The following is a 57457-nucleotide window of genomic DNA, read 5'->3' as shown; positions in this document are numbered from 1 at the left end:
CGCCATTTGACGCAATGCCAGCCCCCGCAAAGCTCAAGGAGCGGCCCCGCATAAGGGGTTGAGGCTCAACAGGGATCACATAGGTCTGCGTGGCCCCGTCGGGCATGTATTCCATCAGGCATTGCACACAATGGTTTTGATAGGCCGGATCCACGTCAGGGCGCGCTGCGGCAAGGCAGGCCTCTAAGCTGTCAGTGACATTGATCTTGCCTGTTGATTGGTCAAACAGCTGCCATTTGTCATCCTCATAAAAGGTCGACATGTTTTGCATGAACGCGCCGTCCGCTGAATACGCCTCCCCACCTTCCAGCCAGATGCCGCTTTTGCCAGGGCCGTCCGATATATTGGTTGGACACCACGGACCGGGGGTATAGCTGGACGGCTCTGCAATTACCGTAATCGAGAAACAGGTGGTCTCGCTTCCGCCCGAAAGAGTGCAGTCAACAATGTCTGGTCCGGACACAATCTGCGCGGGGGCGAAGAATGTCTGTAGTTCCTTAACGGTGATTTGCGCATGCGCTTGCACCCCGAGAACCATCGCGACAGATATGCCCGCCAGTCCGCAGCTGCTGAATTTGCAAAACTTCATATGACGTCCCTTTTTACCCTGCTTTCCTTTTACGGTATTTGCACGACGTTCCGTCCCACCAAATATTATTGTTTTCTATGACAGGCGAAGTTTCGCCAGATTGCCTTCTAATGAGAATAGCGTTCAGAGCAGCCGATACGTCTCAATCTTGGCGAATGGCGTTGTTCAGCGTTTCTAATTCCGCCAGTGATCATGCTCCACATCGCCCTGCAACAAGATTATGTTGGGGTTAACGAACGCCAGCGGCGGCTCTGAGTTGGATCGCGGTCATTTACAGAAAAGCTGTAGATGGCAGCTTTGTCCGCACAGACGACCTTGGGCTGTCAAATTTGCTGCGTCAGGTGCCGAACGGCAGCGTTTGGTTCTTCGATGGTGAAGGTTTTCTGATGCGGGTCGCGGCGGAACGTTGGGGACTGGCGCGACCACGACCCGCGTTGGAAAACCTCCCAAGGAGGAAGCCGCGGGGGTCTTGGATAGACCTATGGGGAAAGTATGCCGACGGTCGGGGCGACGGCTTTGTCAGGGGTTCGGCTGAAGGTGCGCGTAACGGCTGAGACGGTCGTAGACGCGGCCGAGCATGCTGAGACCGCTGTGTATATTGTGTTGCCTGCGGTCATCCCCCGCAATCGCGGCCAACAAAGAGGATTTCCCCGCACCATTGGGGCCAGAGATAAACACCCGCTCCCCCTCGGCCACGGTAAAGGCCAGATCGGCGATTGCGGTCAGCTTGCCGTAGCGCACAGCAAGGTCGAAAACTGCGATCTTTGCCATCACGCCGCCTCCACATTGACGCCAAGATAAGCTTCGCGCACCGCAGTGGAACCAAGGATGGCCTGCCTGTCGCCCTGCGCGATCACCTGCCCGCCATCCAGCACGATGACATCGGCACAGACCGACAGAACAAGCCCGACATTATGTTCGATCAGCAAACAGCCAACGCCCATTTCCGTCGCGATCTTGCGGATCAGATCGGCAAGATCGGCGGCTTCGACCTCTGACATCCCTGCCGCCGGTTCATCGAGCAACAGATATTTCGGCGCCCCCATCGCGGTGCCGGTAAAGGTGCCGTCGGGCACTTCGGAAATCAGCTTGCGCATATGCGTCTCGGCCATATCCAAAAGCTCGGCGATGCAATCTTGCACCATCTCCTTGCCGTATTTATCCATCAACCCCTTGAGGTTACGCGCCCCCACCTGACAGGCACCGATCAAAGCGTTGAAATCGCCCTCTTGGTCGCGGCGCGCCCGCATATTGGTCAAAAGCAGGTTCATCACATCATGGCGTGGTTTGCCCTTGTCCCACAGCTTGACGGGGGGAATGCGCAAACCCTCGGCGTAAATCTCGGTGGCATTGGGGTTATAGCCTGCCGGAACCGGGCCGCCGATATCGGTCAGATGGCCTTTGCAAACCGTCCAGAACACCAGCTCCCCTTCATAAAACACCGGCATATACATGCAGGTATCAATGATATGGCTGCCGCCGTAAGCAGGGTCATTGTGCAAAATCAGATCACCCTCGTTGATCTCGCCCTCAAAGAAATTCGCAACCGATTTCATCGCGGGGATCAAACTGCCAAGATGGATCGGGATGTCTTGACCCTGCAAGATCATCTCGGGGGTGTGATTAAAAAGCGCTGTTGAATAGTCATGCGCCAGATTGAACACCGAACTGCGCGCGGTTTGTTCAAGCGTTAGCGTCATTTCGCGCTGGGTCGTTTCCAGCACGCCCCGCACCACAGAAAGCGTGATCGGGTCGATATTTCGTTTTGTCATTGTCTGGCCTCTCCTGATGGGAAAACGAAGCCCGGCCGAGAAAAAGCTGTCAAACCCTTTCCCCTGCGAACCTCACCGAGCCGTTTTCCGGCTTCTCTTCATGCACTCAGAGTGACGCGAAATTCCGGGGGCGTCTTGATCAGGGGAGCGGAAGTTTTTGCATATCAGTGCACGGTTCGCCCTAAATTTTGCCATGCGCGCATAAACTTTTGTCGATCCGCGCAATGCAAAGCCTGCCACCTGATTTTTCTTGAGTCGTGACCCCTTCCTCGTTAACGATTCGTAATCGGCCCATTTGGAGGAGGCGGATGAAAGTCGCTGCACATAGTACAGATCAGATTGCGCCAGCCCTGCGGTCGGCCCATTGGGATCGCGTAATTGCGAGGCCTATTTCCCGCTACAGCTCACATTTCGCGACCCGTCCACATTTTCCGGGATGTTGGAACGTCGCCAAATGGGGCAGGTTTCATTGTCACGGCTGGCCACTGAACCCCTACAATACGAACGCAGGCCCAACCACATTTCCAATGCAGCCGAAGAAGAGTATCTGATCTCAGTTCCCCGCCTCAACCCGATCGACTTCAAGCAACTGGGCCGTGAGGTGCGATCCCGGCGGTTTCATTCTGGAGCGCGGAGATGAGCCTTACCGCTTTTCCTACGCCGCCGCGAATGAGCTGATGGTCCTGAAAATCCCAAAAAAGGCATTGGCAGAAAAGATCCGCGACCCCGACCGTTTTTTGCGCGCGGATCATCGATGCAAAGAGCGGGCTATCGGCCTTGTTCACCTCTATGATGCAACAGCTTCAGCAACTCTCCGATACCGAGGGCCATGCAGCATCGGTTCTGGGGCGGCAGGTTATCGAAGTGCTGGCCTTGGCGTTGGACGATACCGCAACCGAGGAAGCCTGCACCCGAACCGCCGTGCGCGCAGGCCATCTGCGACGGGCCGAGCATATCATCCGCCAGAACCTCGCCAATCAAAACCTGTCGCCTGATTTTGTGGCCGATGCCTGCGGCATCTCCAAGCGCTACCTCCATGAGCTGTTCAGCGACACGAATAAAACGGTGTCCCAATTCATCCGGGAGAAGCGTCTTCTTGCGGCACGCGATGCGATTACAACCAATCACTCGTTGGCCATGGCGGAAATTGCCTATTGTTTCGGCTTTTCCGATCAGGCGCAGTTTTCACGGCTGTTCAAGGCCCAATTCGCGGCCACGCCATCGGAATGGCGCCGCAACGCCCCCCACCCTGAAAGGTCTGGCCCCCATGACACCATACGGGGGCCAATGAAGATCAGAAGAACCCCAGTTTGCTCGGATTATAGCTGACCAGCATGTTTTTGGTCTGCTGGTAGTGGTCCAGCATCATCTTGTGGTTTTCCCGCCCGATACCCGATTGCTTGTAACCGCCAAAGGCCGCATGGGCCGGATAGGCGTGATAGTTGTTCACCCACACACGACCCGCCTGAATAGCGCGGCCCATGCGGTAACAGGTGTTCATATCGCGTGACCAAACCCCCGCGCCAAGTCCGTACATCGTATCATTGGCAATCGCCAAAGCCTCGGCTTCATCCTTGAAGGTGGTGACGGAAACGACGGGGCCAAAGATTTCCTCTTGGAACACACGCATCTTGTTGTGACCCTTGAGGATTGTCGGCTCGATGTAATTGCCCCCTGCCAGTTCACCCTTGAATTGCGCGGCCTTGCCACCGATCAAAACCTCGGCCCCCTCTTCGCGCCCGATGGTGAAATAGGACAGGATCTTTTCCTGCTGGGCCTTGCTGGCCTGCGCGCCGACCATGGTTTCAGGATCGCGTGGGTCGCCGTGTTTGATGGCTTTGACCCGCGCGATAACCCGCTCCATGAAGGCGTCATAGATATCTTCTTGCACCAGCGCGCGCGACGGGCAGGTGCAAACCTCACCTTGGTTAAAGGCGAAAAGCACAAAGCCCTCAACCGCCTTGTCCAGAAAGGCATCATCTTCGCGCATGATGTCCGAGAAGAATACATTGGGGCTTTTGCCGCCCAACTCCAAGGTAACCGGGATCAAGTTTTCTGTCGCCGCCTGCATGATCTTGCGACCGGTAACAGTAGAGCCGGTAAAGGCGATCTTGGCGATCCGTTTGGAGGAGGCCAAGGCCGCGCCAACCTCAGCGCCGTAACCATTGACGATATTCAAGACACCGGCAGGCAGCAGGTCGTTGATGATCTCCGCCACCACCATGATCGCCGCCGGGGTTTGCTCGGCCGGTTTAAGGACAACACAGTTGCCCGCCGCCAGCGCAGGCGCAAGTTTCCACGCCGCCATCAGGATCGAGAAATTCCACGGGATGATCTGGCCCACAACGCCAAGCGGTTCGTGATAATGATAGGCCACCGTATCGGCGTCAATCTCGCTCATGGAGCCTTCTTGACCACGCAAAACGCTTGCGAAATAGCGGAAGTGATCAGCAGCCAGCGGGATATCGGCGGCCATCGTCTCGCGGATCGGCTTGCCGTTGTCCCATGTCTCGGCGCGGGCGATCAGCTCTAGGTTTGCCTCGATCGCATCGGCAATCTTGAGCAGCACATTCGCACGTTCGGTGGCCGATTTACTGCCCCAAGCGGCTTTGGCAGCATGGGCGGCATCCAGCGCCAGCTCCACATCAGCCGCGTCCGAGCGTGCGACGTCATTGATCTTTTCGCCCGTAATCGGCGTTACATTCTCAAAATAACGGCCATTAACGGGGGCGACGAACTTGCCGCCGATAAAGTTGTCATACCGTGTTTTGAAGGGCGACGTATATGTGCCCGCCTCGGTGTGCGCGATATCTTTCATGATTGTTCCTCCAAACGTCCCAAGTCCTCCACCTGGGAATATGGAGATCATGACCCGTCCTGCGGCCCGCGTCACCACGGCAAAACCGAAACCCCGGCGGATGTGTATCAGCGGTGAGACAGTCCGTCAGCTTTCGTGCAAGCCAAGCCGCTTCATCCGGCGGTAAAGCGTGGCGCGCCCCACCCCAAGCTGGCGCGCCGCCTGTGAGACGTTGCCATCCGCCCGTGCCAAGGCCCGCACCACGGCGGCCTTTTCGGCGCGCTCAAACCCTGTCGGGCCATCCTCACGCCCAAGCATATCACGTGCCGGTCGCGGCGTAAGCGGGCCGGTCGCGGCCAAACCAAAGGCACGACGCGCCTCACGGGTGGCACCAATAATCAGGTCGTGGTCATCAATCGCCAAAAGCGTTGCCGAACCGGTATCATCGCAATCGGCCACCACGATCCGCGCAGTACCAAAGGCCGCCCGAAAATTGGCCTCCTCAATCGCGCGGGCGGTTTGGGCAACCTGCGCCGCGATCAGCCGGTTAAAGGCCTCGGTCTGGTCTACCCGCGCCGAGGACACATCAAGTGCGGCCATAATCTGCCCCTGCGCACCAAAGATCGGCGCGTCAATGCAGCTCATACCGGTATTGCGGGCATAGAAATGTTCGTCTTGATGGATGATAACCCGCCTGCTCTCGGTCAGGCAGGTGCCGATGCCGTTGGTGCCCTCGCGTTGCTCGCTCCAATCGGCGCCCCTGCGCAGGCCCCAGCGATCAAAGACGGGCTTATCGGCGGCGGATATCCGTTGGTCCAGCACGACACCATCCGCATCCGACAGCAAAACGGCGCAGCCCGACTGCCCGACCAGCGAATAAAGCGTATCCAGCCGCGGTGCGGCGATCATCATGAAGGTCTCATTCGCTTCAAGACGCTCGGATAGGGCAGCTTGCTCGATCACTTCTGGCGGGCGGTGGTCGTCAGGGTCCAAACCGTATTTCAGAACCGAGCGGTGCCAGCTTGCCGCGATTTGCGATCGTGCGGCCGCCGAGGCAGAAACCGTCACCTCAAAGACTTTGCCCGCATGGGAGGTCTTGCGCTGCATTGATACCCCGACCAAGACTCGTATTTCGTGATGTTACAAAACCCTTGAGTATTTCGCAACATTCCTCTGGCAGCCTTGGGGTTGGGCTTTCGAAACACTCCAAAAGCCCGGGCTTTATGGTTGCCGCAAGCCCTAGCCATGCACCTTTGTATAGGTGCCCCGACCCGCCAGAATTCCGCAAAAACCACCCGGTTCATCCAAAGAGAACACGATGATCGGCAGGTTGTTATCGCGCGCCAATGCGATGGCCGAGGCGTCCATAACCCCCAGATGCTTTTGCAAAACCTCATCGTAGGTCACGGTGTCATAGCGCTTGGCATCGGCGAATTTATTGGGGTCTTTATCATAAACCCCGTCAACCTTGGTGCCCTTGAAGATCGCCTCACAGGCCATCTCGTTGGCGCGCAGCGTGGCCGCCGTATCGGTGGTGAAATAAGGGTTGCCGGTGCCCGCTGCAAAGATACAAACGCGCTTTTTCTCAAGGTGGCGCACGGCGCGGCGGCGGATATAGGGTTCGCAAACCTGATCCATCGGAATGGCGGAAATCACGCGGGTGTGGATCTTCAGCGCCTCCAATGCGGCCTGCATAGCCAGCGCGTTCATCACCGTGGCCAGCATCCCCATGTAATCGGCTGTCGTACGCTCCATCCCCTGTGCAGAGCCTTGCAGCCCGCGAAAGATATTGCCGCCGCCAATGACCATGCAAATCTCGACGCCCAGATCATGCACCGTCTTTACCTCTTGAGCGATGCGCGCGACGGTTGGCGGGTGCAAGCCGTAACCCTGATCCCCCATCAGCGCCTCACCCGAGATTTTGAGCATGACACGGCCATGGGTGGTGACGGGCAGTTCGGAGAGATTTACGGGCATTGCAGTGTTCCTGACTGGCTGGCGCCGGTTCACCGCGAGGCGCAGCCAAGGCTGTGCAATGAGGGAATCCAGACGGGGTTTATCTGCCGCGTAAAATGTCGCAAAACGGCGGCAGGTTCAACAGTCCAAAACCCGCCCACGGCTGAAAGCCCGCGCGTGGGTGCTTTAACCCAGATGAAAGCGAGCCCGAGCGTGATCGAAACCCTATCAACTGAGCGTCCGGTCTTGATTGCCGGTCCGACGGCAAGCGGCAAATCGGCGCTGGCAGCCGCTATCGTTGAACGCTCGGGCGGGGTGGTGGTCAATGCCGATGCGTTGCAGGTCTACGGGTGCTGGCGGCTGCTGACCGCCCGCCCAAGCCTGGCCGAGGAAGCCGCCCTGCCGCACCGGCTTTATGGCCACATCGGGCGTGAGGCCCCCTATTCCGTTGGCCATTGGCTGCGCGAGGTGGGCCAAGTGATCGCCGAGGGTGCGCGCCCCGTGATCGTGGGCGGCACCGGGCTTTATTTCAGCGCCCTGACCGAAGGGCTGGCAGAAATTCCGCCCATCCCGCCCGCGACCCGCGACCTTGCCGATGCCCGTCGGATCCATGAGGGGATTGCCGGGATGCTGGAGGAGCTTGACGCCCCCACCCGCGCGCGCATCGACCAGCGTAACCCCGCAAGGGTGCAGCGCGCTTGGGAGGTGCTGCACGCCACAGGCCGTGGATTGGCCGACTGGCAGGCCGATACAGCGCCGCCGTTGATGCCCCTTGGGGATGTGGAACCGATTGTGCTGCGCCCCGATGTGAATTGGCTCAACGCCCGTATCGATCAACGGTTTGATGCGATGATGGCCGGTGGCGCATTGGATGAGGTGCGCGCCGAATTGCCAACATGGGATCCGCTGCGCCCTTCGGCCCGTGCCATCGGCGCGCCGGACCTAGTGGCCTATCTGCGCGCCGAAATGACGCTGGATGAGGCTGTTGCGGCGGCCAAGCTTGCCTCACGCCAATATGCCAAACGGCAACGGACATGGTTTCGCAACCGAATGAAAAGCTGGATACCGTTGGATCCTGCGGCATAAACCGTCGCTTGCGTGCCATACCTGTGGATAAATCTGTGGATGTGTTCGAATTTTGCTATTTTTAGCTTGGGACATGCCCCCACCGCTGCTTAACTTGCGCCATCAAGCAAGGGACAGCCCCGACATGAATGACCTTTCCGCCCTGTCACAATTGCGCTTTGTCGCAATCCCCCGCCTTGCCGCCCATGGGCGCTGGCGCGTGGAGGCAATGCGCTCCCTCTCCGAACCGATGCTGCTTTGGTTCACCAAGGGACAAGGCCGGATCACTATCGCCGGATCGACGCGGGGCTATACCGCCCATAATGCCGTCTTCATTCCGCCGGGCGTCATGCACGGGTTCGAAGTGGGCCCGCAGGTTTTTGGCACGGCGGTTTACTTTGGCCGCGATTGCACCCTGCCCCTGCCAAAGGTGCCGCAACATCTGCGCATCCGCGAAACCTTCGCCCAGCAAGAGCTGAACATGACACTTGATGCAATCCAACGCGAGTTGGGCAGCGACATCCCGGCACACGACCGCGCGGCGCATCACCATCTGGGATTGCTAAGCGTCTGGCTGGAACGTCAGGTCCATAAAGCAGGCGGAGAGGTGAAAGATTCCGATGCCGCAGGTCGGCTCGTCGCGCGCTATGCCAATCTGCTGGAGCGCAACTTCCGCTCTGGCATGGGGGTTGCCGAATTTGCCGAGGCTTTGGGCGTAACCTCGACGCATTTGACCCGCTGTTGCAAACAAACCTGCGGCAAGCCTGCGTCGAACCTGCTGCATGACCGTTTGATCTTTGAGGCCCGCACGCTTTTGTCCGACACCAAGACACCGGTTGGCAAGATCGCGTCCGAACTTGGCTTTGCCTCCCCCGCCTATTTCACCCGCGCCTTCCAGCATAAAACCGGGAAATCCCCTTCGGCCTTCCGAAAAGAGGCCTGACGGTTGCACCACGAGGGAACTGGGGCTAATATTGGTGTATGTCATTTTTTGACAATTTGTCAGCCCTACTGATGACTCCCAATATCGTTTTGCGATCGATAAGGGCACCGCAACAGATTGACTGCCGGGCAAATCCGCGCAGAGTATAGGTCTGCCATGGCCTTCAGTCATCATCGTCCACCCCGTAAAAAATGCGATCCGCCGCGGCCCAAAACCTAAGACCGGTGCCTAAAGTTCAGGGAGAATGCTGTGACAAAGACCACGCGAAACCTACATCCGGCAGCCGCAGCCTATGCCGCCGAAGTTGGTGCAGGCACGCTTGATCGCCGCGAATTCCTGACACGCGCCTGCGCTTTGGGTGTCACTGCCCCCGCCGCTTATGGCCTGTTGGGCCTTGCCGCCCCCAAAGCCAATGCAGCAACACCCGTTGCGGGCGGTACTTTGCGGATGGAGATGGAAACCAGAAGCCTCAAGGATCCGCGCACGGCCGACTGGTCACAGATTGGCAATTTCACGCGGGGCTGGCTGGAATATCTGGTGGAATATAACGCAGATGGCTCTTTGCGCGGGATGCTGCTGGAAAGCTGGGAAGCAAACGAAGACGCGACCGAATACAGGTTGAACCTCCGCAAAGGGGTGGCGTGGAGCAATGGCGACACTTTCACCGCCGAAGATGTTGCCCATAACATCACCCGTTGGTGCGACGGGACGGTCGAGGGCAACTCTATGGCCGCGCGTATGAATGCGCTAGTGGACCCGCAGACCAATACCGCCGCGACGGGCGCGATCACCGTCATCGACCGCCACACCGTCAAGCTAAAGCTAAGCGTGCCAGACATCGCGATGCTGGTCAATATGTCCGACTATCCGGCGGCTGTTGTGCATCCCTCTTATGATAATGGCGACCCTGCCGTGAACCCGATCGGCACCGGCCCCTATCTGCCCGAAACCAATGACGTTGGTGTACACCAGATCCTGGTGCGCAATGCCGGTCATGAATGGTGGGGGACAGAAGTTTACGGCGGGCCATATCTAGACAGGATCGAATATCTTGACCTTGGCACGGACCCGGGCGCCGCAATCGCCGCCGCCCGCGCTGGCCAGATTGATGCGACATATCAATCCATCGGCGATTTCATCGAGCTTCTGGACGAACTGGGCTGGCAGAAATCGGACGTCGACACGGCAGCCACGATCACCCTGCGCTTCAACCAGAATGCCGAGGAATACAAAGACCTGCGCGTCCGCCGCGCCCTTTCTATGGCCGTCGACAACGAAATCATTCTGGAGCTTGGCTATAACAGCCTTGGAACGGTTGCACAGAACCATCATGTTTGTGAAATCCACCCCGAGTATGCCGAGCTTCCGCCCCTGAAGGCAGATCCGCAAGCAGCCTTGGCGCTTTTGACCGAGGCTGGAATGGCCGAGTTTGAATTTGAGCTGCAATCGCTTGATGACGCATGGCAGGGCACGACAAGTGATGCGGTGGCCGCGCAGTTGCGCGACGCCGGTATCAAGGTAAAACGGACGATGCTTCCCGGTGCGATCTTTTGGACCGACTGGAAAGAGTTCCCGTTCTCAGCGACCGAATGGAATATGCGGCCCCTTGGCGTACAGATTTTGTCGCTTGCTTATCGTACAGGGGGCGCATGGAATGAGACGGCATTTTCCAACGCAGAGTTCGACACGCTCTTGGTGCAGGCCAATGCCATCGCCGACGCTCATGAGCGCCGCGTGGTGGTGAAACGTCTGGAGGAAATTCTGCAAGAGCAAGCCGTTATGATCCAGCCCTACTGGCGCAGGCTCTATCGTCACTTCGATCCAAAGGTGAAAGGTGCCGAAATGCACCCGACCTTTGAACACCACCATTACAAATGGTGGATTGAGGTCTGATTAAAACAAGACGCGATAGCAAACAGGGGGCCATCTAGCCCCCTGTTCTCGTTCAAAACCGTTTATCCGGGTCTTTGGATGCCTTGTGCTTGCGCAAACGGCTTGGCGTATGGTATTTTTTATCCTTGAAGGGGTTCCGATCCCCCTGCCCGCGCAGCGTGATACGAATCGGCGTTCCCGGCATATCAAAATGATCGCGCAGCCCGTTGACCAGATAGCGTTTGTAGCTTTCCTGCATCAAATCAGGATGCGAACACATCACAACGAATCCCGGCGGCCGGGTTTTCACCTGGGTCATATAGCGCAACTTGATGCGCCTGCCGCCCGGAGCCGGTGGCGGGTGGGCCTCGGTCATGGCTTGGAGCCAAGTATTCAAGCGGTTCGTCGGGATACGCCGGTTCCAGATGTCATGCGCGCGCAAGATAGCGCCGTGCAAACGGTCCAACCCGCGCCCCGTTTTGGCCGAAACCGTCACAAGCGGTGCACCGCGAAGCTGTGGCAAAAGCCGCTCAAAGCTTTCGCGCAATTCGGCGAGCTTATCTTGCTTGTCGTCCTCAAGATCCCACTTGTTGACCGCGACCACAACGGCGCGGCCCTCGGTTTCGGCATAATCGGCGATGCGCAGGTCTTGCTGTTCAAACGGAATCTCAACATCCAGCAGAACCACGATCACCTCGGCAAAGCGCACAGCGCGCAACCCGTCAGAGACCGACATCTTTTCCAGCTTGTCGTTGATCCGCGCCTTTTTACGCATCCCGGCCGTATCAAAGATCCGGGTCGGCGTGCCGAACCAGTCACTTCTGACCGAAATCGCATCGCGAGTGATCCCCGCCTCTGGCCCCGTCAGCAACCGCTCATGCCCGATGATCTTGTTGATCAGCGTGGATTTACCGGCATTCGGGCGACCGATAACCGCAATTTGCAGCGGTTTGTCCTCGGATGGCTTATGCCAATCGGGATCGGCCTCAAGATCGGCCTCTTCCTCGGGGATGTCCACATCGACAATGGGCGCATCCGCCTCGGCACGGGCCTCAAACTCTGAGTTGATGGGGCGCAGCACGTGGTAAAGGTCATCAATGCCTTCGCCATGTTCCGCTGAAATGCGCAACGGCTCTCCAAGGCCAAGCGACCAAGCGTCAATCGCGCCGACATCGCCGGCCTTGCCTTCGGCCTTGTTGACGCCAAGAATCACGCGCGCCCCCCGTTTGCGCAGAATATCCGCAAACACGAGATCGGTCGAGGTCACGCCTGCGCGCCCGTCGATCAGGAACAGGCAGACATCGGCCATATCAACGGCACGCTCTGTCAGGCGCCGCATACGGCCCTGAAGGCTGTCATCTGTCACATCCTCAAGGCCGGCCGTGTCAATCACGGTAAAGCGCATGTCAAAGATCTTGGCATCGCCTTCACGCAAATCACGCGTAACACCGGGTTGGTCATCGACCAACGCCAGCCTGCGGCCAACGAGGCGGTTGAACAGGGTAGATTTGCCCACATTGGGGCGGCCAACTATGGCAAGGGTAAAGCTCATCTTGGCCCCTCCGGGGGCTTGGGTCAGGTCATCAATGCTTGGCCATACACCGCTTGGGCCTTAACGGAAAGCGTGAAGTTGACCATTTTGCGAAACGATGTACATCACGCCGCCTGCAAATGCCGGTGCTGCGGCAGCCCCACCGGGCAATTCCACCGTACCAACAAGCGCGCCATCAACCGGATTGAACATACGCACCAGCCCGTCAGCCGAGGCAACGACCAGCCGTCCGCCCGCCAAAACCGGCCCGTAATGCGCTGTGATCGTCGACAGTTTCTTGGCCTTAGTGGCCTCAAAATAAGGCATTTCCACCGACCAGACCGGCGCGCCGGTCTCGGCGTCCAGCCTGACCAGCTTTGCCTCATCCGAGATCAGAAAGACAGAACCGCCAACAGGCAGAACTGGCCCGTAAGCCGCTTCACGTGCTGACCATTTCTCGGTTCCTGACGCGGTTTCCACCGCCATCAAGCGCCCGCTTTGGTTGCCCATATAGGTCGTTTTGCCGTCAACCACCGGATCACCGGTGATATCCGTCACGCCGGTATAGCCGCGACCAAGCCGCTGACCCACCACATTTGCCGTCCAAAGCCGGATACCGCCCGTTTTCAACGCGGCAGTCACCGTCCCGCTGCCCGAGGGAATCAGCACCGTACGCGCCGTCACCGCCGGCGCAGCCGAAGCGATCATCCCCGAGGGCGATGGAACGCCCGTCAATTGCCATTGCACCTTACCGGTTTTGGCGTTGATCGCCCAAGCCGTATTGTTCCGCCCGACCACATAGACCACACCATCCGCAACCGTCGGTGTGCCCGCCGCAGGGGAGCCAATGTCCTGTCGCCAAATCACGCCACCAGATGCCGGGTCAATCGCAACCACCTCGGCATAGGCTGTGGCCGCAAACAACCGCCCTGCATCATAGGCAAGCCCGCCACCGGAGATATCGCCGCGCGCACCCTCAGGTTTCACGCTCGCCGTCCACAGCACCGCGCCAGAGGTCGACACGGCCGAAACGCCCGTCTTTGCATCCATGGTGAATACCCGGCCACCCGCAACAACAGGGGCCGCAGAAATCCGGTATTTCCGACTGTTGCCGCTGCCGATATTCACCGACCAAATGCGCGCAGGCGCTGATGACAGCGCGACATGGGGCATCAAATGCGCAGCATTGCCAGCGCGATGCGTCCAATCGGCATTGGCACGCGCAGCCGGCAGGTTGATCGAAACAGAGCGGTTTTCGATCACGCCAAAGCTGTCGGTCGGCTGTGCCTCCCCCTCGACGCGGATCGAATCAGATAGCGGTGTGCGGGGATTAAACCGCTCCCCTTCAAGGATAAGTTCCTTTTCGCAGCCGGCGATCAACGCCAGCCCGGCCATCAGGCACAGGGTTCTGCCTGCCTTAATCCGCGTATCAAAGAAAGAAGTCATCTTCTATCTACCCTTTGTCTTGGCGCCTGTTTGCGCGATATGTTCCATCGCCTGCACGTCAAATGCAAGCGAATGCCCGCATTAACCTTCTGCCGTCTCGCCACCCAAGGCCGCGATCATCTGGGCTGCACGTTGACGCAGACCCGTCGGCGCCTCTTGATCTTGCGAAAGCGCCTGAAGCTGGGAAATCGCCCCCTCGACATCGCCGGTTTCCACCATCAGATAGGCCAGTTGCTCCAGCGCCAAGGTGCGGAACGGGCGGCCGGGAATCGCCAGCGGATCAAGGGCTGCACGACGGGCCGAAACCTCCATGTCCGTCCCTGCAAGGATAACACGGCGCAAGGTTGCCAGATCGCGGTAGGTCGGGGCAAGCCGCGTATCGGCGATCACAGCATCCAGCGCGGCCAATATGCTTGCCTTATCGCCAGTGGTGTCCGAGGCAACCAGCAGCTTTTGCAGGGCCAGCTTGTCAGGGGCATCCCCTGCGGCAAGATCGGCGGCGATAAGGGCACTGCGGCGTGCCTCTGGCGTGTCTTGGTCCAGCGCGGCCAGCAATGTATCCCCAAAAGCTTGGGATTCGGTCGCGCGGCTTGCCTTTTGCCATTCGGTATAGGCCGCCCCGCCCACGATCAGGATCACCAATACAGCCCCGATCCAGCCATATTTGCGAAACATCGCAAAAAGCCGGTCGCGGCGGACCTCTTCGGTGACCTCTTCAATGAAGCTTTCTGGGTTACTCACGCCTGTCTCCAATTCTTTGAAACCGTCTTACACGCAAGGCCAAGGGCTTGCCAAGCCCCGGCCCGCCGACTGCCCGTCCGGACCGCAGCCGTTAAGCTTGTTTTTTTCGGTAAATCTTGCGCCATCCAGCGTAAATCCCACCTTAAGACAGATCCTGCAACGCCCGCGAACGAAACTTGCGGGGCCAGAAAAAATGCTTACTCTGGGCTGAACCTTTCAGAGTATAGCCCCGCAAAGAGCCGTTCCCCGGTCAGGCTGTTGACGCCCCCTTCTATGGGCCCGAAGATAAGGTAGACTATGCGCATCTTTCCGTTCATCACCGCTATTCTGGTTTCTATTACCTTGTTTTTATTGGTGTTTCAACGCGAAAATCTGCCTGCCTTTGTTTCCGGAACGGATGCCCCCCAAACCGAAACCCGCCCCGATGCGCCGGTGGATGCCCCTCCCGAATCCCTTGGCGATGCGCACCAGTCCGTTTTGGTGCAGCGCCGCACCGCGCAACCGGTGGACAGCATGATTTTGGCCCGGGGCCAGACAGAGGCCGCGCGTCAGGTGATTGCGAAATCCGAAACCTCTGGCCTGATCGTATCCGAGCCCATGCGCCGCGGCGCCTATGTTCGCCAAGGTCAGGCGCTTTGTGTGCTTGATACCGGCCCCGGCGAGGCACAGCTGATGGAGGCAGAGGCGCGCAAGCTGGAAGCGGAAAGCCGCCTGCCCGAGGCGCAAGCCCGATTGATCGAGGCCCGCGCATTGCTGACCGAAGCCGAGATTAACGCTCGCGCTGCAAGTAAATTGAGCGAGGGCGGCTTTGCCTCCGAGGCCCGCGTGGCTGCAACAACGGCTGCGGTTGAAAGCGCACGGGCGGGCATCAACGCGGCCCAATCGGGGGTGACATCAGCCACTTCGGGCATCCGCGCCGCCGAGCCGCCGTCGACATCGCCCGCCGTGAGATTTCGCGGCTGACCCTCTCTGCCCCCTTCGACGGCCTTCTGGAAACCGATACCGCCGAGCTGGGCGCGCTGCTCCAGCCCGGGTCCTCTTGTGCAACTGTGATCCAGCTTGATCCGATCAAAATGGTCGGTTTTCTGGCCGAGACCGATGTCGATAAGGTCAGCGTGGGCGCGATGGCGCAGGCGCGGCTGGCCTCGGGGCGCGAGGCCGTTGGGCGGGTGACATTTCTAAGCCGCTCTGCCGATCCGCTGACGCGCACCTTTCGCGTGGAGGTGACAGTGACTCTGTTGCGCAAATCAGCTGACGGACGGTTCGCGCCTTTCCCCAGACGGATTTACCCCACGGCTTCCGTGACAGGGATGCCATGGGCGGTGTAGCCGTTCAGGATCGCAACGCGCACTTGAACCTCGGCGACCTGGCGGTCAAAGTCGCGCGCCATCGGCTCTGGCCCAGCAGTTTCATGCAATGCATCCGCTGCCCGGCAGGGTTATGCGAAGCATGAGCCCGAAAGGGTTTGTCTCGACGCGGCTCCGGCGGAGGTATCCGCTCCAGTTTCGCCAGAGTGCCCGACCCAGATATCTTGATGCGCAGAGTGCGTCGTTCCTGGCCATGGCCCCGGCAGTGGTTGGCTTCCATGGCCGGGCATTTTGCGTGGCGGTATCACCGCAGCCGCACCGCGCTCGGCGATGCCGTTATGACATCGGCGCGTGTCGTACCGGCCAACGGATCGTCAGTGATCCGCGGCGCTTTAACGCCGCGTTATAATCAGCCCAGTTCGTCGTCTTATAGGTAGGTGATGTCGGTTTGCTTATGCAGGGAAGCTACCACACTGGATTCACGACATGAACCCCTTCTGGATTTGTGCAACATAGCCGGTACTACCGGATAAAATTCGGCCAACCGGTTTAGGTTGCCAAGGCGCATGTCATCGCAAGGCTTCAAGCTAATGTTTCAGCCGCAATCAGCGGCTATGCCCCCGCAAGATGGGCTGGAACACCAAAGAAAAAGCCCGCAGCGTTAAACTGCGGGCTTTTATATTTACAGCAAAGGGTTGGCCCGAAGGTTACCGCCTTGCAAATCGTAAGGATCTATCGATCTCAAGACGCGCTTGAGATGAACTTTACCGCATCGCCAAAGGTTTGGATGGTTTCTGCAGCGTCATCCGGAATTTCGATTCCGAACTCTTCTTCAAACGCCATAACCAGCTCTACGGTATCAAGGCTGTCCGCGCCCAGATCGTCAATAAACGAGGCGTTTTCAACGACCTTGTCTTCTTCGACGCCCAGATGCTCGACGACGATCTTCTTAACGCGGTCAGCGATGTCGCTCATGTCAATTCCTCATGCAGTTACGGGCATCATCGCCCGATCTTAATCTCGTGCTCTATGCGAGCGGCTCATCCCGAAACCATCGGGAAGCCAAAACGCGTTACACGCTCTGGCCTTATTAACGCCGCCTATAACACGTTCCGGTGCCATGGCAAACGCTTTCGGTTGTCAGGGTGTAGGGCCATTTGCTGTCACAGATCAAGAGGCCGCGATGCTTTCACACGCATTTCCTCGTCAGAATCTGGCGACAATCGCTGCAAATGGCCCAAAACCCGGTCTTAAATCATCGCCATTCCGCCGTTTACATGCAGCGTAGTCCCTGTGACATAGCCCGCCTCGGGGCTGGCCAGATACAGACAGGCGGCTGCAATTTCATTCGCATCCCCCATACGACCGGCGGGAACCTGCGTCAGAATCTTGGTTTTCTGATCGTCTGTCAGCTTTTCGGTCATGGCTGTGGTGATAAATCCCGGCGCCACGCAGTTTACGGTGATTCCACGGCTCGCCACCTCATAGGCCAGACTTTTCGACATGCCGATCATCCCCGCCTTAGAGGCCGCATAATTCGCCTGCCCTGGATTGCCGGTTGTCCCCACAACGCTTGAGATATTCACAATCCGGCCCCAGCGCGCCTTCATCATCCCGCGTAACACGCCACGGCACAAACGGAAGGTAGAGGTCAGGTTGACCTCCAGCACGCTTGCCCATTCGTCGTCGGACATGCGCATGAACAGGTTGTCACGGGTAATGCCCGCGTTATTCACCAGCACATCCACAGACCCCATCGCCGCCGCTGCCGCTTTGGGCAGCGCCTCGACGCTTTGCGCATCAGAGAGGTTACAGGTCAACACATGTGCCCGGCTGCCCAACTCTGCTGCCAACGCCTCCAGCGGGGCCTCACGCGTACCCGAAAGCGCGACCGTTGCGCCTGCCGCATGCAGCTTGCGCGCGATCTCGCCGCCGATTCCGCCAGAGGCGCCGGTCACAAGCGCATTTTTGCCTGTTAGGTCAAACATACCAAATTCCTTTTTCCAAATAATTCTTGTTAGTGCGCTGCCCCTTCAGGCCTTCAGTGCGACAATATCCTCAGGCGTGCCGATGTTGCGCTGCACGGTGTCGCGATCGATCCGCTTGATCATGCCCGAAAGCGCCTTGCCTGCGCCGATTTCCCAAAATTCGGTCACACCGGCCCCCGTCAGCCATTGCACTGATTCACGCCAACGCACTTCGCCCGTAACCTGTGCGACCAAAAGCGCGCGCACGCGGTCGGCCTCTGTCACCGCCTCGGCGCGTACGTTCACGATCACCGGCACGCTTGGATCACGCACCACAACGGCGGCCAGCGCCTCTCCCATCACGGCCGCGGCAGGCTCCATCAAGGCGCAATGGAACGGGGCGCTGACAGGCAACATCAAGGCGCGCTTGGCACCTTTTTCCTTGGCGATCACACAGGCCCGCTCTACCGCGGCCTTATGGCCCGAAATTACCACCTGCGCGGGGTCGTTATCATTGGCAACCTGACAAACCTCATCATCCGCAGCCTCAGCCGCGACACTGGTCACCGTATCGTAATCGAGGCCCAAAATCGCCGCCATAGCCCCCACGCCAACATGCACCGCTTCTTGCATCGCGGCGCCGCGAATCCGCAGCAAACGCGCCACGTCGCCAAGATCCATCGACCCGGCCGCACAAAGTGCGGAATATTCGCCAAGGCTGTGGCCTGCGACAAAATCAACATGCTCCATGCCCAAGCCCTCGGCCTCCAGCGCGGCAAGGGCCGCCATCGAGGTTGCCATAATCGCAGGCTGGGCGTTTTGTGTCAGCGTCAGATCTTCTATCGCGCCGTCCCAGATCAGCGCCGACAGCTTTTCGTCCAAGGCGTCATCGACCGCCTCAAATACCGCGCGCGCGGCCGGATAGGCCTCTGCCAATGCACGTCCCATGCCGATCGCTTGCGACCCCTGCCCCGGAAAAACGAATGCTCTGCTCATACTGCTCTCCAATTTCTTGATGCTATTGCAATAGCGCAGCCCCCTGCCCATCGCAATCTTTCCTGCAAAGCCACCCAGCGACGGGGGCGCATAATAGCTTGCCTCGCGGCCCTTCGCCCGCTATACGCGCCCAATCTTGCCGCATCTTTCTTTTGATCCGGTGCAGCCTCTCGTGGTCGGGACGCGGCAAGGTGATGACCCTGACCTATGAAATGCACCTTAGAATAATGAACGGAGACAGCATGCCGCTTTACGAGCATGTCATGATCGCGCGTCAGGATCTTTCCAGCACGCAAGCCGAAGGGCTTATCGAACACTTCTCCACAGTCCTCAGCGACAACGGCGGCAAAGTCGTTGAGCATGAGTACTGGGGCGTCAAAACGATGGCCTATAAGATCAACAAAAACCGCAAGGGCCACTTCGCCTTTCTGCGTTCGGACGCGCCAGCCGCTGCCGTGCAGGAAATGGAACGCCTGATGCGCTTGCACGATGACGTGATGCGTGTGCTGACCATCAAGGTCGACGCCCACGAAGAAGGTCCTTCGGTGCAGATGCAAAAACGCGACGACCGCGAACGCGGCGAACGCCCGCGTCGTTGATCACAGGCTTAGGAAAGGACCATTCAAATGGCGAATAAACCATTCTTCCGTCGCCGCAAGGTCTGCCCCTTCTCGGGCGACAATGCACCGGCGATCGACTACAAAGACACACGTCTGTTGCAGCGCTACATCTCTGAGCGTGGCAAGATCGTGCCATCCCGTATCACCGCCGTTTCGGCGAAAAAGCAGCGTGAACTTGCCCGTGCGATCAAACGCGCCCGCTTCCTCGCCCTGCTGCCCTACGCTGTGAAATAAGGAGACACCAACATGCAAGTGATCCTTCTTCAGCGCGTGGCAAAGCTGGGCCAGATGGGCGACGTTGTGTCCGTCAAGCAAGGCTATGCACGCAACTTCCTTTTGCCACAGGGTAAAGCCCTGCGTGCAAATGAAAGCAACATCAAATCCTTTGAAGGCCGCAAGGCCCAGCTTGAGGCCCAAAACCTCGAGACGAAGGCAGAAGCAGAAGCCCTCTTCGAAAAGCTTGATGGCCAGAGCTTCGTCATCATCCGCTCGGCTTCCGACGCAGGTGCGCTTTACGGTTCCGTCACCACCCGTGACGCAGCCGATGTCGCAACCGCCGAAGGCTTTACCGTGGATCGTGGTCAGGTTGTCTTGCACAAGCCGATCAAAGATCTTGGCCTGCACACGGTTTCCGTCGTGATGCACCCCGAAGTGACAGCAAGCATCGTTATCAACGTTGCCCGCTCCACCGAGGAAGCCGAACTGCAAGCCGCTGGTAAGTCCATTCAGGAACTGGCAGCCGAAGCAGAGGCCGAAGCAGAGTTCGAAATCGCCGAATTGTTCGACGAAATGGGCGCTGCTAATGAAGACGGTGAGGACATGGGCCGCGACTAAGGCCCCCTCTTCCGAAAAATTTAAAACCGCGCGAGGGGCGGCCCTTGCGCGGTTTTTTTATGTGCCGCGTTACAGCGGCGCAAACTGATCGCGAAGACGGCTGGCATGTTCGGCCAGCGCCATCTTGCCCCGCCCCCAAAGTGTCAGCATCTCATCCCACGTCATTTCTGCAAAACCGACCTCATCGCCCTCAACACTTTCGGAAAACAGCTTCATATCCGCGCGATGCGCCTCAATCAGCGCCGGATCAACCGCCTTGCCATTTGCCCATGTCGCAGGCTCGGCATAGAGGTAAAGCAACACGGGCCGCAAGTTGCGCCGCTGCGCCTCGGTCCGCAGGCCGTAAGCGTTCTTGACCAGCTCCACATCATCCAAGGTTGAGAACCGGCGCGCGCCATTGGCATGGGTGCGGCGTAAACGGGTATAGCCCTCCATATTCTCTCCCCAGACCTTGCGGTCAAAATTTTCGCCAAAGTCGCTTTTCTTGGCCGGGCGGAAGGGTTCATAGCGCTTGCATTCAATGCCGATCAGATAACGGTCCGTCACAATCGCCGCATCCAGACAGACGGGCTTGCCACCCGCCCAAGGAAAGCGCATCTGGGCCTCAATCATCACCTCTTTGGCCTTGCCCATTCCGCCGGGCAGTACGGGAAATTCCGCTGCACGCTCCAGAAACCAGCCAAATGCATTGACTGCCAAGGCAGAGGAGGATTCAGGGCTGTCGAATTTCCCGGTTTTCAACCGGTTCCCCGGCGCCGCACGTAGGGCTACAAGAATCTGGTCAACGGGCAGATCGGGAAGGAAATCGGGCATAGTGTCACCTTTACAAGGTCAAATAGGAAAAGGGCCGCGCACAATGGCACGGCCCCCGATTTTTCAACGCATGAAAGCCGAAGCTTACATTTCGTCCAATGCTTCAACAGCCTTTTGCAGGCCATCCTTGTCGACTTCCTTGTCGGAGACATTTGCCCCGGAAACGATGTGGTCGACAACTTTATCTTCAAAGATCGGAGCGCGCAGCTGCTGTTGCATCTGTGGGTTCTTCTGAACGAATTCAAAGAATTGGCGCTCCTGACCGGGATACTGACGCGCTTGGTTCATAACCGCTTGGGTCATCTCCTGGTCGGTCACAGTGATCTCGGCTTTGCGGCCCACTTCGGCCAACAACAAGCCCAAACGCACGCGGCGCTCGGCCAATGTCTTATGCTCGTCAGTTGTTTCGATCTCTGGGTGCTCATGGTTCTGAACGTCAGGATTTTCTTCGTGCCACAGCTGATGCGCGATCTGGCCTGCCTCGGCTTCGACCAAGGAAGGTGGCAGCTCGAATTTCACCAAAGTGTCCAGCTGGTCGAGCAGCGAACGCTTGATCACAGCGCGGGCAGCGCCTTGATATTCAGCTTCCAGACGCTCAGCGATCTGGCCCTTCAGCGCTTCAAGCGATTCGGCACCGTATTTCGTGGCCAGCTCGTCATTCACTTCGGCAGGCTTAGGCTCTTTGACCGCTTTCACGGTGCATTCAAACACAGCCGCTTTGCCAGCAAGATGCTCCGCGCCATATTCCGCGGGGAAGGAAACGTCGACCTTCACCTCTTCACCGGCTTTTGTGCCGACAAGCTGCTCTTCAAAGCCGGGAATGAAGGAGTTGGAACCCAGAACCAGCGGGTAATCCTCGCCGGTGCCGCCTTCAAAGTAGTCACCGTCAACGGAGCCTTTGAAATCGATCACGACTTGGTCGCCGTCTTTGGCTTTGCTGCCTTTTCTGCGGTCGGCAAAGTTTTGTGCTGATTCGGCCAGATTGGCGAGCGCCTCTTCGACGGCTGCGTCTTCGGCTTTCACGATCAAACGCTCCAGCGTGACCTTGCTTGCGTCAACATCAGGGATCTCAGGCAGGGCTTCGTAGGTCATTTCGACCACGACGTCCTGACCTTCTTTCCACTCTTCGCCGTCTTTCATTTTGACGTCAGGCTGCATCGCAGGCCGGTCACCGGAGGCTTCAAAGTGCTCTTTCATGGCGCCATCAACGGCATCTTGCATGGCTTCACCCATGATACGCTCGCCAAACTGCTTGCGCAGCATCGCCATTGGCACTTTTCCCTTACGAAAGCCCTTCATTTCGACCTCGGGCTGCGCCTCGATCAACTTCTCTTGCACTTTCGCATCAAGCTCCGCCGCGGTCACCGTGATGGTGTAGCCGCGCTTGAGGCCTTCGTTCAGGGTCTCAGTGACCTGCATATATATCCATCCTTCTCAACATATCTGGTGCGGGTAGAGGGACTTGAACCCCCACGCCTTGCGGCGCCAGAACCTAAATCTGGTGCGTCTGCCAATTTCGCCATACCCGCATCTCAATGTACCCGGCAGCCCGTATGACCGACACGTACAATGATTTCCGCGTCCTTCTAACAAAGGTCTGCGCAGGAAGCGAGAGGAAAAGCTGCCTTGAATTGGTAAGATTCAAACCCGGGGTTTGACATTTCCTTAACCCTTTGGTGCCACAATTCGGGTTCAGGTAGGGCAGGAAGCTGAGGAGAAGATTGCATGACACACCAAACCGCTATGATCGGACACACATCTGCCGAACTTCCTGAAGGTGTTGTGGCAGGCACTACCGTGATGACCTTGATGGGTGAAAAATGCGTCGAGTCCCTGAAGGCCGGTGACCGCATTATTACCCGTTCCGGCGCCCGTAGCCTGCGTGCAGTGCATAAAACCATGCATCCAACGCTGAAACTCGTGTGCATTTCGGCATCTGCCCTCGGCGTGGAACAGCCCGAAGAAACCGTCTGCGTCACACCGAATCAGGGCATTCTTATCCGCGGCTGGCGCGCAAAAGCCCTCAAGGGTGCCGAGCAGGCCGTTTTCACCGCGTGCGAATTGGCCGATGGCGAATATATCCGGTTGGAAACCCATGTCGCGGTTTCAATCTTCACGCTGGAATTCGATCATCCCGAAGTCATCATCGCCAATGGCGTGGAATTAGCCTGCACCCCGACCACCGTCACGGCGTGATTCGTTCTCTCCGGCATCGATAAAATCCACCCAGCACGTTTTTGCCCGACATCCGGGGGTGCCTCAAACCCTTAAGGCGCGAAACACCTTTGGCAGTTCTTCTGGCAGGTCCTCTGCTATCAGACCGGGGCCAAACGTGATTGCGCATTCGACATGCAACCATGCGCCAGTGCAGGCTGCCTCAAAAGGGGCAATGCCCCGCGCCAACAAGCCAGTGATAAAGCCCGCAAGAACATCACCTGATCCCGCGGTCGCAAGCCAGGGTGCCGCGCGTCCATAAGCTGCTGCATTGACAGCGCAGCGACCATCAGGGGCCGCAATTACCGTGTCCGTCCCCTTGAAAAGCACAATACAGCCAGCCCGCCTGGCCGCCTCTCGGCAGGCATCTACCTTGGAAAACGCGGGACCTTTCGTAGCCGGCGCCGCCAAACGCGCCGCGATGTCGGGAAACAGCCGTGCAAATTCCCCCGCATGTGGCGTCAACACGCAGGCCGAATGAAGCAAGCCAAACAAGGTGGTATCCCCGGCGACTAATGTCAGCGCATCGGCATCCAACACCGTAGGTCGGCCCCCTTCGACCTGCGACACCAAAGCCGCAGCAAGCAACTCCGCCTGCGTAGGCCCGCAGCCCATCCCCGGCCCAAGACACAGCGCAGTGATGCGCTTATCATGCAAGAAGCCCTCCAATGCCGCAGAATCGGGAAACGGCCTCACCATAATCGCGTTCAGCTGCGCCGCATTCACAATCAAAGCAGAAGGCGGGCAGCCTAGGGTCACCACCCCTGCCCCGATCCGCAGCGCTCCCCTCGCTGCCAATCGCGCGGCCCCACCCGAGGCAATGCCACCCGACAGCACCAGCGCGTGACCATGGGAAAACTTGTGAGCGCCCCCCGACTTCCTCAGATGCTGAAAAACTGCGGGCTCATCCCGCGGCGATTCGAGAAAACGGGTCGCGGACTCCGGAACCCAATCTGAAAGCCCGATGTCGACAATCCTCAACCGTCCGCAATGTGCAGGGGTATCCCCTAAATAATGCCCAAGCTTTGCACGATGGAATGTCACCGTAAGATCTGCCGCATATGTATCACTGCGCGCTGTATCGCCCGCAAGTACAAGGCCGGAATCGCTACACCGATCAGAAGGGATGTCGATTGCGACAATATGTGGACCCGGAACAGCGCCGCCACGACGATATCTATCGGGGCCACCTCTTTGCAACAGCGCCTCGAACGCCTCCAAACGGGGGGCTTGCCGCGTCAGGCCCGTTCCGAAAAGCGCATCCACAACCAAAACCAGATCGTCCCTGAAAAGCGCCGCCGAAAGACCGTCATCCGATAGAATCGTCCCCGACCACCGCTCAAAGTTCACCCTCGCATCCGCAGGCAACTTATCGGGATCGCCATAAAGGTAGACCTCCACCGCCCAGCCCGCCTCTTGCAACAGGCGCGCAACGACGAAACCGTCACCGCCATTATTGCCGGGCCCGCACAACACCACCGCAGGTGAAGGCGCGGACAACGCTGGCCATTCTTCATCAATTGCCTGCACCACAGCGCGACCAGACCGCTCCATCAGCTCCAATCCGGTCACGGAACCAGAGGCAATCGCGGTCTGTTCAACGGCGCGCATTTGGGCGGCGGTCAGCAATTCGGTCATGTTTTATCCTTTTTGGGTTCATTATTTGCCCACCAACCAAGCGTATCGCACAAAATTTAGGCGATACACCTGAATGAAAGGCTTTTTGGCCCGGTCTGGCGGCCCTCTCAATTGTTCCAACGAACAATAGATGGTCAACATGTGTCAGATCAAAAGTTGCCCGCAAAGGATTCGGCCGATGAAGAAAATCGAAGCGATCATCAAGCCCTTCAAGCTCGACGAAGTAAAAGAAGCGCTGCAAGAGGCGGGCATACAAGGGCTTTCCGTCACGGAAGTCAAAGGTTTTGGCCGCCAGAAAGGCCACACCGAACTTTACCGTGGTGCCGAATATGTCGTGGATTTTTTGCCTAAGGTGAAAATTGAGGTCGTATTGCCCGACGATCTGGTTGATGCTGCAGTGGAGGCAATCATCGCCGCCGCTCGTACTGACAAGATCGGGGACGGCAAGATTTTTGTTTCACCGGTTGAGCAGGCAATCCGTATCCGTACCGGCGAAACCGGTGACGACGCGCTTTAAGAACAACGTTACAGTATAAGGAAATGACCATATGAAAACGGTCGCAGATGTGATGCAATTGATGAAGGACGAAGAGGTCGCCTATGTCGACGTTCGTTTCACCGACCCTAAGGGCAAGTTGCAACATGTAACAATGGATGTCGACCTCGTTGATGAGGACTTCTTTGAAGAAGGCTTCATGTTCGACGGCTCCTCCATCGCGGGTTGGAAGTCGATTGAACAATCTGACATGAAGCTGATCCTTGACCCGAATTCGGTCTATATTGACCCCTTCTATGCCGAAAAAACCCTCTGCGTGCATTGTAACGTGGTGGAGCCAGACACAGGCGAAGCCTATTCCCGCGATCCGCGCGGCACGGCGACCAAAGCCGAAGCCTACCTGAAAGCCTCCGGCATTGGCGACACGTCTTACTACGGGCCAGAAGCCGAATTCTTCCTGTTTGACGATGTTCGCTACTCCGTCACTCCGCAAAAAGTGTCGTTCCAACTGGATGCCGAAGCGGCTTCCTGGAACACGGACGCGGAATTCGAAGGCGGCAACCTTGGCCACCGCGCACCGCATAAGGGCGGCTATTTCCCGGTTAACCCCGTGGATGAAGCCCAAGATATCCGCAGCGAGATGCTGTCCACCATGAAGCGCATGGGCATCAAGGTCGACAAGCACCACCATGAGGTCGCGACCTGCCAGCACGAGCTGGGCATGATCTTTGGCGGGCTGGTTGAACAGGCCGACAATATCCAGAAATACAAATACGTGATCCACAATGTGGCCCACGCCTATGGCAAAACGGCGACCTTTATGCCCAAGCCTATGAAGGGCGATAACGGCTCGGGCATGCACGTGAACATGTCAATCTGGAAAGATGGCAAACCATTGTTTGCAGGCGACAAATACGCAGATCTTTCGCAAGAGGCCCTGTGGTTTATCGGTGGTATCCTCAAGCACGCCAAGTCGCTCAACGCGTTGACCAACCCGTCGACCAACAGCTACAAGCGCTTGATCCCCGGCTTTGAGGCTCCTGTTCTGCGCGCCTATTCCGCCCGCAACCGCTCTGGCGCTGTGCGTATTCCATGGACCGAAAGCCCCAAGGCAAAACGCGTCGAGGCACGTTTCCCCGATCCGGCTGCGAACCCCTATCTGGCGTTTTCCGCCTTGCTGATGGCCGGGCTTGACGGCATCAAAAACAAGATCGATCCGGGTCCTGCATCCGACAAAGACCTTTATGATCTGCCCCCCGAAGAGCTGGCCGCAATCCCGACCGTTTGCGGGTCCCTGCGCGAGGCGCTGGAATCGTTGGAAGCGGATCATGACTATCTGTTGGCCGGTGACGTGTTCACCAAAGACCAGCTGGATGGCTACATGGCCCTGAAATGGGAAGAGGTTTATGCCTATGAGCATACCCCTCACCCCATTGAATATGTGATGTATTATTCCTGCTAAGCCGCAGACATCTCGACAAATGATCAGGCCGCCCCTCGGGGTGGCCTTTTTTGTACAAGGCACCTCATCGCGCAATTCCACGCGAGGCAAGTGGCAAAAGGCTTCATCTTTACCGGAAAACCGCAGATACTTACCGAAAAATAACGGGAGGTCGCCATGACCAGCACGCCATTCGAATTCACCGGTAAAGACGGACAAAACCTTGTAGGCCGGTTGGAACGCCCTACCGGCCCTGTTCGCGCCACCGCATTGTTCGCGCATTGCTTTACCTGCGGCAAGGACATCTTCGCCGCCCGCCGCATCAGTCGCCGCTTGTCCGCCATGGGCATCGCCGTACTACGCTTTGATTTTACCGGATTGGGCCATTCAGACGGGGAGTTCGCAAATTCCGGCTTCTCTGGCAATGTCGAGGATCTGGTCGCCGCAGCGCAGGCGCTTTCGGATGCGGGGCTGCCCCCCGGCTTGCTGATCGGACACAGCTTGGGCGGCGCGGCGGTGATTGCGGCCGCTTCACAGATCCCCTCTTCCAAGGCGGTGGCAGTGATCGGCGCGCCCGCTGACCCGTCCCATGTGACCCATCACTTTGCCCATGCCGAGGATGACATCGAGACCAATGGCGAGGCCCCCGTAACCCTCGGCGGGCGTGATTTCACCATCTCGCGCAGCTTCTTGCGCGATCTGCGCAGCGCCACCCTTTCCGAGCATCTGCACAACCTGCGCCGCGCCCTGCTTATCTTGCACGCCCCCCGTGATGCCGTAGTCGGCATTGAAAATGCATCCTCGCTGTTCATCGCAGCACAGCATCCCAAAAGCTTTGTGACGCTGGACGGGGCCGACCACCTGCTGACCCGCGCGGCTGATGCCGATTATGCCGCCAATACCATCGCCACATGGACCGAACGCTATCTGGATATGAAGCCGCAAACCGACGACACCGAAGCCCCGGAAGGCATCACACGCATAATAGAGGCCGACCCGAACGGGTTTTTGCAAGATGTTCATCTGGGCCGCCACCACCTCAAAGCCGATGAGCCCGAGGCCTTCGGTGGCACCGACCTTGGCCCATCGCCCTATCAATATCTTGCCGCCGGTCTTGGGGCTTGCACAGCCATGACCATCCGCATGTATGCCCGCCGCAAAGGCTGGGACCTGATGGGGGTATCAGTTGATGTATCACATGAGAAACGTCATGCAACTGATTGTGATAAATGTGAAAATTCTGGAAAAATTGATACCTTCACTCGCCACATCACCCTATCGGGCACGCTTGACAGCACACAGCGCGAAAAGCTGATCGCGATTGCCGACAAATGCCCCGTTCACCGCACGCTAGAGGCCGAGGCAAGCATCATCACCCTTGAGGTCCCCGCCAAATCCTGATGGCCGCAAATCCTGACGGTCTTGCCCTTGCAGCCCAACCGTCCTAAGCAAAGCCCCATCCCTTGCCGCCCCAAGAAAGGCCCTGCCCATGATCCCGCGTTATTCCCGCCCCGATATGGTCGCCATCTGGTCACCGGAAACCAAGTTCAAAATCTGGTATGAGATCGAAGCCCACGCCTGCGACGCCCAAGCAGAACTTGGCGTGATCCCGAAAGAGAATGCCGAGGCCGTCTGGAAGGCCCGCGATGTCACATTTGATGTGGCCCGTATCGACGAGATCGAAGCCGTCACCAAACATGACGTCATCGCCTTCCTGACCCATCTGGCCGAACACATCGGCTCCGATCAAGCGCGCTTTGTGCATCAGGGCATGACCTCATCTGACGTGCTGGACACAACGCTGAATGTGCAACTGGTGCGTGCGACTGACCTGCTTTTGGCAGGGATGGATCGGGTTCTGGCCGCGCTCAAATCCCGCGCGCTGGAGCATAAAGACACGGTGCGTATCGGGCGCAGCCACGGCATTCACGCCGAGCCGACAACCATGGGCCTGACCTTCGCGCGCTTTTATGCCGAAATGGACCGTGGCCGGGCGCGCCTTGCCCTCGCCCGTGCGGAAATCGCCACGGGGGCCGTTTCAGGCGCTGTCGGCACATTCGCCAATATCGACCCCGCGGTCGAGGAACATGTCTGCAAAATGATGGGCCTGACGCCAGAGCCGATCAGCACACAGGTTATCCCGCGCGACCGCCACGCAATGTTCTTTGCAACCCTTGGCGTCATTGCGTCGTCGATCGAGAACATCGCGATCGAGGTTCGGCACATGCAGCGGACCGAAGTTCTTGAGGCCGAAGAGTTCTTCTCCCCCGGTCAAAAAGGCTCCTCTGCGATGCCACACAAGCGCAATCCGGTACTGTCGGAAAACCTGACCGGGCTGGCGCGGCTGGTGCGGATGGCTGTCATTCCGGCGCTGGAAAATGTCGCGCTTTGGCATGAGCGTGACATCAGCCATTCCAGCGTAGAGCGCGCAATTGGCCCCGACGCCACGATCACGTTGGACTTTGCGCTGCACCGTCTTGCGGGGCTGATTGAAAAGCTGGTGATTTATCCCGATAACATGCTGGCAAACATGAATAAATTCCGCGGCCTTGTGATGAGCCAGCGCGTGCTGCTGGCCCTGACGCAAGCAGGTGTATCGCGTGAGGATAGCTACCGCCTGGTGCAGCGCAATGCCATGAAGGTTTGGGAACAAGGCGCTGATTTCAAAACGGAACTTCTGGCTGATACTGAGGTGACTTCCGCCCTTAGCCCTGCCGAGATCGAAGAGAAATTCGACCTTGGGTATCACACCAAACATGTTGATACGATCTTTGCCCGGGTGTTTGGCTAAAACTTGATCCTTTAAGCCGGAAAACGCAAGAAAGACACGGGCTTTGCACTGGATGCGTGTAAGCCCGTGTTAACTTCGATCTGCCAAGCTGACCTCATGGATTAGTATATTGAGGGCACAATGGAAAACGGGTCAACAGAACTGGCGCAGATCACGCCAACACAGGCTTTTGCGCCCAACCGCGAACGGCGGGCCGCACGGCGGCCGCTGACCAGCCGTGAAAAGGCGGCGGTTATCGTTAGGCTGTTGGTGGCGCAAGATACCCCCATCATATTGTCCTCCTTGCCCGAACACACTCAGGCCGCCCTGACCGAACAGATGGGCAAAATGCGGCTTGTCGACCGCGGCACTTTGAACGCGGTTGTGGCCGAATTCGTGGCCGAACTGGAAGAGGTTGGCCTGGCCTTTCCCGGCGGGATCGAAGGGGCGCTTTCTATCATGGATGGCCATATTTCCGCGACTGCCGCCAACAGGTTGCGCCGCCTTGCGGGGGCCTCCTCGCGCGCGGACCCTTGGGACCGGATTTCGGCGATGGAGGTTGATCGCCTGCTTCCGGTTCTCGAGGAAGAGAGCATCGAGGTCGCAGCCGTCATGCTGTCCAAACTCGTTGTTCCCAAAGCGGCAGAGCTTTTGGGACGGCTGGAAGGTGCGCGCGCGCGCCGTGTGGCCTATGCTGTATCACAGACGGTAAATGTAGACCCTGAAACCGTGCGACGCATTGGCCTCTCTCTTGCCACCCAGCTGGAAAACCAACCCCCGCGCGCCTTCGAGACCGGTGCGGTCGAACGCGTTGGCGCCATTTTGAACGTCACCCCACAGTTGGTCCGTGACGATGTTCTGGCTGGCCTCGAGCAAGATGATGAAGAATTTGCCAAGATGGTGCGCAAGGCAATTTTTACATTCTTCCATATCCCCGCCCGTATCAACACCCGCGACATTCCGAAAATCGCGCGCGTTTTGGATCAGGCCGTTCTGGTCACCGCTCTGACCTATGCCAGCGCCAAAAAAGATCTGGCCCCCACTGCAGAGTTTATCCTGGACAATATGTCACAACGCATGGCGCAAACCCTTCGTGAAGAGATGGACGAACGGGGCAAGGTGACCGAAAAAGATGGAGAAGCCGCACAGGGCGCAGTTATCGCTGCTATCCGTGGGTTGGAAAGCGCTGGCGAACTGGCCTTTATTCAAGAGGAAGAGTAGCCGGCACAAAGCCATCCCCCTGCTTTTGCGACAAACAGGCATTTGCCGCGCTTTCGGGGCGTGGTGCCATCTGCTGCGCTTGTGATCGTAGGGACGGGGCCTTATGTAAGGCTGCGTAAATCCCGCTTGGATCGGCATATAAACTGGACGGCTCCATGACCAAAACCACTGTGAAAAAAAGCCGGGCAGAACGGTTGCGCAACCTGTTTATACGCGGGTTGATCAATCTGCTTTTAGCCCTGCCTTACCGTTGGCGCGTGCCGCTGTGTGGTTGGGTCATGGCCTATATCATCGGCCCGATCGCTGGATATGACAAACGTGTGCGCGACAATCTGGCGCTTGTGATGCCAGACCTGCCGCAAGCAGAGGTAAAGCGGCTGATGCGCGAGGTGCCGCGCAATGTGGGCCGCACCTTGATCGAGATTTACTCTGGCAAAGAATTTATCGCACGCGCCACCGCAGAACCGCTGCAAGGTGAGGGGCTGGCGGCCCTGGACGAAGCCCATGCAGCTGGTCGTCCGGTAATCCTCGTGACCGGCCATTTCGGCAATTATGACGCAAGCCGTGCAGCGCTTATTGCGCGCGGCTATAATGTCGGGGCGCTTTACCGCCCGATGGGGGACCCCGATTTCAACGCCCATTACGTCAAGGCGATTTCGCGCATCGGCACTCCGGTTTTCCCGCGGGGCCGTGCTGGATTGGCAGATATGGTGCGGTTTTTACGGGGCGGCGGCATGTTGGGCCTGCTGATGGATCAAAAAATCAGCAGTGGGCAGCCGCTCTCCTTCATGGGACAGCCCGCGATGACAGCCCTTTCGGCGGCCGATCTGGCGTTGAAGTATAATGCGCTGGTGGTGCCGACCTATGCCGTGCGCCGTGGCCTCGATTTCGATATTATTATCGAACCCCCGATCCCGCACAGCACGCCGACCGAAATGACACAAGCCCTGAACGATTCACTGGAAAAGCTGGTGCGTCAGCACATGGATCAATGGTTCTGGATCCACCGCCGCTGGAAATAAAACCTAGCGCAGAACATCTGCGCTCAATATCTCGGCCGGGCCGGTGGCTTGTAAAATCACCACCAATGGTGCGCCCCCCGGTGCAGCCGCCTCAATAGACAAAGGGCTGGTGCCGTTCCAATCGGTCAGAATCTGCCAGGATTTAACCACATTGTGGTACGTGATCGTTTTGCCTGCATTCTCACCGCGTTCAATCTTGACAGACTCCGATGGGGAAAACCGGACCAGTTGTACGTGTATTGGTCCGGTCGCGCCCAAAACCGGTGCAGCCGTAATCAACACGCGATCACCTTGACGGTCCAATTGCAGCCCGTTGCGCCCGGCCTTTTTCAACTGGGCATTCACTGCAGCTTCCACCTCGGGACCGCGATTGCCGATCAGCCGGGCTTGCCCTTGCACCACGACCTGCGGGGTATAGACCATCTTTTCACGGGCATGGCGCGCATAAGCTTTTTGACGGGCAGTGAATTGGGGGCTGGCAAACTTATCCTTCCAACCTAGATAATCCCAGTAATCCACATGTAGTGACAGCGCGATCACCCCTGCCGTCGCATCAATCTTTCCCAAAATAGCATCTGCCGGAGGGCAGGAAACGCAGCCTTGCGACGTAAACAGCTCCACCACAACCGCGTCTTCACTTTGCGCAAAGACCGGCGCCGCAAATGCCAGAAATGCCGCGCAAGCGGGTATGAACCTGTGTCTCATCCTCAAAGCCTCACTATAGGTACTCCCCATATCTAGTCACATAACCCCCGAGGAGCCAATCAAGGTTTTGAGAGGCGGCGTTACAAATGTGTAGGTTGTGCGCTTAGACCTGATCTGTGTCATATTTGGGCTGGATTTTCGGCATACAATTGCATACAACGACACGACTCCCTTGTTTTCCGACCCGTTTGTCGGCATTACCTCTAGGGAAGATCACGACATTCACGCCCCAGCCAGGAGGTTAGACATGACCGTAACCGTCGGACATGACAGCACCAAAGCCCGCCGTACCCTTACCAGCGGTGGCTCATCCATCGCATATTACTCCATCCCCGCCGCACAAGAGGCCGGTTTGGGCGATTTCTCTCGCCTGCCTGCCTGCTTGAAAGTGGTGCTGGAAAACATGTTGCGCTTTGAAGACGGCAAGACCGTCTCGGTCGATGACATTAAGGCCTTTGGCGAATGGGGTGCCAATGGCGGCAAAAACCCGCGCGAAATCGCCTACCGCCCTGCCCGCGTCTTGATGCAGGATTTCACCGGTGTTCCGGCCGTGGTGGACCTTGCCGCCATGCGTGACGGTATCATCGGCCTTGGCGGAAACGCTCAGCAAATCAACCCTTTGGCTCCTGTTGATCTGGTCATCGACCACTCGGTCATGATCGATCAGTTCGGCACACCGCGGGCGTTCCAGATGAACGTGGATCGCGAATACGAACGCAATATGGAACGCTATACCTTCCTGAAATGGGGGCAGAACGCATTTAACAACTTCCGCGTTGTGCCGCCCGGCACTGGTATTTGCCATCAGGTCAACCTTGAATATCTGTCGCAAACCGTCTGGACAGACAAAGACCAGAACGGCGTGGAAATCGCCTATCCCGACACATTGGTCGGCACCGACAGCCACACCACCATGGTCAACGGCCTTGCCGTTCTTGGTTGGGGCGCTGGCGGTATTGAGGCCGAGGCAGCAATGCTCGGCCAGCCCGTATCGATGCTGATCCCCGAGGTCGTGGGCTTCAGGCTTACAGGGACGATGGTTGAGGGCACCACCGCCACCGACCTCGTGCTGAAAGTTGTGCAAATGCTGCGCCAGCATGGTGTGGTTAGCAAATTTGTCGAATTTTACGGTGACGGGCTGGATCGTTTGCCATTGGCCGACCGTGCGACTATCGCCAATATGGCACCGGAATATGGCGCGACTTGCGGCTTCTTCCCGATCGACAATGAAACCCTGCGTTACCTGCGCAACACAGGCCGCGACGAGGCCCGGATCGCGCTGGTCGAAGCCTATGCTAAAGCAAACGGCATGTGGCGCGACGCCGATTACGCCCCGATCTACACCTCCACGCTGGAGCTGGATATGGGCACCATCGTGCCAGCGATTTCCGGTCCAAAACGGCCACAGGATTTCGTGGCACTGGATGTGGCAGCAACAACATTTGGCGAATATGTGGCCGGTCAACGCGGCACCAAGGACGTCACCAAAAAACAAGAAAACCTTTGGGAAGGTGAAGGCGGTCAGCCCGAGCCAGTCGACATTCCCGGCGACACCGGCCACCACAACCGTGGTTACGTGCAGACGGACGATGGCCATTACCAATTGCATGACGGCTCTATCGTCATTGCGTCCATCACCTCTTGCACCAACACCTCCAATCCCTATGTGATGATCGCAGCAGGGCTGGTGGCGCGCAAAGCCCGCGAGAAAGGCCTGAACCGCAAGCCTTGGGTGAAAACATCGCTGGCCCCCGGGTCGCAAGTTGTGACCGAATATCTGGAAGCGGCTGATCTGCAAAAAGACTTGGATGCCATCGGCTTCAACCTTGTCGGCTATGGCTGTACAACTTGCATCGGCAACTCCGGCCCGTTGGAGCCAGCGATTTCCAAAGCGATTAACGATTACGACCTGATCGCCACGTCCGTTCTGTCGGGCAACCGCAACTTCGAAGGCCGGATCAGCCCCGATGTGCGCGCAAACTACCTTGCGTCACCACCGTTGGTTGTTGCCTACTCGCTGATAGGTGACATGAACGTCGACATCACTAAAGCCAGCCTTGGCAATGATCAGGACGGCAACCCCGTCTACCTCAAGGACATCTGGCCCTCGAATGCCGAGATCGCGGAATTGGTCGAAAGCACCGTTACCCGCGCGGCCTTCCTCAAGAAATACGCCGATGTGTTCAAGGGTGATGAGAAATGGCAGGGCGTGCAAACGCCGGATTCCGAGACCTACGACTGGCCTCCGACTTCGACCTACATCCAGAACCCGCCCTATTTCCAGAACATGTCCAAAGATCCGGGCGTGATTTCGGATATCAAAGGCGCGCGTGTTCTGGCGCTTTTGGGCGACATGATCACCACTGACCACATCTCGCCAGCGGGGTCGTTCAAGGACACCTCGCCTGCCGGTAAATATCTTGTGGAACGTCAAATCTCCCCGGCAGAGTTCAACTCTTACGGGTCGCGTCGTGGCAACCACGAGGTGATGATGCGCGGCACATTCGCCAATATCCGCATCAAGAACGAGATGCTGGACGGTGTTGAGGGTGGCTACACCAAAGGGCCGGACGGGGCGCAAACCTCTATCTTTGATGCGGCGATGGCCTATCAAGAGGCAGGCACACCGCTGGTTATCTTTGGCGGTGCGGAATACGGTGCAGGCTCCAGCCGTGACTGGGCGGCCAAAGGGACGGCGCTGCTTGGCGTCAAAGGCGTGGTTGCCGAATCCTTTGAGCGTATTCACCGGTCCAACCTCGTTGGTATGGGCGTGATCCCCTTTGAGTTCACCAATGGCGACACGCGCAAATCCCTTGGCCTGACCGGCGATGAGGTGATCAACATCGAAGGGCTGGAAGGCGATCTTAAGCCGCTTTCCAACGTTCCTTGCCAGATCACCTATGCGGACGGCAAAACCAAAACCATCCAGATCAAATGCCGGATCGATACGGCGATTGAGAAGGAATATGTCGAGCATGGCGGCGTGTTGCCCTATGTGCTGCGCGATCTGGCCAAAACTGCCTGAACGCCTAACGGCATTTGAAAACCACGGGCCAGCCTATGGCTAAGCCTTACGCCCCGCCAGTTGTCTGGCGGGGCGTTTTCTTATGGTGGGGGCTGTTGTAAAAACAGTGTCTGTCCTCAGGTGTTTTTGCCTTCGATACGGCATAAAAAAACCTGCCGCGTAGAACGCGACAGGCTTTTGCTACGGAATATGCAATCCCGTCTTATATCGAAACATCCGTTACTCGGCGTCCGGATTAGCCTTGCCCACCCCGAGGAAGACAAATTTGAACGGCAGTATCCACAAGAACCCCAAGAAGACGTAGACGATAAGTTCCAACCAGAACGGCGGCCGGTCAAATAGGGAAACCACGAACAAGGCCGCCGCGATATAAAGCGGCAAGCCCACCAACAGCAAAACCAATGACCAGCGCCGCCGTGCTTTATATGAAAGTTTCATCGCGCGCCTGCCCCGATCAATCTGCAAAGGGGTCTGTGACAAGAATCGTATCATCACGTTCCGGGCTGGTGGAGAGCAATGCGACGGGGCATTGGATCAACTCTTCGATCCGGCGCACATATTTGATCGCCGCCCCCGGAAGATCGGCCCAAGAGCGCGCGCCGGCAGTGTCTTCAGTCCAGCCTTCCATCTCTTCATAGATCGGCGTGCAGCGGGCCTGCTGATCAGCGGCCGTGGGCAGATAATCCAACCGCTTGCCATCCAGATCATAGCCGACACAGATCTTGATGATCGGGAAACCGTCCATCACATCCAGCTTGGTCAGCGCAATGCCGGTCACACCACTGGTCGCACAGGTCTGGCGCACCAGAACCGCATCGAACCAGCCGCAACGACGTTTGCGCCCGGTAACTGTGCCGAACTCATGCCCGCGTTCGCCTAGACGGATGCCATCGGCATCGTCCAGCTCGGCCGGGAACGGGCCTTCGCCGACGCGGGTGGTATAGGCCTTTACGATGCCCAGCACGAAATCAATCGCGCCTGGCCCAAGGCCCGTGCCCGTCGCGGCCTGCCCTGCAATCACATTGGAAGAGGTCACGAACGGATAGGTGCCGAAGTCGATGTCCAAAAGCGCGCCCTGCGCCCCTTCAAACAAAATCCGTTTACCTGCACGACGCGCCTCGTTCAGCACTTTCCAGACCGGCTGCGCATAGGGCAGCACTTGCGGCGCGATCTCACGCAGTTGCGCCAGCAGCGCATCACGGTCAATCGGCTCAAGGCCAAGCCCGCGGCGCAGCGCATCGTGGTGGGTCAACAGACGGTCAACGCGCAGCTCCAGCGTCGCATCATCTGCCAGATCGGCGACACGAATCGCACGACGGCCGACTTTATCCTCATAGGCCGGACCAATGCCGCGGCCCGTGGTACCGATTTTGGCAACGGCAGTCTGATCTTCACGCGCGCGGTCCAATTCTCCGTGCACAGGCAGAATCAATGGCGCGTTTTCCGCGATCATCAGGTTTTCGGTCGTAATCTCAACGCCCTGCGCGCGGAGCTTCTCAATCTCCATGATCAGGTGCCAAGGGTCCAGAACCACGCCATTGCCGATAACCGACAACTTGCCACCGCGCACAATGCCCGAGGGCAGTAGCGACAGCTTATATACCTTGCCGTCAATGACCAGCGTATGGCCCGCGTTATGCCCGCCTTGAAACCGCGCGATGACATCGGCACGTTCCGACAGCCAGTCCACAATCTTGCCTTTTCCTTCGTCACCCCATTGGGCGCCGACTACCACAACATTGGCCATTTTCGATGATCCCTTCACGCATTGGTCCAAGTGAAACCGCTTGGGGTATAGCCGCCTTACGCGCAGGTGGAAACCATTAAATCATTTTGCCTATGCGTAGATTGGATGGCTTTGCGGCGAAGGGCTTGCCCCCGGACCGAGTTCCGCCTAAACAGACGCGTCAGCCCAGCGAGAAGCCGAAAGTCCCATGGAAAACGTCGTTCTTACCATCCACCTGATCCTTGCACTTTGCCTGATTGGCGTTGTGTTGCTCCAACGTTCCGAAGGGGGCGGCTTGGGTATGGGCGGCGGTGGTGGCGGTGGTGCCATGTCGGGCCGCGCGGCGGCGACGGCGCTTACCAAGCTGACATGGCTTTTGGCGCTCGGCTTTATCATCACCTCCATCTCGCTGACCTTGATTGCTGCCAAAGGCGCGTCGGGTACATCTGTGGTGGACCAATTCGGCGGCACAATCTCTGCGCCCGCAGTCCCTGAGGCACCGCTGGGCACCGATTTGTTGCCACCAGCGCCTGCTGATGCGCCCCTGACCCCGCCACGTGCGGATGACGGCACCACCACCGGTAATTAAAACAGTTTACGGGTTGGCCCCCTATAATTTGGGCCTTCCCGATTGTTCACCTCATCATATTGCGGGCTTGTTGCGGTCCGCACTCTTTTCGGTTATCTCTCGTCTCCCGTGATGGTGCGATTCTGAGGCGCCGAATCGCATACGCCAATTCTTCACGGGGGTTCACCACATGGCACGTTATATCTTCATCACCGGCGGTGTTGTCTCCTCTCTTGGCAAGGGTCTTGCCTCGGCAGCTTTGGGCGCGCTTTTACAGGCGCGCGGCTACTCGGTGCGGCTGCGCAAGCTTGACCCCTACCTGAACGTTGACCCCGGCACGATGTCGCCTTTTGAACATGGTGAGGTTTTCGTGACCGATGACGGTGCGGAAACCGATCTTGATCTTGGCCATTACGAACGCTTTACTGGCGTGCCAGCGCGCAAAACCGATAGCGTCTCTTCTGGCCGGATCTATTCCAACGTTTTGGAAAAGGAACGTCGCGGCGATTATCTGGGCAAGACCATTCAGGTCGTCCCCCATGTGACCAATGAGATCAAGGACTACCTCCACATCGGTGAGGATGAGGTTGATTTCATGCTGTGTGAAATCGGCGGCACCGTGGGCGATATCGAAGGCCTGCCCTTCTTTGAGGCGATCCGCCAGTTTATCCATGAGCGCCCGCGCGGCGAGTGCATTTTGCTGCACCTCACGTTGCTGCCCTATCTGGCCGCCAGCGGTGAATTAAAAACCAAACCGACCCAACACTCAGTCAAGGAACTGCAAAGCATCGGCCTTGCGCCGGACGTTCTGCTGCTGCGCTCCGAACATCCTATCCCGGAAAAAGAGCGTGAGAAGATCGCGCTGTTCTGCAACGTCCGCAAAGAGTCGGTGATCGCCGCCTATGACCTAAAAACTATCTATGAGGCCCCCCTCGCCTATCACCGCGAAGGGTTAGACCAAGCCGTGCTGGACGCTTTTGGTATTTCGCCCGCACCGCGCCCCAACCTGACCCGTTGGGAAGATGTGATGGACCGCATGACCAACGCCGAAGGCGAAGTGCGCGTGGCCATTGTTGGCAAATATACCCAGCTTGGCGATGCCTATAAATCGATTGCCGAGGCGCTGACCCATGGTGGCATGGCCAACCGCACCCGTGTGCGCGTCGATTGGGTCGACAGCGAGCTGTTTGAGCGCGAAGACCCTGCCCCGCATCTGCAACCCTACCACGCGATCCTTGTCCCCGGCGGCTTTGGCGAACGCGGCACCGAGGGCAAGATCAAGGCGGTTGAATTTGCCCGCACCCGTGGCGTGCCCTATCTGGGTATTTGTCTTGGCATGCAAATGGCGGTAATCGAAGCCGCCCGCAACCTCGCAGGCCTCAAGGATGCGGGTTCCGAGGAATTCGACCATGAGGCCGGTGCAAAACGGTTCACACCCGTGATTTACCACCTGAAAGAATGGGTGCAGGGCAGCCATGTGGTGGAACGCAAAGTGACCGACGACAAGGGCGGATCCATGCGCTTGGGGGCCTATAACGCCACGCTGACGCCCGGATCAAAAGTGGCAGAAATCTATGGCACGACCCAGATCGAGGAACGCCACCGCCACCGCTATGAGGTCGACATGACCTACCGTGAAAAGCTGGAGGCCAAAGGCTTAATCTTTTCCGGCATCTCGCCCGATGGTCGCCTGCCCGAGATTGTCGAGGTCAAAGGCCACCCGTGGTTCATCGGCGTGCAATTCCACCCCGAGCTGAAATCCAAACCCTTCGCCCCCCACCCGCTGTTCGCCGACTTTATTCGTGCGGCAGTAGAGGCGTCACGGCTGGTTTAAAATAAAGCGCCATTTGCACAGATAGCCGAGGTCCGCTTCGGCTATCTATGTTTTTCAAAGCCTAGATAGGGTTCGAACCGGTCATATAATTTAGGTATTTGGCCAGCCAGCCATGTGATCTCTTCATGCCGCTTCAGCGCTAAACGCACTCTGTCTTCGCCCGGCTCCATTTGACTATGTGCTGCAAAATTCATCTTCAGTTTGACTGCATGATCTCGAACTTCAAGCAAATAGTTTTGAATCTCTTTTCCAAAAAGAAATCTTGATCTTTGGCAAGTATCCGAGAACTTCCGAATGCCATCTTCGGATACATTCAAGTCCCGCATGAATTCACTGAAAAAAGCTTCGGTTTCCCTGAGGATCGAAAACCGCCGCTCAAACAGTTTTTCGCGCAAATTGGCCCTGTTAACCGACCATTGCTGATAGGCGATATATAACCCCAAACACGCAAGAGTCGGCGTCAGTAATGCGCTGAAAACCTCAACCCATTGCATTGAGAAAAACCCCGCGAGGTCTTCCACAGCAGATTTAGCGCTCAAACGTCCAGCTCCTCCACAAACTGCGCGTTTTCCTGAATGTACTGAAACCGAAGCTCGGGTTTTTTTCCCATCAGCCGCTCGACCAGATCGCTGGTTTCACCCGGTTCATCCTCATCGATTGAAACGCGGATCAACTTGCGGCTTTCGGGCTGCATCGTGGTTTCTTTAAGGTCTTTGGCATCCATCTCACCCAGACCCTTAAAGCGCTGCACGTCGATTTTGCCCTTGCCGCCAAGGCCTTTTTCCAGCCAGTAATCCTTTTCCGCATCATCGGAAACATAGAGCCGCTTGGCCCCTTGCGTCAGCCGGTACAGCGGCGGGCAAGCCAGATAAAGGTGCCCTTGGTCAATCAACGGGCGCATCTGCGTAAAGAAAAACGTCATCAACAGCGCCGCGATATGGGCGCCGTCGACATCCGCATCGGTCATGATGATGATCTTGTCATAGCGCAGATCATCAACCTTGAATTTCGGCCCCATCTGCACGCCCAAGGCCTCACAGATATCGCGGATCTCGGAGTTGTCATGCAGCTTGTTCGAGGCCGCCCCCAGCACGTTCAGGATCTTGCCCTTCAACGGCAAAAGCGCCTGATTGACCCGGTTGCGCGCGCCCTTGGCCGACCCACCGGCCGAGTCCCCCTCCACGATAAACAATTCCGTGCCCGCGCGGTTTTTCGCGGTGCAATCGGTCAGCTTTCCCGGAAGGCGCAGCCTTTTGGTGGCCGATTTACGGGCGGTTTCTTTTTCCTGACGACGGCGCAGACGCTCTTCGGCGCGCAGCACCAGAAAGTCGAGGATCGCCCCCGCTGATTTGGTATCCGAGGCCAGCCAGTTGTCGAAATGGTCGCGCACCGAACCCTCGACCAGCTTTGCGGCCTCTTCTGTCGCCAGACGGTCCTTGGTTTGGCCGACAAACTGCGGCTCGCGGATGAACACCGAAATCAGCGCGCAGCCACCTGTCATCATATCATCGCGGGTGATCAGCTCGGCTTTGCGGTTTTTCACCAAATCGCCGTAGGCACGAATGCCCTTCAGGATCGCCGTCCAGAAGCCTGCCTCATGGGTGCCGCCCTCGGGGGTGGGCACGGTATTGGTATAGGACTGGATGAAGCCATCCCGCGAAGGCGTCCAGTTAATCGCCCATTCCACCGAACCCGGTTGGCCGAATTTTTCCTGAAAGCCGACCTTGCCCGCAAAGGGACGCTCGGCATAGGTCGTGGCGCCTGTCAGGCTTTCGCCCAGATAATCGGCAAGCCCGCCGGGAAAGTGGAATACCGCCTCCATCGGCGTATCGCCATCGGGAACGGCGGTTTTCCAGCGGATCTCCACCCCCGAAAACAGATAGGCCTTGGAGCGGACCATCTTCATCAGACGCGCAGGCTTGAATTGCAACGATCCAAAGATCTGCGGATCTGGGTGGAACATCACAGAGGTGCCGCGCCGGTTGGGGGCAGCCCCCACCTTTTCCACCGGCCCTTGCGGGATGCCGCGCGAAAACTCCTGCACGTAAAGCTCTTTGTTGCGGGCCACCTCGACGCGCATGATATCGGACAGCGCGTTTACGACGGACGCACCCACCCCGTGCAAACCGCCCGATGTCTCATAGGCCTTGCCCGAAAACTTGCCGCCTGCGTGCAGGGTGCAAAGGATAACCTCAAGCGCGGATTTACCGGGGAACTTCGGGTGCGGATCAACCGGGATGCCGCGGCCGTTATCGCGGATGGTGATGGAGTAATCTGCATGCAGTTCCACCTCGATCCGCGTGGCGTGTCCCGCCACCGCCTCATCCATGGAGTTATCAAGCACCTCGGCCACCAGATGGTGCAGCGCGCGTTCATCCGTACCGCCGATATACATGCCCGGGCGCTTGCGCACAGGCTCCAGCCCCTCCAGCACCTCGATGTCATTCGCATCATAGGTTTCCGGTACGGCGGAGAGGAGATCATTGGCCATGTGCTGCTCGATTCTTATTAAACGTGTTTGAGGACGGATTAGACCACCTGAGGCGCGCACACGCAAGGCTCGGGGGATTTTACGGTTCCCGAAGAAACCACCAACAAAGCCAGCAAAGATTGACCCCGATCAAGGCGCGGCTTTTTGTCTATGTGCTAAGATGCCTCATTCTTGTTACCTTGCGTTCATCAAGTTGGGGCAAAGTTGCAGGGCATCACATCTTTGGAATGGAGGCATCATGGCTGCGAAGACGGCGAAGAAATCCGGTAAGGCCCAAAAGGTCAAAAAAGCACGTAAATCCGTAGGTGTGGAGCAACAAATTCCCGTCACCACCGAGACGTTGCGCATGACATTCGAGCAAGGCAAATACCCCTACAAACGCAAGATGAAGCGTAAAACATATGAGGCCGAGAAAGCGCAGCTTCAGGCCGAACTGTTGAAGGTGCAGCTTTGGGCGCAAGAAACCGGACAGAAGTTCGTGGTCTTGATGGAGGGCCGCGATGCCGCCGGCAAGGGCGGAACCATCAAACGGTTTATGGAGCATCTCAACCCGCGCTATGCCCGCGTGGTGGCCCTTTCCAAACCCGGTGAGCGTGAAACGGGCCAGTGGTTTTTCCAACGCTATCTGGAACATCTGCCCACCAAGGGCGAGATCGTTTTCTTTGACCGTTCATGGTACAACCGCGCCGGTGTGGAACGGGTGATGGGCTTTTGTAACCCTGCGGAATATCTGGAATTCATGCGTCAGGCCCCACAGGTCGAACAGATGCTCGTCCGCTCCGGTATCCGGCTTTATAAATACTGGTTCTCGGTCACCCAAGAGGAACAGCGCGCCCGCTTCAAAAGTCGCGAAACAGACCCGCTTAAACGCTGGAAGCTGTCGCCCATCGACAAGGCCTCCTTGGGGCGTTGGGATGATTATACCGAAGCCAAGGAGGCGATGTTCTTTTATACCGACACCGCCGATGCGCCTTGGACTGTCGTGAAGTCCAACCAGAAAAAGCGCGCGCGGCTAAACTGTATGCGGCACTTTCTGGCAAGCCTCGATTACCCCGGCAAGGATGTCGCTGTGGTCGGCCAGCCCGATCCGTTGATCGTCGGCAAGGCCGATCAGGTTATCAATATGGAAGAGGCCTCCGCGGTGCCGCTGGATATTTCCCGGCCCACAAACGCAAAGCTCAATGGTCGGGCAGACGCGCACGCCTGACCACATGCGGGTGGATTGATTCCACTTTTAAGCCGGGCGAGAGCAAGCGCTCTTGCCCGGCTGCATTTGTGCGGCTAATGCTGATGGATGAACAGCGCACCCATTATAAGCAAACCACAACATGCCCGCGCCCTGCTAACGCTGGGCCTACCACTTGTCGGCAGCCATCTGGCGCAGATGATGCTGCATGTGACCGACACTGTCATGCTCGGATGGTACGGGGTGCTAGAGCTGGCCTCTGTCGTGCTGGGCGCGTCGCTTTTCTTTATCATCTTTATTCTTGGTGCAGGCTTTGGTCAGGCGGTCATGCCGATGGTCGCCCAAGCCCTCGGGCGCGGCGATGAGGTTCAGGTCCGCCGCGATACCCGCATGGGGCTGTGGCTTTCCATCGGCTTTGGGGTGCTTTGCTATCCGGTTTTCTGGTGGTCAGGGTCGCTCTTGCTGGCCTTAGGGCAAGAACCCGATGTCGCGGCCACTGCACAGGTATACTTGCGCATTGCCGGCCTTGGCATGATCCCCACCCTGCTGGTGATGAGCCTGAAAAGCTATCTTGCAGCACTTGAAAAAACCCAAGTCGTGCTTTGGGTCACGGTGGCGGCTGTGGTGATGAATGCGGGCGTGAACTATGCGCTGATTTTCGGCAATTGGGGCGCGCCGGAACTTGGCGTCAAAGGGGCGGCGATCGCCTCGGTCTTTACACAGGCGGTGACCTTTGTCGCCTTGGCCCTCTATGCGCATTGGGTGCCGGAATTGAAACGCTTCAACCTGTTTCAACGGTTCTGGCGGCCCGATTGGCAAGCGATGCAGCAGGTTTACCGGATCGGCTGGCCGATTGGATTGACGGGGCTGGCCGAGGGCGGTTTGTTTCAGGCATCCGCGATCATGATGGGCTGGATCGGCACGATGGAGCTGGCCGCCCATGGCATCGCATTGGAAGTAACGGCACTGGCCTTTATGGTGCATCTGGGGCTTTCGAATGCTGCCACCGTGCGTGTCGGCCGCGCGATGGGGCAAAACAATGCGCAAAGCCTGCGCGACGGGGCCAAGGTGGCCTTGATGATGTCCCTCGGTTTCGGGGTGACGATGGTGGTGCTGTTCCTGACGCTGCCCGCGCAAATCATCGCGCTGTTTCTGGACAACGCCAACCCGCAAAGCGCCTCTATCGTGGCTTTTGGTACCACCCTGCTGGCGCTTTCCGCCCTGTTTCAGATGGTCGATGCCACACAGGTCATGGCGCTGGGGTTCCTGCGCGGGATGCAGGATACCAAGGTGCCGATGTGGCTGGCCGCCCTGAGCTATTGGGTGATCGGTATTCCGGCAAGCTATGTGCTGGCCTTCCCGATGGGGCTTGGCGGGCCGGGATTGTGGCTGGGGCTGACAGTGGGGCTTAGCGTGGCGGCTGGCTTGTTGCTTTGGCGGTTCTGGACCACGGCGCCCAAGCCCGGCTAGATCCCCTCAGCCCTCATAGCCTTCGACAATCAAGCAATCACCGGTTGAGACCGGATCGCGCAGCGCTTTGGCCGCTTGGTATTCAGGGCTGTTGTAACAATCATGCGCCGCTTGCAGGCTAGGAAATTCGATGACTACAGTGCGCGCACGGCAGGCCCCTTCGACCTGCGTTTGCGGCGCGCCGCGCACCAGAAACCGTGCGCCATATTTTGCGAACGCCACGGCATTGGCGGCGCGATACGCCTCATAGGCCTGCGGGTCATGCACGTCGACATGGGCCACCCAATATCCTTTGGCCATTCCCTTTACCCCTCTTGCTAAAATATCTTGGACACGGTCTTGGCGTGTTCGGCCAACCCGTAAGGCGGGTTGATGATAAACATGCCTGATCCGATCATCCGGTGACCGTCGCGTACGGGGCCAAAGCGGACCTCATGGCGCAGCGCATCAGGGAAGCTTTGCGTCAGTTGCGCCAGCATGGGGCCATGCGTGCCCGAGGTCAGCAACGGATACCACAGCGCCAGAATGCCGACATTCCACTTGCGCGCGATCTGCGCCATCTCCTTGGGGATGCTGTCATATTCGGCCTTCACCTCATAGGACGGGTCCACCAGCATCATTCCGCGGCGCGGGGTGGGCGGACAAACGGCCTGCGCCAGTTTGAACCCGTCTTGCTGGCGGATATGCGCATCCCATTGGGTCAGATGCTCGGCCAAAATCGCATTTTCGCCGGGGTGAAGCTCTGCCAGATGGATCGTATCTTGCTCGCGCAGGGTCATCGCGGCAATCAAGGGCGATCCGGGATAGGCCGCCTCGCCGTATTTGAACCGCACCTCATTCAGGCGCTGCCGATAGGGATGATCCTTGGGCAGATGTTGTTCCAGCGCCAGAACGCCCTTTTCCGCCTCTCCGGTTTTCAAGGCAGCCTCATCGCCCAGATCATAAAGCCCGCGTCCGGCGTGGGTTTCCAGATAGGTGATGGGCTTGTCTTTTTGGACAAGGTAATCCAGCATCCACGCCAAAAGCGCGTGTTTGTGGACATCGGCCGGGTTTCCGGCATGGTAATGGTGTTGATAACTAAGCATACGCCAGCCATATCAGCCCGCGAAGGGCGGCGAAAGAGGCACTTGCATGCATCTTCCCCTTGCGCTTGTGTAAACTGAGGCCCATCTTCATTCCACAGGCTCCGGGTCCGCACGCACGGCCCGCCCCTGATGTCCGCCGACGGCCAGCGCCATGACCTTTTCGGTCAAGCCACGGCCCGGTGGCAGCGATCCGCGCGGCACAGGCCAAAGCGGAACTCTGTCTTTAAGGGGGACCCCATGTCCAAAGATAAAAATCGCGGCAATAAAGAAACCAAGAAGCCTAAAAAGGAAACGCCCAAGGTCTTGGCCACCGCCAATTCCAACGCAGGCAAGGATGGCACTACCATCGCGGGCAAAAAGATCAAGTAATCGCCATGTGGCCGTGCCAGTCGTACACCGGCGCGGCCAAACATTGCGGCTGACTTGCAAAAAGCGCTCGCACATCTGACGAACCACGTTAAGCTGCGCCAAAGTAACAGCCAAAGGCCCAGCCATGACCCCCGAGACCCTGCGCTATGGCGCGATTATGCTTGCCGCAGGCATCGGCATTCCCGTTCTTGCGGCGCTGAATGCGCAATTGGGCGCGCGGATCGGCAGCCCTTCGGCGGCAGCGATGATTCTGTTCGTCATTGCATTCTCGGCCGCCTTGGCCACCACCTTGCTGTCAGGTGGCCTTGGTCCGCTCGGCTTGGCACCGACACAGCCAAAGCACCTGTTTCTGGCGGGGCTTCTTGTGGCGTTCTACTTAATTTCCATCACCACAATCGCCCCGAAGTTCGGGGTCGGCAATGCAGTGTTTTTTGTGCTGATCGGTCAGATGGTTATGGCCGCATTGATCGACCATTTCGGCCTGTTCGGCGCGCTGATGAAACCGATGACCCTTGCGCGCGGCGCAGGCATCATCCTGATGATCGCAGGCGTCGCCCTGATCCAGCTTAGTTCAGCGAAAGCCCCGTGATGCTGGCGCGGATGCGGCTTTTGGTATCATCCGAATCCGCCGAGACCGCCAACCCCACCAATGCCCCTGCCCGCCCGCCAAAGGCACGCTTGTAGTCGGCCGTCAAATTGACCTGTTCGGCGTGGTTCCCTGTACCAGCCGCACGCAGCAAAATGGTCTTGCCGCGACTGCCAAGGTAAGGGCTGGACAGAACCGTGCCGCGCCCTCGATCATCACCCCATGAATAAACCAGAACCCGCGCAGACGAGCTGGTCAACAGTTTGCGCACATCGGCCTTGGCGCCCAATGCTTTTGCCTCTGCCTCGGGCAGGAACACGAAATAGAGCGATGCATTGCGATCATCGCCGCCCTTTTTCGCCAGATCCGTTGCAGGCACCGATTGGCTGACGGCCCATGACCATTTCGCCGATTTCGCCCCCCACTGGGGTTCTGCCACACGGGTATAGGCCAGCGATACAGACCCATTGGACGCGATGGAAAGTTCCCGCCCCTTGAACCCGTATTTATTCGACGAAAACAGCGAAAACCGCTGCGTGGACCATGACTTATCAAACGCCACGCCCTCTGCCATTGCGGCGGGTGCAAGTGACGCGGCTATGAGCGCGGCGGAAAGGATGCGAAACATAAGGACTCCTGTAAATGCCACCTGTCCTAGCATTGATCGCGCGACACGCGACACACAACTGCTTGAACATCGCGTGAACAGGTCAGAGGATCACCCGCCCCGCCTCCAGCCGCACCAGACGGTCCATCCGCGCCGCCAGCTCCATATTATGGGTGGCGATCAAGGCGGACAGGCCGGTCTCACGCACCAGCGTCATCAGCGCGCCGAACACTTGGTCAGAGGTCCCCGGATCAAGGTTGCCCGTCGGCTCATCCGCCAGAAGCAGGCGCGGGCCGTTCGCCAAGGCGCGGCAAAAGGCGATGCGCTGTTGTTCGCCACCAGACAAAGCAGCGGGGCGATGATCCGCACGGGGACCGACGCCCACTTGGTCCAGCAAAAGCCGCGCGCGGGCCTCGGCATCTTTGCGCGGGATACCATTGGCAAGCTGCGGCAGGATGATATTTTCCAGCGCGGTAAATTCGGGCAGCAAGTGGTGGAACTGATAGATGAACCCCACATCCCGCCGCCGCGCCTGTGTTCTGGCGCGATCCGACAGGCCTGCAAGATCGGTGCCGTCCAGCCGCATTTCCCCGCTATCGGCCGTATCGAGCAGCCCCGCGATGTGCAAAAGCGTCGATTTCCCAGCCCCCGAGGGCGCGACCAGCGCGACCACCTCACCGCGCGCCACCGAAAGCGTGGCCCCGCGCAGGACCACCACCTCGGCGGGTTTACCCTTGTTATAGGCCTTGGTCACATTTTCCAGCGACAGCATCACATCATTCATAGCGCAGCGCCTCAACAGGGTTCATCCGCGCGGCACGGCGGGCCGGAAAGATGGTCACAACAAACGAAAGCCCCAGCGACAACCCCACCGCAGACATCACATCGCCCAGTTGAAGCTTGGCGGGCAGCGCATAGATGCCACGGATAGCCGGATCCCAGACCCCGCCCCCCGATACATAGTTCACCAATGAGAAGATCGGGTCGATATAGATCGCGAAAAGGCAGCCAAGCAAAACGCCCAACCCCGTACCAATAATCCCGGTAAACGCCCCGCAGATAAAGAAAATCCGCAAGACTGAGCCCTCGGTCAGCCCCATCGTGCGCAAGATGCCAATATCACGGCCCTTGTTTTTCACCAGCATGATCAACCCCGACACGATATTCATCGCCGCAATCAGAACCAGAACCGAAAGGATAACAAACATCACGTTATCCTCGATATCCAGCGCCCGCAAAAACCCGCCCGAGCTGTCCTTCCATGTCCAGACATTGCCATAAGGCCCCGCCGCCTGCATCAAGGCGATCTGCGCATCGGTGCCGATCGCTTCGGGATGTTTGACCATCACCTCCAGCTCATCCGCCAGCCCTTCACGGTTGAAATAGGTCTGGGCGGCATCAAGCGGCATATAGATGCGTGTACGGTCAATATCATAGCGCCCAGCGGTGAAGATATAGACGACCTCATAGGCCGAAACCCGCGGGCTGGTGCCAAAGGCAGTTTTCACGCCATCGGGGGAAATAAGCCGGATGCGGTCGCCCAAACCAACGCCCAACTCTCGTGCGATGCCCGACCCGATGGCGATCCCTTCACCGTAGCGGGCAAGGTCGCCGTCGGCATCTGCACCGTCGCCCACACGCGGAATGCTGCGCACATCATCGGCACGCATACCGTAGACCTCGGCGCCCGCATTGCGGCTGTTTGCGGTGATCATCACCTGCCCGCGCACCATTGGGGCGGCGCGGGTCACGAACTCCAGCGCGGCAACATCGCGCGCGGCCGCGTCATAATCCTCAAAACTGCTGATGGTGCGCCCGTCGGCGGTTTCATGTCGGGCGGCATAGATCGTCACATGGGCATTGGCCCCAAGGATCGTATCAACGAACTCCGCCCGGAACCCTGCCCGAACCGAGAGCGTGGCGATCAGCGCGAATACGGCCAGGGTAATGCCGATCAGGCTGATCCATGTCATCACGGAAACACCCCCTTCGGCCCGTTTGGCACGCAGGTATCGCCATGCGATCATCCATTCAAAAGCCGCAAAAGGCGGGGTGGACGTTGGGGTGGGCACGGCGGCGTCTCCATTTAGTGGGGCGGGCGGTAAGTTGGCGCGAACCTGCGGGAATTGCGGTGCAGGGTCAAGCCTAAGCGAGTTCACGTCAAAGCGGCGCGCCGCTTTTTGCGCAATGGCCAAAGCAGCAAGCGAACAGCCCCCCAACCGCCCAAAAACCCCAAGGCCGCAGCAACAGCCCCCGCCACCGTTAGCGGCAGCGCAGGGCGAAAGTCGGCCCAAGTCGCGCGTATTGTATCGCGGTCGGCCATACGGTGCGGCATGGTAATTCGCTCTAACGGTGTGGCGAGGCGCAGGAATGTGAGGTTTTGCGACAAACGCGCCTGCCGGTCAAAGGCACGTTCCATATCGGCCTTGCGGGCGGTCAGAAACGGGGTGCCTTGCATCTGGTCAAGTGCTGCGCGTCGTGTCAGCCCGTTAGCACTGGCAGAGCGGTCAAATTCGTCAACCATCAGGGTAAGTGCATCCACCTGCCCGCCAAGCCGTTGGATATATTGCTGCGAGAACTCAGGGTATTGCGACAAAGCCGCCGCCCCTGAAATACCGCCTGCAAGGGCAAGGGCGCGGACAATCATTGCCCGCGCCCCAAGACCTTAGATGCCGGCATAGACCTGCTTGACCCGTTCCACGGCGGCCTCGGCGGTCATTTCCTCGCTTTCGCCGGTGCGGCGGCTGGTCAGCTCAACCACACCATTTTTCAAGCCGCGCGGCCCGACGGTGATCCGCCATGGCAGGCCGATCAGGTCCATCGTCGCGAATTTGGCACCGGCACGTTCGTCGCGGTCATCATAAAGCGGGTCAAGACCGGCCTTTTGCAGCGCCTTATAGATACTCTCGCAGGCCGCATTCGTGCCCTCGTCACCTTGTTTCAGGTTCACGATTCCGCAATGGAACGGGGTCACGCCTTCGGGCCAGATAATGCCCTTGTCGTCATGGCTCGCCTCAATGATCGCACCCAAGAGGCGCGACACGCCAATACCGTGGCTGCCCATATGGACCGGCACGCGGCCACCATCGGGGGTGACAACGGTCGCGCCCATGGCCTCGGAATATTTGGTGCCGAAATAGAAGATCTGCCCAACCTCGATCCCACGAGCCGACCGGCGGCGCTCCTCGGGAACTGCCTCGAACAGGGCGGCGTCATGGGTCTCATCGGTGCGGGCATAAAGCGAGGTAAACTCTTCCATCACCGCGGCGCATTCGGCCTTATTGTCGTAATCAATCTCACGCGCGCCAAGTTTGATGTCGGTCACATTGCCGTCATAGAACACTTCGGATTCGCCGGTTTCGGCCAGAACCAGAAATTCATGCGTGTCATCGCCGCCGATCGGGCCGCTGTCGGCGCGCATCGGGATGGCTTGCAGGCCCATACGCTCATAAGTCCGCAAATAGCTGACCAGATGGCGGTTATAGGCGTGCAGCGCGTCTTCTTTGGTCAGATCGAAGTTATAGCCGTCCTTCATCAGGAACTCACGCCCCCGCATCACACCAAACCGCGGGCGCACCTCATCGCGGAACTTCCACTGGATATGATAAAGCGTCAGCGGCAGGTCTTTGTAGCTGCCGACATGCGACCGGAAGATGTCGGTGATCATCTCCTCATTCGTGGGACCGTAAAGCATCTCACGCCCCTGACGGTCCTTGATCCGCAGCATTTCCTGACCGTAATCATCATAACGACCGGATTCGCGCCACAGGTCGGCGGGCTGCAAGGTGGGCATCAACAAGGGGATATGGCCCGCGCGGACCTGTTCCTCATGCACGATCTGTTCGATCCGTTTCAGGACCTTATACCCCAGCGGCAACCACGAATAGATGCCCGCAGCCTGCTGCTTGATCATACCGGCACGCAGCATATAGCGGTGGCTGACGATCTGCGCATCGGCAGGGTTTTCTTTCAGAACGGGAAGGAAATAGCGCGTCAGCCGCATGGGGACACCTTTTTGGCAAGGGGATTTGGTTGGCAGCTTTAGGCAAAAGCGCGCCGCCTCGCAAGGGTGCGGCCCCTCATTTCGCCTAGCCCTTGAAAATCACGGGCCAATAGGCAATGTGTCACGGAACAGCAATTGGGGGCGCAATGGCATTGCCGGTAAATAAACAACTGACCTACTGGGGCATTGCAGCTGTCGTTTTTCTGGCGGTTCTCTGGTCATTGGGACAGGTTCTGGCGCCGTTTCTGGTCGGCGGGGCGATCGCCTATTTCCTCGATCCGGTGGCGGACCGGCTGGAACGGATGGGCCTTAATCGCGCGCTGGCGACCACGCTCATCTCATTGACTGCCTTGCTAATCACGGTGCTTTTGGTGCTGGCCGTCATCCCCTCGCTTGCCGCGCAGCTAACCGGCTTGGTCGAAGCATTCCCCGAGATTTTCAGAAAGTTGCAAGCCTATCTGACCGCAAAATTTCCCGATCTTCTGAACGAAGGCAGTGTGATACGCCAAACCCTTCTGACCGTTGGCGAGACATTGAAAGGCTGGGGAACCGAAGCCGCAAAGACCTTGTTCACCAGCGCTTTGGGCGTTTTGAATGTGATATTGTTCATGGTCGTGGTGCCGGTGGTGGCCTTTTACCTGCTGCTGGACTGGGACAATATGATCGCGCGCATCGACGGGCTTTTGCCGCGTGACCATGCACCAACGGTGCGGCTTTTGGCACATCGGATCGACCGCGTTCTGGCAGCCTTTGTACGTGGGCAGCTGAGTGTTTGCATCGTTTTGGGTGTGTTTTATTCCGCCACCCTAATGCTGGCGGGGCTTGATTTCGGGCTGCTTGTCGGTGCGATTGCGGGCGCGATCACCTTTATCCCTTATGTGGGGGCCTTGGTCGGCGGGGCTTTGGCCATCGGGCTTGCGCTGTTTCAGTTCTGGGGCGATTGGGTGTCTATTGGCATCATCGCGGGGATTTTCGCCTTTGGCCAGTTTCTGGAAGGCAATATCATCACGCCGCGCCTTGTGGGCAACTCGGTCGGGCTGCACCCGGTCTGGCTGCTGTTTGCGCTGTCGGCTTTCGGATCGGCCTTCGGATTTGTGGGCATGCTGGTCGCGGTCCCCGTAACGGCGGCGATTGGTGTGCTGGCCCGCTGGGTGATCGAGAAATACAAGCAAAGCCTGCTCTACCGTGGCATAGAACGGGATGTCATTATTCCCAAGGACGTGCTGTGACCGATCAACTGGCATTCGATCTGCCGTTCCGGACGGGCTTGGGGCGTGGGGATTTCTTTGTCTCTGCAACCAATTCGCAGGCTTTGGCGGCCCTTGATGCATGGCGCGACTGGCCCAATGGCAAGATGGTGCTGACGGGGCCGCCTGCCTCGGGCAAAACCCATCTGGCCCATGTCTGGGCGGATATGTCCGGCGCGGTGCTGGTGGCCTCGGCAAGCCTTGCGCAGGCGGATCTACCCGCCATCGCCCAAGCCCGCGCCGTGGTGGTCGAGGATTGTGAGGCCCTGCCCCGTCACCCGGGCGCGCAAGACGCGATGTTCCACCTGCACAACATGCTAGCGGCGAAACGGGCACCGCTGCTGATGACGGCCGCAAGTGCGCCGCGCGATTGGGGGCTGACGCTGCCCGATTTGGCAAGCCGGGTGCAGGCGGCCTCGCTTACGCGGTTGGACACGCCCGATGATGCGCTGTTGGCGGCGGTCTTGGTCAAGCTGTTTTCGGACCGGCAAATCAGCGTGAACCCCGCCCTTGTCGTCTATCTGTTGCCTCGGATGGAACGCAGCTTTGACGCCGCCCGCGCGTTGGTGGCCAAGCTGGACGCCGCAGCCCTTGCCCGCGGCAGGCCGGTTTCGCGCGCTTTGGCTGCAACTGTTCTGGACAATCGCTGATCACCCCGCCAAGATCGCGCCGGAATCACTTGCCAGAAGAGAACCCGCTCCAATGACACAAGCAGATTTTCTCGCAGCACCCTTCCCCGATGCCATTGACCTGCCTGATGATGAACGCAACGGCCCGCGCCGGTTCTTCAATCGGGAACTAAGCTGGCTGGCCTTCAACTGGCGGGTGCTGGATGAGGCAAGCAATCCCGGCGTGCCTTTGCTGGAACGCCTACGCTTTTTGTCCATATCCGCCACCAATCTGGATGAATTCTATACCGTGCGCGTTGCAGGCTACCGGGCCTTGATGCGCAGTGGCAAGAATGCCCTATCCGATGATGGTCGCACACCGGCGGAACAATTGGTTTTGATCAATGAAAATGCCCGGCGCTTGTTGCAAACCCAGCAAAGCGTGTTCGACACGCTGACCTCCGAAATGGACGCGCAGGGCATCGCGATCGAGACCCGCGCCGATCTGACCGAAGATGACCTCAAACACCTAGAGGATCACTTTTTCAACAAGGTATTTCCGGTGCTGTCGCCATTGGCGATTGATCCGGCGCATCCCTTTCCCTTCATCCCCAACGCCGGTTTCTGCCTCGCGCTGGAGCTGGAGCGCGCCAAGGACAAGCGCGCCTTGCAGGCCTTGCTGCCCATCCCCCAGCAAATCGACCGCTTTGTGCCCCTGCCCGCCAAAGACGGTGAGGCCCGCTTCCTGCCGCTGGAAGAGCTGCTTTTGCTGCATCTGGGCATGCTTTTTCCAGGCTATACCGACCGTGGCCACTGCACATTCCGCGTGCTGCGCGACAGTGATCTGGAGGTAGAGGACGAGGCCGAAGATCTTGTACGCGAATTTGAGACCGCCCTCAAACGTCGCCGCCGTGGGGAGGTGATCCGCCTGAAGATCAGTGCCGGCGCGCCCAATGATCTGCGCGCCATCATCATGCAAGAGCTACAGGTCACGGATGATGACGTGGTGGAACTGCATGGGCTTTTGGGGGTTGCCGACCTCAAGGAACTGGTTCTCGACAGCCGCAAAGACCTGCAATGGCCCAAATTCACCCCCCGCATCCCCGAGCGTGTGCAGGACCATGAGGGAGATATGTTCGCGGCCATCCGCAAAAAGGATATGCTGCTGCATCACCCCTATGAGACCTTTGACATGGTCATCCGTTTTCTGGAACAGGCGGCGCGCGACCCCAATGTTCTGGCGATCAAACAGACCCTCTACCGCACCAGTCAGGACAGCCCGATCGTCAGCGCGCTCTGTGAAGCGGCCGAGGCAGGCAAATCCGTAACCGCCTTGGTGGAACTCAAGGCCCGCTTTGACGAGGCCGCAAATATCCGCCAGTCGCGCCGGTTGGAACGGGCAGGTGCCCATGTGGTTTACGGGTTCATGACCCTGAAAACTCATGCGAAAATCAGCACCGTCGTGCGGCGTGAGGGTGAAAACCTTGTCACCTATACCCATTACGGCACCGGCAACTACCACCCGATCACCGCGCGCATCTATACCGACCTGTCGTTTTTCACCTGTGATGGCCCGCTGGGTCGTGATGCGACCAAAGTGTTCAACTATCTGTCCGGCTATGTGCAGCCCGAGGGCTTGGAAAACCTTGCCATCGCGCCCAGCACCCTCAAACCCCGCCTTTTGGAGCTGATTGCCGCCGAGGCCGATCACGCTGCCGCGGGCCGCCCCGCCGAGATCTGGGTCAAGCTGAATGCGCTGGTCGAGCCGGACATCATTGATGCCCTCTATGCGGCATCAAATGCCGGCGTAAAGATCAGCCTTGTGGTGCGCGGCATCTGTGCGCTGCGTCCGGGCATCAAGGGGCTTTCGGAAAATATCCGCGTAAAATCAATCGTGGGGCGGTTTCTGGAACATTCCCGCATTGTCTGTTTCGGCAACGGGCACGGCCTGCCCTCCAAAAAGGCGCGGGTGTTCATGTCCTCGGCCGATTGGATGGAACGAAACCTGTCGCGCCGTGTCGAAACCCTGTTCGAGGCCAAAAACCCGACAGTCAAAGCACAGATCGTCAGCCAGATCATGGCTGCCAATATGGCGGATGAGGCGCAAAGCTGGGTGCTTGATGCGCATGGCCACTATGCCCGCACGCTGGATGCCAAGGACGGGCAGCTTTTCAGCTGTCACCGTTTCTTCATGGAAAACCCCTCGCTTTCAGGCCGGGGAAGTGCCGGGGCAAAGGACGTTCCCAAACTGACCCACAGTCGGGATGAGCCCGCGAGCTAATCAAACACGTTGACCTTTTTGCTGCAACGCGGCATCAAGCACATGCAGCACCGCAGAGAGACGCCAATGGCCAAATCCAAACTCGTCGCCGCCACGCCCCCCCCTCCGCTTGAACCAGCACAGGATGGCAATCCCTTTGGCCGGTCGCTTTTCGATGACCCTTCGGCCCGCGCCCTTAGCAGGTTCGGGGTGGTGGATGTCGGGTCCAACTCGATCCGGATGGTTGTTTTTGACGGGGCGGCGCGCTCTCCTGCGTATTTTTACAACGAAAAGCTGATGGCGGGGCTGGGCAAGGGCCTGGCCGAAACCGGCATGCTGAACCCCAAGGGCAAAGAGCGCGCGCTGATTGCCCTTAAACGCTTTGCTATTCTGGCGCGGGGCATGGGAATTTCGCCGCTGACCTGCGTGGCCACGGCGGCCGTACGCGATGCCAGCGACGGCCCCGCCTTTGCCGCGCAGGTCGAGGCGGAAACCGGCCTGAAGCTGTGGGTGGTTGATGGCGACGAAGAGGCGCGGCTTTCAGCCCAAGGGGTTTTGCTGGGCTGGCCGGGTGCCAAGGGCATCATGTGCGATATCGGTGGCAACTCGATGGAATTGGCGCGCATCGCAGGCGGAAAGGTGGGCAAACGCGCCTCATCGCAGCTTGGCCCCTTTCGGTTGCAGCAAATCGAAGGCGGCGTAAAACAGCGCCGCGCCGTCATTGAGCGCGTCCTCAGAAAACTGAAAGCCAAGCTGGAGATTGAGGGCGAGCGGATTTATCTGGTTGGCGGATCATGGCGTGTGATCGCAAGGCTGGATATGGAACGCCGGAACTATCCGCTGACTGTACTGCATGAATACCGGATGACGCCGCAATCGGCGCTCGACACGCTTGACTGGATTGCCGAGAATGATCCTGCGGATTTGCGCGCCCGCACGGGCACCGGCGCGGAACGCATGGCCTTGGTGCCGCTGGCCTCTGAGGTGCTACGCGAGATTATCCGCATCTTTAAACCCAGCGAAATCGATGTGTCGTCTTACGGTATCCGCGAAGGTTTGCTTTATGAGCAGATGAACGAAAAGCTGCGCAGCCGCGACCCGTTGATTGAGGCGGCCCGCGCGGCGGAAATAACCTCGGCCCGCCTGCCCGGCTTTGGCAAGAAGCTTTATAGTTTCCTGTTGCCGATATTCAGGGAGGCGACCGAGGAAGACACCCGCCTGATCAAAGCCGCCTGCCTGCTGCATGACACCACATGGCGCGCCCATCCTGATTACCGCGCCGAGGTGTGCTTCGACAATGCCACCCGCGCCAATCTTGGCGGGTTGGACCATCAGGGGCGGGTCTTTTTGGGGCTGGCGCTTTTGCACCGCTATAAAAACAGCCGCGCCGGATCGCGGCTGGAGCCGCTGTTTGCCCTGCTCAGCCGCGAACAGATCCAACAGGCCGAGGTTTTGGGCAAGGCCATGCGCTTTGGCGCGATGCTGTCCGCCACCGGACCGGAAAGCGCGGGCAGCCTGCAATGGGACGCCGATGCGCAAACGCTGACGCTGACGCTAAACCCAATGGGCAAGGATCTGTTCGGAGAGGTGACGCAAGCCCGCTTCAAATCACTTGCCAACGCCTTGAACGCCACGC

General features: G+C 58.4%; 54 protein-coding genes, 1 tRNA gene and 2 pseudogenes (2 of these 57 cut by a window edge). 28 read left to right on the top strand and 29 right to left on the bottom strand.

The features are described from left to right. The 3 genes from EOK75_RS00970 to EOK75_RS00960 all read right to left on the bottom strand — a co-directional run. On the bottom strand, positions 1–589 hold the 5' portion of the coding sequence (locus EOK75_RS00970) for a YHYH protein (RefSeq protein ID WP_137192199.1). 398 nt of this gene lie to the left of the window's left edge; 589 of the gene's 987 nt are visible here — the first part of the coding sequence; its start codon is at positions 587–589; its stop codon lies beyond the left edge, outside the window. Between the two features lie 519 nt (positions 590–1108). After that, complete coding sequence (locus EOK75_RS00965; protein WP_137192198.1) at positions 1109–1360, bottom strand: ATP-binding cassette domain-containing protein; 252 nt, start codon at positions 1358–1360, stop codon at positions 1109–1111. After that, positions 1360–2361 (bottom strand): hydantoinase B/oxoprolinase family protein, encoded by a 1002-nt coding sequence (locus EOK75_RS00960; RefSeq protein WP_240793985.1) that lies wholly within the window; start codon positions 2359–2361, stop codon positions 1360–1362. Before EOK75_RS00960 ends, EOK75_RS00965 begins: the two co-directional genes overlap by 1 nt. 436 nt (positions 2362–2797) lie before the next feature. On the opposite strand from EOK75_RS00960, the pseudogene EOK75_RS21735 reads away from it, so the two are divergent. Together EOK75_RS21735 and EOK75_RS00950 are read left to right on the top strand one after the other, a co-directional pair. After that, positions 2798–3044, top strand: a pseudogene (locus EOK75_RS21735) (helix-turn-helix domain-containing protein); the annotation flags it as partial. A 106-nt stretch (positions 3045–3150) separates the two neighbouring features. Next, entirely contained in the window at positions 3151–3690 is a 540-nt protein-coding gene (locus EOK75_RS00950; protein ID WP_137192196.1) for a helix-turn-helix domain-containing protein, read from the top strand. Here EOK75_RS00950 and adh read toward each other — a convergent pair. The 3 genes from adh to pyrH form a co-directional block, all read right to left on the bottom strand. After that, positions 3656–5179 carry an aldehyde dehydrogenase gene (gene adh / locus EOK75_RS00945; protein ID WP_137192195.1) on the bottom strand — a complete coding sequence of 508 codons (1524 nt, stop codon included), beginning with the start codon at positions 5177–5179 and terminating at the stop codon, positions 3656–3658. The two genes, EOK75_RS00950 and adh, sit on opposite strands and share 35 nt — an antisense overlap. Before the next feature lie 126 nt (positions 5180–5305). Then, positions 5306–6265, bottom strand: a complete 960-nt coding sequence (locus EOK75_RS00940) for a GAF domain-containing protein (protein ID WP_137192194.1) — start codon at positions 6263–6265, stop codon at positions 5306–5308. 132 nt (positions 6266–6397) lie between these two features. Then, a complete protein-coding gene (gene pyrH, locus EOK75_RS00935; protein ID WP_137192193.1) occupies positions 6398–7135 on the bottom strand; it encodes a UMP kinase in 738 nt (245 codons plus the stop codon). 174 nt (positions 7136–7309) lie between these two features. Between pyrH and miaA the strand changes: the two genes are divergently transcribed. The 3 genes from miaA to EOK75_RS00920 all read left to right on the top strand — a co-directional run bounded on the left by miaA (position 7310) and on the right by EOK75_RS00920 (position 11015). Next, a complete protein-coding gene (miaA, locus tag EOK75_RS00930; RefSeq protein ID WP_137192192.1) occupies positions 7310–8200 on the top strand; it encodes a tRNA (adenosine(37)-N6)-dimethylallyltransferase MiaA in 891 nt (296 codons plus the stop codon). A gap of 124 nt (positions 8201–8324) precedes the next feature. Then, entirely contained in the window at positions 8325–9122 is a 798-nt protein-coding gene (locus EOK75_RS00925) for a helix-turn-helix domain-containing protein (RefSeq protein ID WP_137192191.1), read from the top strand. A gap of 249 nt (positions 9123–9371) precedes the next feature. Then, positions 9372–11015: an ABC transporter substrate-binding protein gene (locus tag EOK75_RS00920; protein ID WP_137192190.1), complete on the top strand. Its 1644-nt coding sequence runs from the start codon at positions 9372–9374 to the stop codon at positions 11013–11015. A 52-nt stretch (positions 11016–11067) separates the two neighbouring features. On the opposite strand, the gene der is transcribed toward EOK75_RS00920, so the two are convergent. The 3 genes from der to EOK75_RS00905 all read right to left on the bottom strand — a co-directional run bounded on the left by der (position 11068) and on the right by EOK75_RS00905 (position 14712). After that, complete coding sequence (gene der / locus EOK75_RS00915) at positions 11068–12546, bottom strand: ribosome biogenesis GTPase Der (RefSeq protein WP_137192189.1); 1479 nt, start codon at positions 12544–12546, stop codon at positions 11068–11070. Positions 12547–12606: 60 nt separating this feature from the next. Further along, positions 12607–13971, bottom strand: coding sequence for a PQQ-like beta-propeller repeat protein (locus EOK75_RS00910; protein ID WP_137192188.1), 1365 nt, complete (start codon positions 13969–13971; stop codon positions 12607–12609). A gap of 81 nt (positions 13972–14052) precedes the next feature. Next, positions 14053–14712, bottom strand: coding sequence for a hypothetical protein (locus EOK75_RS00905; protein WP_137192187.1), 660 nt, complete (start codon positions 14710–14712; stop codon positions 14053–14055). 297 nt (positions 14713–15009) lie between these two features. Here EOK75_RS00905 and EOK75_RS00900 point away from each other — a divergent pair, with 297 nt between their 5' ends. Together EOK75_RS00900 and EOK75_RS21930 are read left to right on the top strand one after the other, a co-directional pair. Next, positions 15010–15675: an efflux RND transporter periplasmic adaptor subunit gene (locus tag EOK75_RS00900; protein ID WP_137192186.1), complete on the top strand. Its 666-nt coding sequence runs from the start codon at positions 15010–15012 to the stop codon at positions 15673–15675. Positions 15676–15761: 86 nt separating this feature from the next. Beyond that, positions 15762–16040, top strand: a complete 279-nt coding sequence (locus EOK75_RS21930) for a hypothetical protein (RefSeq protein ID WP_476705433.1) — start codon at positions 15762–15764, stop codon at positions 16038–16040. On the opposite strand, the pseudogene EOK75_RS00890 reads toward EOK75_RS21930, so the two are convergent. From EOK75_RS00890 to fabD, 4 genes and pseudogenes are all read right to left on the bottom strand, one after another. Further along, a pseudogene (locus EOK75_RS00890) lies at positions 15998–16384 on the bottom strand (hypothetical protein); the annotation flags it as partial. The gene EOK75_RS21930 and the pseudogene EOK75_RS00890 overlap by 43 nt on opposite strands. A gap of 376 nt (positions 16385–16760) precedes the next feature. Beyond that, positions 16761–16994 carry an acyl carrier protein gene (locus tag EOK75_RS00885; RefSeq protein WP_050526013.1) on the bottom strand — a complete coding sequence of 78 codons (234 nt, stop codon included), beginning with the start codon at positions 16992–16994 and terminating at the stop codon, positions 16761–16763. A 275-nt stretch (positions 16995–17269) separates the two neighbouring features. Continuing rightward, positions 17270–18007, bottom strand: coding sequence for a 3-oxoacyl-ACP reductase FabG (gene fabG, locus EOK75_RS00880; RefSeq protein ID WP_137192184.1), 738 nt, complete (start codon positions 18005–18007; stop codon positions 17270–17272). A gap of 45 nt (positions 18008–18052) precedes the next feature. Beyond that, positions 18053–18982 carry an ACP S-malonyltransferase gene (fabD, locus tag EOK75_RS00875; protein WP_137192183.1) on the bottom strand — a complete coding sequence of 310 codons (930 nt, stop codon included), beginning with the start codon at positions 18980–18982 and terminating at the stop codon, positions 18053–18055. Positions 18983–19224: 242 nt separating this feature from the next. Here fabD and rpsF point away from each other — a divergent pair, with 242 nt between their 5' ends. Genes rpsF through rplI form a run of 3 tightly spaced genes read left to right on the top strand, consistent with a single transcriptional unit; the run spans position 19225 to position 20436 of the window. Next, positions 19225–19581, top strand: a complete 357-nt coding sequence (gene rpsF, locus EOK75_RS00870) for a 30S ribosomal protein S6 (RefSeq protein ID WP_137194234.1) — start codon at positions 19225–19227, stop codon at positions 19579–19581. 27 nt (positions 19582–19608) lie between these two features. Beyond that, positions 19609–19836: a 30S ribosomal protein S18 gene (gene rpsR / locus EOK75_RS00865; RefSeq protein ID WP_011747229.1), complete on the top strand. Its 228-nt coding sequence runs from the start codon at positions 19609–19611 to the stop codon at positions 19834–19836. Positions 19837–19848: 12 nt separating this feature from the next. After that, a complete protein-coding gene (gene rplI, locus EOK75_RS00860; protein WP_137192182.1) occupies positions 19849–20436 on the top strand; it encodes a 50S ribosomal protein L9 in 588 nt (195 codons plus the stop codon). Positions 20437–20505: 69 nt separating this feature from the next. Here the strand turns inward: rplI and EOK75_RS00855 are convergent, their stop codons facing one another. From EOK75_RS00855 to EOK75_RS00845, 3 genes are all read right to left on the bottom strand, one after another. Further along, entirely contained in the window at positions 20506–21249 is a 744-nt protein-coding gene (locus tag EOK75_RS00855; RefSeq protein WP_137192181.1) for a hypothetical protein, read from the bottom strand. A gap of 84 nt (positions 21250–21333) precedes the next feature. Continuing rightward, a complete protein-coding gene (gene tig, locus EOK75_RS00850; protein WP_137192180.1) occupies positions 21334–22668 on the bottom strand; it encodes a trigger factor in 1335 nt (444 codons plus the stop codon). A 25-nt stretch (positions 22669–22693) separates the two neighbouring features. After that, positions 22694–22778, bottom strand: a tRNA-Leu gene (locus EOK75_RS00845). Positions 22779–22974: 196 nt separating this feature from the next. On the opposite strand from EOK75_RS00845, the gene EOK75_RS00840 reads away from it, so the two are divergent. Further along, positions 22975–23445: a Hint domain-containing protein gene (locus EOK75_RS00840; RefSeq protein WP_137192179.1), complete on the top strand. Its 471-nt coding sequence runs from the start codon at positions 22975–22977 to the stop codon at positions 23443–23445. Between the two features lie 63 nt (positions 23446–23508). On the opposite strand, the gene EOK75_RS00835 is transcribed toward EOK75_RS00840, so the two are convergent. Then, positions 23509–25101, bottom strand: a complete 1593-nt coding sequence (locus tag EOK75_RS00835; RefSeq protein ID WP_137192178.1) for an NAD(P)H-hydrate dehydratase — start codon at positions 25099–25101, stop codon at positions 23509–23511. A 178-nt stretch (positions 25102–25279) separates the two neighbouring features. Between EOK75_RS00835 and EOK75_RS00830 the strand changes: the two genes are divergently transcribed. From EOK75_RS00830 to EOK75_RS00805, 6 genes are all read left to right on the top strand, one after another. Then, entirely contained in the window at positions 25280–25618 is a 339-nt protein-coding gene (locus EOK75_RS00830) for a P-II family nitrogen regulator (protein ID WP_050526020.1), read from the top strand. A 31-nt stretch (positions 25619–25649) separates the two neighbouring features. Beyond that, entirely contained in the window at positions 25650–27059 is a 1410-nt protein-coding gene (glnA, locus tag EOK75_RS00825) for a type I glutamate--ammonia ligase (RefSeq protein WP_137192177.1), read from the top strand. Positions 27060–27215: 156 nt separating this feature from the next. Continuing rightward, complete coding sequence (locus EOK75_RS00820) at positions 27216–28439, top strand: bifunctional alpha/beta hydrolase/OsmC family protein (protein WP_137192176.1); 1224 nt, start codon at positions 27216–27218, stop codon at positions 28437–28439. 88 nt (positions 28440–28527) lie between these two features. Next, positions 28528–29829, top strand: a complete 1302-nt coding sequence (gene purB / locus EOK75_RS00815) for an adenylosuccinate lyase (protein ID WP_137192175.1) — start codon at positions 28528–28530, stop codon at positions 29827–29829. A gap of 120 nt (positions 29830–29949) precedes the next feature. Then, on the top strand, positions 29950–31029 hold the full coding sequence (locus tag EOK75_RS00810; protein ID WP_137192174.1) for a flagellar motor switch protein FliG: 1080 nt from the start codon (positions 29950–29952) through the stop codon (positions 31027–31029). Positions 31030–31184: 155 nt separating this feature from the next. After that, on the top strand, positions 31185–32051 hold the full coding sequence (locus tag EOK75_RS00805; RefSeq protein ID WP_137192173.1) for a lysophospholipid acyltransferase family protein: 867 nt from the start codon (positions 31185–31187) through the stop codon (positions 32049–32051). Positions 32052–32054: 3 nt separating this feature from the next. Here EOK75_RS00805 and EOK75_RS00800 read toward each other — a convergent pair whose 3' ends face one another. Beyond that, positions 32055–32756: a DUF1223 domain-containing protein gene (locus EOK75_RS00800; RefSeq protein WP_137192172.1), complete on the bottom strand. Its 702-nt coding sequence runs from the start codon at positions 32754–32756 to the stop codon at positions 32055–32057. A gap of 247 nt (positions 32757–33003) precedes the next feature. On the opposite strand from EOK75_RS00800, the gene acnA reads away from it, so the two are divergent. Further along, the gene (acnA, locus tag EOK75_RS00795; RefSeq protein WP_137192171.1) at positions 33004–35781 is read left to right on the top strand and encodes an aconitate hydratase AcnA; all 2778 of its coding nucleotides are present in this window, start codon (positions 33004–33006) and stop codon (positions 35779–35781) included. A 219-nt stretch (positions 35782–36000) separates the two neighbouring features. Here acnA and EOK75_RS00790 read toward each other — a convergent pair whose 3' ends face one another. Together EOK75_RS00790 and EOK75_RS00785 are read right to left on the bottom strand one after the other, a co-directional pair. Next, positions 36001–36219: a DUF2842 domain-containing protein gene (locus EOK75_RS00790; RefSeq protein WP_137192170.1), complete on the bottom strand. Its 219-nt coding sequence runs from the start codon at positions 36217–36219 to the stop codon at positions 36001–36003. A 16-nt stretch (positions 36220–36235) separates the two neighbouring features. Then, a complete protein-coding gene (locus EOK75_RS00785; RefSeq protein ID WP_137192169.1) occupies positions 36236–37528 on the bottom strand; it encodes an adenylosuccinate synthase in 1293 nt (430 codons plus the stop codon). A gap of 187 nt (positions 37529–37715) precedes the next feature. Here EOK75_RS00785 and secG point away from each other — a divergent pair, with 187 nt between their 5' ends. Together secG and EOK75_RS00775 are read left to right on the top strand one after the other, a co-directional pair. After that, on the top strand, positions 37716–38096 hold the full coding sequence (gene secG, locus EOK75_RS00780) for a preprotein translocase subunit SecG (RefSeq protein ID WP_137192168.1): 381 nt from the start codon (positions 37716–37718) through the stop codon (positions 38094–38096). Between the two features lie 169 nt (positions 38097–38265). Next, a complete protein-coding gene (locus tag EOK75_RS00775) occupies positions 38266–39909 on the top strand; it encodes a CTP synthase (protein ID WP_137192167.1) in 1644 nt (547 codons plus the stop codon). Between the two features lie 41 nt (positions 39910–39950). On the opposite strand, the gene EOK75_RS00770 is transcribed toward EOK75_RS00775, so the two are convergent. Both EOK75_RS00770 and parE read right to left on the bottom strand, forming a co-directional pair. Further along, positions 39951–40448, bottom strand: a complete 498-nt coding sequence (locus EOK75_RS00770; protein ID WP_137192166.1) for a hypothetical protein — start codon at positions 40446–40448, stop codon at positions 39951–39953. Continuing rightward, entirely contained in the window at positions 40445–42400 is a 1956-nt protein-coding gene (gene parE / locus EOK75_RS00765; RefSeq protein WP_137192165.1) for a DNA topoisomerase IV subunit B, read from the bottom strand. The genes EOK75_RS00770 and parE overlap by 4 nt, the downstream gene beginning before the upstream one ends. Positions 42401–42638: 238 nt before the next feature. Between parE and ppk2 the strand changes: the two genes are divergently transcribed. Both ppk2 and EOK75_RS00755 read left to right on the top strand, forming a co-directional pair. Beyond that, positions 42639–43607, top strand: a complete 969-nt coding sequence (gene ppk2 / locus EOK75_RS00760; RefSeq protein WP_137192164.1) for a polyphosphate kinase 2 — start codon at positions 42639–42641, stop codon at positions 43605–43607. Between the two features lie 87 nt (positions 43608–43694). Beyond that, the gene (locus EOK75_RS00755) at positions 43695–45056 is read left to right on the top strand and encodes an MATE family efflux transporter (RefSeq protein WP_137192163.1); all 1362 of its coding nucleotides are present in this window, start codon (positions 43695–43697) and stop codon (positions 45054–45056) included. A gap of 6 nt (positions 45057–45062) precedes the next feature. Here EOK75_RS00755 and EOK75_RS00750 read toward each other — a convergent pair whose 3' ends face one another. Both EOK75_RS00750 and EOK75_RS00745 read right to left on the bottom strand, forming a co-directional pair. Further along, positions 45063–45356, bottom strand: coding sequence for a DUF1330 domain-containing protein (locus EOK75_RS00750; protein WP_137192162.1), 294 nt, complete (start codon positions 45354–45356; stop codon positions 45063–45065). Positions 45357–45373: 17 nt separating this feature from the next. Beyond that, the gene (locus tag EOK75_RS00745; protein WP_137192161.1) at positions 45374–46141 is read right to left on the bottom strand and encodes a 23S rRNA (adenine(2030)-N(6))-methyltransferase RlmJ; all 768 of its coding nucleotides are present in this window, start codon (positions 46139–46141) and stop codon (positions 45374–45376) included. 237 nt (positions 46142–46378) lie between these two features. Between EOK75_RS00745 and EOK75_RS21535 the strand changes: the two genes are divergently transcribed. Further along, positions 46379–46510, top strand: coding sequence for a hypothetical protein (locus tag EOK75_RS21535; protein WP_276612516.1), 132 nt, complete (start codon positions 46379–46381; stop codon positions 46508–46510). A 124-nt stretch (positions 46511–46634) separates the two neighbouring features. After that, a complete protein-coding gene (locus tag EOK75_RS00740) occupies positions 46635–47099 on the top strand; it encodes a DMT family transporter (protein WP_137192160.1) in 465 nt (154 codons plus the stop codon). Here EOK75_RS00740 and EOK75_RS00735 read toward each other — a convergent pair. The 5 genes from EOK75_RS00735 to proS all read right to left on the bottom strand — a co-directional run bounded on the left by EOK75_RS00735 (position 47077) and on the right by proS (position 51706). Next, complete coding sequence (locus tag EOK75_RS00735; RefSeq protein ID WP_137192159.1) at positions 47077–47724, bottom strand: DUF3047 domain-containing protein; 648 nt, start codon at positions 47722–47724, stop codon at positions 47077–47079. The genes EOK75_RS00740 and EOK75_RS00735 overlap by 23 nt on opposite strands. 82 nt (positions 47725–47806) lie before the next feature. Further along, entirely contained in the window at positions 47807–48487 is a 681-nt protein-coding gene (locus tag EOK75_RS00730; protein WP_137192158.1) for an ABC transporter ATP-binding protein, read from the bottom strand. Beyond that, positions 48480–49730, bottom strand: coding sequence for an ABC transporter permease (locus tag EOK75_RS00725; protein ID WP_137194233.1), 1251 nt, complete (start codon positions 49728–49730; stop codon positions 48480–48482). Before EOK75_RS00725 ends, EOK75_RS00730 begins: the two co-directional genes overlap by 8 nt. Positions 49731–49858: 128 nt before the next feature. After that, a complete protein-coding gene (locus EOK75_RS00720; RefSeq protein ID WP_137192157.1) occupies positions 49859–50350 on the bottom strand; it encodes a DUF2937 family protein in 492 nt (163 codons plus the stop codon). Between the two features lie 18 nt (positions 50351–50368). Beyond that, positions 50369–51706 (bottom strand): proline--tRNA ligase, encoded by a 1338-nt coding sequence (gene proS / locus EOK75_RS00715; protein ID WP_137192156.1) that lies wholly within the window; start codon positions 51704–51706, stop codon positions 50369–50371. Positions 51707–51852: 146 nt separating this feature from the next. Here proS and EOK75_RS00710 point away from each other — a divergent pair, with 146 nt between their 5' ends. The 4 genes from EOK75_RS00710 to EOK75_RS00695 all read left to right on the top strand — a co-directional run. Continuing rightward, complete coding sequence (locus EOK75_RS00710) at positions 51853–52935, top strand: AI-2E family transporter (protein ID WP_137192155.1); 1083 nt, start codon at positions 51853–51855, stop codon at positions 52933–52935. Next, positions 52932–53603 (top strand): P-loop NTPase family protein, encoded by a 672-nt coding sequence (locus EOK75_RS00705; RefSeq protein WP_137192154.1) that lies wholly within the window; start codon positions 52932–52934, stop codon positions 53601–53603. The genes EOK75_RS00710 and EOK75_RS00705 overlap by 4 nt, the downstream gene beginning before the upstream one ends. A 52-nt stretch (positions 53604–53655) precedes the next feature. Continuing rightward, positions 53656–55842, top strand: coding sequence for an RNA degradosome polyphosphate kinase (locus EOK75_RS00700; protein ID WP_137192153.1), 2187 nt, complete (start codon positions 53656–53658; stop codon positions 55840–55842). Positions 55843–55908: 66 nt separating this feature from the next. Then, positions 55909–57457, top strand: the 5' portion of a protein-coding gene (locus EOK75_RS00695) for a Ppx/GppA family phosphatase (protein ID WP_137192152.1). 38 nt of this gene lie beyond the right edge of the window; only the first 1549 of its 1587 coding nucleotides appear in the window; its start codon is at positions 55909–55911; its stop codon lies beyond the right edge, outside the window.

The organism is Pseudorhodobacter turbinis (assembly GCF_005234135.1).
In the GTDB taxonomy this organism is placed as follows: domain Bacteria; phylum Pseudomonadota; class Alphaproteobacteria; order Rhodobacterales; family Rhodobacteraceae; genus Pseudorhodobacter; species Pseudorhodobacter turbinis.
The sequence above is the reverse complement of the archived record's forward strand: the minus strand, read 5'-3'. Positions and strand labels throughout refer to the sequence as shown.

Coding starts and splice junctions, on each gene's coding strand:
- EOK75_RS00785 (WP_137192169.1), bottom strand. CDS start 37,528: ATGGCCAATGTTGTGGTAGTCGGCGCCCAATGGGGTGACGAAGGAAAA.
- EOK75_RS00800 (WP_137192172.1), bottom strand. CDS start 32,756: ATGAGACACAGGTTCATACCCGCTTGCGCGGCATTTCTGGCATTTGCG.
- EOK75_RS00745 (WP_137192161.1), bottom strand. CDS start 46,141: ATGCTTAGTTATCAACACCATTACCATGCCGGAAACCCGGCCGATGTC.
- EOK75_RS00965 (WP_137192198.1), bottom strand. CDS start 1,360: ATGGCAAAGATCGCAGTTTTCGACCTTGCTGTGCGCTACGGCAAGCTG.
- miaA (WP_137192192.1), top strand. CDS start 7,310: ATGAAAGCGAGCCCGAGCGTGATCGAAACCCTATCAACTGAGCGTCCG.
- EOK75_RS00835 (WP_137192178.1), bottom strand. CDS start 25,101: ATGACCGAATTGCTGACCGCCGCCCAAATGCGCGCCGTTGAACAGACC.
- EOK75_RS00740 (WP_137192160.1), top strand. CDS start 46,635: ATGACCCCCGAGACCCTGCGCTATGGCGCGATTATGCTTGCCGCAGGC.
- glnA (WP_137192177.1), top strand. CDS start 25,650: ATGAAAACGGTCGCAGATGTGATGCAATTGATGAAGGACGAAGAGGTC.
- EOK75_RS00790 (WP_137192170.1), bottom strand. CDS start 36,219: ATGAAACTTTCATATAAAGCACGGCGGCGCTGGTCATTGGTTTTGCTG.
- pyrH (WP_137192193.1), bottom strand. CDS start 7,135: ATGCCCGTAAATCTCTCCGAACTGCCCGTCACCACCCATGGCCGTGTC.
- fabG (WP_137192184.1), bottom strand. CDS start 18,007: ATGTTTGACCTAACAGGCAAAAATGCGCTTGTGACCGGCGCCTCTGGC.
- fabD (WP_137192183.1), bottom strand. CDS start 18,982: ATGAGCAGAGCATTCGTTTTTCCGGGGCAGGGGTCGCAAGCGATCGGC.
- adh (WP_137192195.1), bottom strand. CDS start 5,179: ATGAAAGATATCGCGCACACCGAGGCGGGCACATATACGTCGCCCTTC.
- EOK75_RS00725 (WP_137194233.1), bottom strand. CDS start 49,730: ATGATCGCATGGCGATACCTGCGTGCCAAACGGGCCGAAGGGGGTGTT.
- rplI (WP_137192182.1), top strand. CDS start 19,849: ATGCAAGTGATCCTTCTTCAGCGCGTGGCAAAGCTGGGCCAGATGGGC.
- EOK75_RS00820 (WP_137192176.1), top strand. CDS start 27,216: ATGACCAGCACGCCATTCGAATTCACCGGTAAAGACGGACAAAACCTT.
- proS (WP_137192156.1), bottom strand. CDS start 51,706: ATGCGGCTGACGCGCTATTTCCTTCCCGTTCTGAAAGAAAACCCTGCC.
- EOK75_RS00805 (WP_137192173.1), top strand. CDS start 31,185: ATGACCAAAACCACTGTGAAAAAAAGCCGGGCAGAACGGTTGCGCAAC.
- EOK75_RS00720 (WP_137192157.1), bottom strand. CDS start 50,350: ATGATTGTCCGCGCCCTTGCCCTTGCAGGCGGTATTTCAGGGGCGGCG.
- rpsF (WP_137194234.1), top strand. CDS start 19,225: ATGCCGCTTTACGAGCATGTCATGATCGCGCGTCAGGATCTTTCCAGC.
- EOK75_RS00885 (WP_050526013.1), bottom strand. CDS start 16,994: ATGAGCGACATCGCTGACCGCGTTAAGAAGATCGTCGTCGAGCATCTG.
- rpsR (WP_011747229.1), top strand. CDS start 19,609: ATGGCGAATAAACCATTCTTCCGTCGCCGCAAGGTCTGCCCCTTCTCG.
- parE (WP_137192165.1), bottom strand. CDS start 42,400: ATGGCCAATGATCTCCTCTCCGCCGTACCGGAAACCTATGATGCGAAT.
- EOK75_RS00710 (WP_137192155.1), top strand. CDS start 51,853: ATGGCATTGCCGGTAAATAAACAACTGACCTACTGGGGCATTGCAGCT.
- EOK75_RS00925 (WP_137192191.1), top strand. CDS start 8,325: ATGAATGACCTTTCCGCCCTGTCACAATTGCGCTTTGTCGCAATCCCC.
- EOK75_RS21535 (WP_276612516.1), top strand. CDS start 46,379: ATGTCCAAAGATAAAAATCGCGGCAATAAAGAAACCAAGAAGCCTAAA.
- EOK75_RS00755 (WP_137192163.1), top strand. CDS start 43,695: ATGAACAGCGCACCCATTATAAGCAAACCACAACATGCCCGCGCCCTG.
- EOK75_RS00950 (WP_137192196.1), top strand. CDS start 3,151: ATGATGCAACAGCTTCAGCAACTCTCCGATACCGAGGGCCATGCAGCA.
- EOK75_RS00730 (WP_137192158.1), bottom strand. CDS start 48,487: ATGAATGATGTGATGCTGTCGCTGGAAAATGTGACCAAGGCCTATAAC.
- purB (WP_137192175.1), top strand. CDS start 28,528: ATGATCCCGCGTTATTCCCGCCCCGATATGGTCGCCATCTGGTCACCG.
- EOK75_RS00855 (WP_137192181.1), bottom strand. CDS start 21,249: ATGCCCGATTTCCTTCCCGATCTGCCCGTTGACCAGATTCTTGTAGCC.
- EOK75_RS00810 (WP_137192174.1), top strand. CDS start 29,950: ATGGAAAACGGGTCAACAGAACTGGCGCAGATCACGCCAACACAGGCT.
- tig (WP_137192180.1), bottom strand. CDS start 22,668: ATGCAGGTCACTGAGACCCTGAACGAAGGCCTCAAGCGCGGCTACACC.
- EOK75_RS00735 (WP_137192159.1), bottom strand. CDS start 47,724: ATGTTTCGCATCCTTTCCGCCGCGCTCATAGCCGCGTCACTTGCACCC.
- EOK75_RS00840 (WP_137192179.1), top strand. CDS start 22,975: ATGACACACCAAACCGCTATGATCGGACACACATCTGCCGAACTTCCT.
- EOK75_RS00900 (WP_137192186.1), top strand. CDS start 15,010: ATGCGCATCTTTCCGTTCATCACCGCTATTCTGGTTTCTATTACCTTG.
- EOK75_RS00940 (WP_137192194.1), bottom strand. CDS start 6,265: ATGCAGCGCAAGACCTCCCATGCGGGCAAAGTCTTTGAGGTGACGGTT.
- ppk2 (WP_137192164.1), top strand. CDS start 42,639: ATGGCTGCGAAGACGGCGAAGAAATCCGGTAAGGCCCAAAAGGTCAAA.
- acnA (WP_137192171.1), top strand. CDS start 33,004: ATGACCGTAACCGTCGGACATGACAGCACCAAAGCCCGCCGTACCCTT.
- EOK75_RS00960 (WP_240793985.1), bottom strand. CDS start 2,361: ATGACAAAACGAAATATCGACCCGATCACGCTTTCTGTGGTGCGGGGC.
- secG (WP_137192168.1), top strand. CDS start 37,716: ATGGAAAACGTCGTTCTTACCATCCACCTGATCCTTGCACTTTGCCTG.
- EOK75_RS00910 (WP_137192188.1), bottom strand. CDS start 13,971: ATGACTTCTTTCTTTGATACGCGGATTAAGGCAGGCAGAACCCTGTGC.
- EOK75_RS00775 (WP_137192167.1), top strand. CDS start 38,266: ATGGCACGTTATATCTTCATCACCGGCGGTGTTGTCTCCTCTCTTGGC.
- EOK75_RS00700 (WP_137192153.1), top strand. CDS start 53,656: ATGACACAAGCAGATTTTCTCGCAGCACCCTTCCCCGATGCCATTGAC.
- EOK75_RS00830 (WP_050526020.1), top strand. CDS start 25,280: ATGAAGAAAATCGAAGCGATCATCAAGCCCTTCAAGCTCGACGAAGTA.
- der (WP_137192189.1), bottom strand. CDS start 12,546: ATGAGCTTTACCCTTGCCATAGTTGGCCGCCCCAATGTGGGCAAATCT.
- EOK75_RS00750 (WP_137192162.1), bottom strand. CDS start 45,356: ATGGCCAAAGGATATTGGGTGGCCCATGTCGACGTGCATGACCCGCAG.